Annotated in this window: 49 protein-coding genes and 2 tRNA genes (1 of these 51 running past the window's edge); 23 read left to right on the plus strand and 28 right to left on the minus strand. The window is 43.4% G+C overall.

Annotated elements, in window-relative coordinates; genetic code table 11:
* Positions 1–1,293, minus strand: a 1,293-nt coding sequence (locus NWP21_RS00005) for a Calx-beta domain-containing protein (RefSeq protein ID WP_348519739.1), incomplete at its 3' end; no start/stop codon positions are given.
* Between the two features lie 238 nt (positions 1,294–1,531).
* A complete protein-coding gene (locus tag NWP21_RS00010) occupies positions 1,532–3,454 on the minus strand; it encodes a GAF domain-containing sensor histidine kinase (RefSeq protein ID WP_280791139.1) in 1,923 nt (640 codons plus the stop codon).
* A 191-nt stretch (positions 3,455–3,645) separates the two neighbouring features.
* On the opposite strand from NWP21_RS00010, the gene cobN reads away from it, so the two are divergent.
* Both cobN and NWP21_RS00020 read left to right on the plus strand, forming a co-directional pair.
* The gene (cobN, locus tag NWP21_RS00015; RefSeq protein WP_280791140.1) at positions 3,646–7,380 is read left to right on the plus strand and encodes a cobaltochelatase subunit CobN; all 3,735 of its coding nucleotides are present in this window, start codon (positions 3,646–3,648) and stop codon (positions 7,378–7,380) included.
* Positions 7,381–7,395: 15 nt separating this feature from the next.
* A complete protein-coding gene (locus tag NWP21_RS00020) occupies positions 7,396–8,613 on the plus strand; it encodes a peptidoglycan-binding protein (RefSeq protein ID WP_280791141.1) in 1,218 nt (405 codons plus the stop codon).
* Positions 8,614–8,623: 10 nt separating this feature from the next.
* Here the strand turns inward: NWP21_RS00020 and NWP21_RS00025 are convergent, their stop codons facing one another.
* The 4 genes from NWP21_RS00025 to lipA form a co-directional block, all read right to left on the minus strand.
* On the minus strand, positions 8,624–9,079 hold the full coding sequence (locus NWP21_RS00025) for a transcriptional repressor (RefSeq protein ID WP_280791142.1): 456 nt from the start codon (positions 9,077–9,079) through the stop codon (positions 8,624–8,626).
* Positions 9,080–9,292: 213 nt separating this feature from the next.
* Positions 9,293–10,540, minus strand: a complete 1,248-nt coding sequence (gene sigC, locus NWP21_RS00030; protein WP_280791143.1) for an RNA polymerase sigma factor SigC — start codon at positions 10,538–10,540, stop codon at positions 9,293–9,295.
* Between the two features lie 437 nt (positions 10,541–10,977).
* On the minus strand, positions 10,978–11,904 hold the full coding sequence (locus NWP21_RS00035) for an NAD(P)H-dependent glycerol-3-phosphate dehydrogenase (RefSeq protein ID WP_271730587.1): 927 nt from the start codon (positions 11,902–11,904) through the stop codon (positions 10,978–10,980).
* 12 nt (positions 11,905–11,916) lie between these two features.
* Positions 11,917–12,819 (minus strand): lipoyl synthase, encoded by a 903-nt coding sequence (gene lipA, locus NWP21_RS00040; protein WP_280791144.1) that lies wholly within the window; start codon positions 12,817–12,819, stop codon positions 11,917–11,919.
* Positions 12,820–12,947: 128 nt separating this feature from the next.
* Between lipA and NWP21_RS00045 the strand changes: the two genes are divergently transcribed.
* A tRNA-Pro gene (locus NWP21_RS00045) sits at positions 12,948–13,021 on the plus strand.
* 317 nt (positions 13,022–13,338) lie between these two features.
* Positions 13,339–13,767, plus strand: a complete 429-nt coding sequence (locus tag NWP21_RS00050) for a DUF29 domain-containing protein (protein ID WP_280791145.1) — start codon at positions 13,339–13,341, stop codon at positions 13,765–13,767.
* Positions 13,768–13,876: 109 nt separating this feature from the next.
* On the opposite strand, the gene NWP21_RS00055 is transcribed toward NWP21_RS00050, so the two are convergent.
* On the minus strand, positions 13,877–14,209 hold the full coding sequence (locus NWP21_RS00055) for a hypothetical protein (RefSeq protein WP_280791146.1): 333 nt from the start codon (positions 14,207–14,209) through the stop codon (positions 13,877–13,879).
* A 427-nt stretch (positions 14,210–14,636) separates the two neighbouring features.
* Here NWP21_RS00055 and NWP21_RS00060 point away from each other — a divergent pair, with 427 nt between their 5' ends.
* On the plus strand, positions 14,637–15,572 hold the full coding sequence (locus NWP21_RS00060; protein ID WP_280791147.1) for a WD40 repeat domain-containing protein: 936 nt from the start codon (positions 14,637–14,639) through the stop codon (positions 15,570–15,572).
* 104 nt (positions 15,573–15,676) lie between these two features.
* Here the strand turns inward: NWP21_RS00060 and gcvP are convergent, their stop codons facing one another.
* The 3 genes from gcvP to gcvT form a co-directional block, all read right to left on the minus strand.
* Positions 15,677–18,589 carry an aminomethyl-transferring glycine dehydrogenase gene (gene gcvP / locus NWP21_RS00065; protein WP_280791148.1) on the minus strand — a complete coding sequence of 971 codons (2,913 nt, stop codon included), beginning with the start codon at positions 18,587–18,589 and terminating at the stop codon, positions 15,677–15,679.
* Positions 18,590–18,669: 80 nt separating this feature from the next.
* The gene (gcvH, locus tag NWP21_RS00070; protein WP_280791149.1) at positions 18,670–19,059 is read right to left on the minus strand and encodes a glycine cleavage system protein GcvH; all 390 of its coding nucleotides are present in this window, start codon (positions 19,057–19,059) and stop codon (positions 18,670–18,672) included.
* 219 nt (positions 19,060–19,278) lie between these two features.
* Complete coding sequence (gene gcvT / locus NWP21_RS00075) at positions 19,279–20,415, minus strand: glycine cleavage system aminomethyltransferase GcvT (RefSeq protein ID WP_280791150.1); 1,137 nt, start codon at positions 20,413–20,415, stop codon at positions 19,279–19,281.
* A 139-nt stretch (positions 20,416–20,554) separates the two neighbouring features.
* Here gcvT and NWP21_RS00080 point away from each other — a divergent pair, with 139 nt between their 5' ends.
* A complete protein-coding gene (locus NWP21_RS00080; RefSeq protein ID WP_280791177.1) occupies positions 20,555–21,049 on the plus strand; it encodes a pentapeptide repeat-containing protein in 495 nt (164 codons plus the stop codon).
* 96 nt (positions 21,050–21,145) lie between these two features.
* Here the strand turns inward: NWP21_RS00080 and NWP21_RS00085 are convergent, their stop codons facing one another.
* From NWP21_RS00085 to hisF, 9 genes are all read right to left on the minus strand, one after another.
* Complete coding sequence (locus tag NWP21_RS00085; RefSeq protein ID WP_280791151.1) at positions 21,146–21,991, minus strand: restriction endonuclease subunit S; 846 nt, start codon at positions 21,989–21,991, stop codon at positions 21,146–21,148.
* Positions 21,988–22,410 carry a PIN domain-containing protein gene (locus NWP21_RS00090; protein WP_280791152.1) on the minus strand — a complete coding sequence of 141 codons (423 nt, stop codon included), beginning with the start codon at positions 22,408–22,410 and terminating at the stop codon, positions 21,988–21,990. The genes NWP21_RS00085 and NWP21_RS00090 overlap by 4 nt, the downstream gene beginning before the upstream one ends.
* Positions 22,394–22,618 (minus strand): hypothetical protein, encoded by a 225-nt coding sequence (locus NWP21_RS00095; RefSeq protein ID WP_271730536.1) that lies wholly within the window; start codon positions 22,616–22,618, stop codon positions 22,394–22,396. The genes NWP21_RS00090 and NWP21_RS00095 overlap by 17 nt, the downstream gene beginning before the upstream one ends.
* A 42-nt stretch (positions 22,619–22,660) precedes the next feature.
* Entirely contained in the window at positions 22,661–24,115 is a 1,455-nt protein-coding gene (locus tag NWP21_RS00100) for a class I SAM-dependent DNA methyltransferase (protein ID WP_280791153.1), read from the minus strand.
* Positions 24,116–24,188: 73 nt separating this feature from the next.
* Entirely contained in the window at positions 24,189–26,525 is a 2,337-nt protein-coding gene (locus NWP21_RS00105; protein ID WP_280791154.1) for a DEAD/DEAH box helicase family protein, read from the minus strand.
* A gap of 111 nt (positions 26,526–26,636) precedes the next feature.
* Positions 26,637–27,215 (minus strand): Uma2 family endonuclease, encoded by a 579-nt coding sequence (locus NWP21_RS00110; protein WP_280791178.1) that lies wholly within the window; start codon positions 27,213–27,215, stop codon positions 26,637–26,639.
* Between the two features lie 63 nt (positions 27,216–27,278).
* Positions 27,279–27,351 (minus strand) — tRNA-Ala (locus NWP21_RS00115).
* A gap of 82 nt (positions 27,352–27,433) precedes the next feature.
* Positions 27,434–27,625 carry a hypothetical protein gene (locus tag NWP21_RS00120; protein WP_200988426.1) on the minus strand — a complete coding sequence of 64 codons (192 nt, stop codon included), beginning with the start codon at positions 27,623–27,625 and terminating at the stop codon, positions 27,434–27,436.
* Positions 27,626–27,733: 108 nt separating this feature from the next.
* Positions 27,734–28,507: an imidazole glycerol phosphate synthase subunit HisF gene (hisF, locus tag NWP21_RS00125; RefSeq protein WP_271730543.1), complete on the minus strand. Its 774-nt coding sequence runs from the start codon at positions 28,505–28,507 to the stop codon at positions 27,734–27,736.
* 145 nt (positions 28,508–28,652) lie between these two features.
* Here hisF and ruvB point away from each other — a divergent pair, with 145 nt between their 5' ends.
* Together ruvB and NWP21_RS00135 are read left to right on the plus strand one after the other, a co-directional pair.
* Positions 28,653–29,750 (plus strand): Holliday junction branch migration DNA helicase RuvB, encoded by a 1,098-nt coding sequence (gene ruvB, locus NWP21_RS00130; protein WP_280791155.1) that lies wholly within the window; start codon positions 28,653–28,655, stop codon positions 29,748–29,750.
* Positions 29,751–29,798: 48 nt separating this feature from the next.
* Entirely contained in the window at positions 29,799–30,605 is an 807-nt protein-coding gene (locus tag NWP21_RS00135; RefSeq protein ID WP_280791156.1) for a tetratricopeptide repeat protein, read from the plus strand.
* A gap of 74 nt (positions 30,606–30,679) precedes the next feature.
* On the opposite strand, the gene NWP21_RS00140 is transcribed toward NWP21_RS00135, so the two are convergent.
* Complete coding sequence (locus tag NWP21_RS00140; RefSeq protein WP_280791157.1) at positions 30,680–31,489, minus strand: TIGR01548 family HAD-type hydrolase; 810 nt, start codon at positions 31,487–31,489, stop codon at positions 30,680–30,682.
* Positions 31,490–31,628: 139 nt separating this feature from the next.
* On the opposite strand from NWP21_RS00140, the gene NWP21_RS00145 reads away from it, so the two are divergent.
* The 4 genes from NWP21_RS00145 to bioB all read left to right on the plus strand — a co-directional run bounded on the left by NWP21_RS00145 (position 31,629) and on the right by bioB (position 36,581).
* Positions 31,629–31,928 (plus strand): 30S ribosomal protein PSRP-3, encoded by a 300-nt coding sequence (locus NWP21_RS00145; RefSeq protein WP_200988431.1) that lies wholly within the window; start codon positions 31,629–31,631, stop codon positions 31,926–31,928.
* 320 nt (positions 31,929–32,248) lie between these two features.
* Positions 32,249–32,389 (plus strand): hypothetical protein, encoded by a 141-nt coding sequence (locus tag NWP21_RS00150; RefSeq protein ID WP_271730551.1) that lies wholly within the window; start codon positions 32,249–32,251, stop codon positions 32,387–32,389.
* Between the two features lie 95 nt (positions 32,390–32,484).
* Positions 32,485–35,376 carry a glycerol-3-phosphate acyltransferase gene (locus NWP21_RS00155; protein WP_280791158.1) on the plus strand — a complete coding sequence of 964 codons (2,892 nt, stop codon included), beginning with the start codon at positions 32,485–32,487 and terminating at the stop codon, positions 35,374–35,376.
* Between the two features lie 194 nt (positions 35,377–35,570).
* Positions 35,571–36,581, plus strand: coding sequence for a biotin synthase BioB (bioB, locus tag NWP21_RS00160; protein ID WP_280791159.1), 1,011 nt, complete (start codon positions 35,571–35,573; stop codon positions 36,579–36,581).
* 108 nt (positions 36,582–36,689) lie between these two features.
* Here bioB and ftsH3 read toward each other — a convergent pair whose 3' ends face one another.
* From ftsH3 to NWP21_RS00195, 7 genes are all read right to left on the minus strand, one after another.
* Positions 36,690–38,528: an ATP-dependent zinc metalloprotease FtsH3 gene (ftsH3, locus tag NWP21_RS00165; protein WP_280791160.1), complete on the minus strand. Its 1,839-nt coding sequence runs from the start codon at positions 38,526–38,528 to the stop codon at positions 36,690–36,692.
* A 117-nt stretch (positions 38,529–38,645) separates the two neighbouring features.
* Positions 38,646–39,419, minus strand: a complete 774-nt coding sequence (locus NWP21_RS00170; RefSeq protein ID WP_280791179.1) for an aminotransferase class IV — start codon at positions 39,417–39,419, stop codon at positions 38,646–38,648.
* Between the two features lie 39 nt (positions 39,420–39,458).
* Positions 39,459–40,454, minus strand: a complete 996-nt coding sequence (locus tag NWP21_RS00175) for a J domain-containing protein (RefSeq protein WP_271730560.1) — start codon at positions 40,452–40,454, stop codon at positions 39,459–39,461.
* Positions 40,455–40,519: 65 nt separating this feature from the next.
* Positions 40,520–42,586, minus strand: a complete 2,067-nt coding sequence (gene dnaK / locus NWP21_RS00180) for a molecular chaperone DnaK (RefSeq protein ID WP_280791161.1) — start codon at positions 42,584–42,586, stop codon at positions 40,520–40,522.
* Positions 42,587–42,861: 275 nt separating this feature from the next.
* Positions 42,862–44,424, minus strand: coding sequence for a hydantoinase B/oxoprolinase family protein (locus NWP21_RS00185; protein ID WP_280791162.1), 1,563 nt, complete (start codon positions 44,422–44,424; stop codon positions 42,862–42,864).
* A 58-nt stretch (positions 44,425–44,482) separates the two neighbouring features.
* Entirely contained in the window at positions 44,483–46,582 is a 2,100-nt protein-coding gene (locus NWP21_RS00190) for a hydantoinase/oxoprolinase family protein (RefSeq protein ID WP_280791163.1), read from the minus strand.
* Between the two features lie 29 nt (positions 46,583–46,611).
* Positions 46,612–47,610 carry an FAD-dependent oxidoreductase gene (locus tag NWP21_RS00195; RefSeq protein ID WP_280791164.1) on the minus strand — a complete coding sequence of 333 codons (999 nt, stop codon included), beginning with the start codon at positions 47,608–47,610 and terminating at the stop codon, positions 46,612–46,614.
* Positions 47,611–47,707: 97 nt separating this feature from the next.
* Between NWP21_RS00195 and NWP21_RS00200 the strand changes: the two genes are divergently transcribed.
* The 10 genes from NWP21_RS00200 (at position 47,708) to arsJ (ending at position 57,230) form a co-directional block, all read left to right on the plus strand.
* The gene (locus NWP21_RS00200) at positions 47,708–48,550 is read left to right on the plus strand and encodes a YaaW family protein (RefSeq protein ID WP_280791165.1); all 843 of its coding nucleotides are present in this window, start codon (positions 47,708–47,710) and stop codon (positions 48,548–48,550) included.
* Positions 48,532–49,836 carry an O-antigen ligase family protein gene (locus tag NWP21_RS00205; RefSeq protein ID WP_280791166.1) on the plus strand — a complete coding sequence of 435 codons (1,305 nt, stop codon included), beginning with the start codon at positions 48,532–48,534 and terminating at the stop codon, positions 49,834–49,836. The genes NWP21_RS00200 and NWP21_RS00205 overlap by 19 nt, the downstream gene beginning before the upstream one ends.
* 227 nt (positions 49,837–50,063) lie before the next feature.
* Entirely contained in the window at positions 50,064–50,420 is a 357-nt protein-coding gene (locus tag NWP21_RS00210; RefSeq protein WP_280791167.1) for a nucleotidyltransferase domain-containing protein, read from the plus strand.
* A gap of 15 nt (positions 50,421–50,435) precedes the next feature.
* A complete protein-coding gene (locus NWP21_RS00215) occupies positions 50,436–50,786 on the plus strand; it encodes a nucleotidyltransferase domain-containing protein (RefSeq protein WP_280791168.1) in 351 nt (116 codons plus the stop codon).
* A 365-nt stretch (positions 50,787–51,151) separates the two neighbouring features.
* Positions 51,152–51,673, plus strand: a complete 522-nt coding sequence (locus tag NWP21_RS00220; RefSeq protein WP_271730571.1) for a Ycf51 family protein — start codon at positions 51,152–51,154, stop codon at positions 51,671–51,673.
* 335 nt (positions 51,674–52,008) lie between these two features.
* Complete coding sequence (locus tag NWP21_RS00225; RefSeq protein WP_280791169.1) at positions 52,009–53,199, plus strand: iron-containing alcohol dehydrogenase family protein; 1,191 nt, start codon at positions 52,009–52,011, stop codon at positions 53,197–53,199.
* Positions 53,196–54,407, plus strand: coding sequence for an aspartate aminotransferase (locus tag NWP21_RS00230; RefSeq protein WP_280791170.1), 1,212 nt, complete (start codon positions 53,196–53,198; stop codon positions 54,405–54,407). Before NWP21_RS00225 ends, NWP21_RS00230 begins: the two co-directional genes overlap by 4 nt.
* Before the next feature lie 12 nt (positions 54,408–54,419).
* Positions 54,420–54,749 (plus strand): metalloregulator ArsR/SmtB family transcription factor, encoded by a 330-nt coding sequence (locus NWP21_RS00235; protein WP_271730574.1) that lies wholly within the window; start codon positions 54,420–54,422, stop codon positions 54,747–54,749.
* Positions 54,750–54,853: 104 nt separating this feature from the next.
* Positions 54,854–55,864: an ArsJ-associated glyceraldehyde-3-phosphate dehydrogenase gene (locus NWP21_RS00240; protein ID WP_280791171.1), complete on the plus strand. Its 1,011-nt coding sequence runs from the start codon at positions 54,854–54,856 to the stop codon at positions 55,862–55,864.
* A gap of 103 nt (positions 55,865–55,967) precedes the next feature.
* Complete coding sequence (arsJ, locus tag NWP21_RS00245) at positions 55,968–57,230, plus strand: organoarsenical effux MFS transporter ArsJ (protein ID WP_280791172.1); 1,263 nt, start codon at positions 55,968–55,970, stop codon at positions 57,228–57,230.
* Here arsJ and NWP21_RS00250 read toward each other — a convergent pair.
* On the minus strand, positions 57,199–57,582 hold the full coding sequence (locus tag NWP21_RS00250; protein ID WP_271763315.1) for a metalloregulator ArsR/SmtB family transcription factor: 384 nt from the start codon (positions 57,580–57,582) through the stop codon (positions 57,199–57,201). The genes arsJ and NWP21_RS00250 overlap by 32 nt on opposite strands.
* Positions 57,583–57,665: 83 nt before the next feature.
* Between NWP21_RS00250 and NWP21_RS00255 the strand changes: the two genes are divergently transcribed.
* Positions 57,666–57,671, plus strand: partial view of an ArsI/CadI family heavy metal resistance metalloenzyme gene (locus NWP21_RS00255; protein WP_271730578.1) — the beginning only. 411 nt of this gene lie beyond the right edge of the window; 6 of the gene's 417 nt are visible here — the first part of the coding sequence; its start codon is at positions 57,666–57,668; its stop codon lies off the right edge, out of view.

Below are 57,671 nucleotides of genomic sequence, written 5' to 3' on the forward strand. Positions count from 1 at the left end.
TACTTGTACATCCGAAGCATAGCCAGTAGTATCGTAACCACTGGTGCGGGTGGGGTTGGCGGGGTTGCTGATATCAATGATTTGCAATCCGTCATTCCCATCAGCGATATAGGCGTAGTTCCCCACTACTTGTACATCCGAAGCATAGCCAGTAGTATCGTAACCACTGGTGCGGGTGGGGTTGGCGGGGTTGCTGATATCAATGATTTGCAATCCGTCATTCCCATCAGCGATATAGGCGTAGTTCCCCACTACTTGTACACCCCAGCCAGAGATATTGTAACCGCCAGTGCGGGTGGGGTTAGTGGGGTTGCTCACATCAATGATTTCTAAAGTATCGCCAACTGAGTAAGCATAGTTACCTACCACTGTGACAGCATTGGCATAGGTCAACCAATCCCATTCCCCTACAAAGGTTACTTCCATCTGGTTTAAGATGTAGCTGGTAATATTTATTGCAGTGGAAGTATTACCAGCCGCATCTCTAGCAGTAATTCCTAGAGTAAAACTGTTAGGGAAGGTTTCAAAGTCATTGGCTGCATCGGCGACTCCTGCTGCTGTGAGGGTAATTACCCCGCTGTTGTTAATGGTAAAGAATCCATCTGGGTTACCGCTGACAATACTGTAACCTGTGACAGCTACGTTATCGGTAGCAGCAACGGTTCCTACTTGGTAACCTGCGACTTGGTTTTCTGTATAGCTGAAGGTTTGATTAGGTTGGATAACTGGGGCTGTGTTATCTACATTATTATTTGTATCATCATTTCTAATCGTCCCCGCAGCAGTACCAGTGGTAATAGTAGCGTTACTGGGGTTAGATAAGGTAATAGTAAAGGTCTCATCCTGCTCTACTACCCTATCACCAGTGACATTGACGGTAATTACTTGAAATGTTACCCCTGCTGCAAAGGTGACTGTACCCGTGGGGAGGGTTCCGCCAAAGTCCTCTGTATTAGCAGGGTTGGTTCCTGTACCTGTAACCGCCCAGTTGGCAGTACTGGTGTTAAATGTATCTCCTGTGCGGGTGACTGTGAAGGTGAAGGGGGTAGTACCTGTGTTCCCTTCAGCCCTTGTTGCATTACTAGGGACGATGGCAATGAAGGGGGTGGGCGCTATGGTATCTACCCCAAAGGTAAAGGGATTGGATGTGCCAATATTACCTGCGGGGTCGGTTTGGGTAGCGCTGATGATTTTATCTGTTCCCTGTCCAATGGTCTCTAGGTTGGCTGGTGTCAGGCCATTGGCTTCGTCCCTTCTCGTAGTTTCCAATAGCTTTGTCCATTCAATAATCATAAATTTCTCTTCACTTAATACCTGCAAAAACCTTACCTTTAGGCGATCGCCGTTGAAAACTAAAAAAACTGGGATTGTTACTTAAAATACGTAATTTATTAAATGTGTTTTTTATATATTTAAGTACAATTATAAGATTTAGATAAGTTTGTCATCTATCTTTAGATAGATATTTGAGAATTTGAGACCCTCCGGGCTAAATCCGCGGGGACAAGTAACCCAGTCCCGATTAATTGCGTTACTGCTGGGCTGGTATCCATACCGTAAAAATTGAACCAATGGCTACAGTAGATTCCACTTCAATGCGACCGCGATGGAGTTCTACCAGTTGTTTAGTTAAGGCTAAACCGAGTCCTGTACCTTCGTAGCGCCGGCGATAGGGTGTATCTAATTGCTGAAATTTTTCAAACATCACTGGTAATTGTTCTTCAGGAATACCAATTCCAGTGTCTTCAATTTGAAAGACAGCCATATCATCTTCTACCCAGATCCGCAAGGTAACACTACCACCTCCTGGGGTAAACTTAATCGCATTGGTTAATAAATTCCAGAGAATTTGTTCTACTCGCTGTACATCAGCAGTAAACAGATCCCGTTGGGGGTCGATTTGTAAATCCAGTTGAAGATTAACCTGTTGGTTATCAGCTTTTTCTAATAGTGACTCTAGGGAATTTTTGGCGGTATGGGTTAGGGAAAATTCCGTAATATTTAATACAGTTTTTCCCGCTTCAATTTGGGATAAATCCAGGATGTCATTAATTAGCTCTAATAAATGTTCTCCACTGTCATGGATGGTTTGCAGGTAATCTCGTTGACGTTGACTCAGTTCTCCGAGGGGCCAACGTAACAAAGTGGAAGACATCCCAATCACATAGGTTAAAGGCGTGAGTAATTCGTGACTGATGGTAGCCAGAAATTCGCTTCTGAGGCGACTAGCAGCTTCTGCAGCTAGTAAAGCCTCCCGTAGGGCTTTTGTCCGCTCAATTACTCGTTGTTCTAAACTTTGTTTTTCTTGGGTAAGGGTGCGGGTAGCTTGTTGTAAAGATTGCATCAACTCAGCTTGATGAATAGCAATGGCTAATTGTTCGGCTATGGAAGTGAGTAAACTTTGATCACTTTCGCTCCACTCCCGTGGGGTATGACATTGATGAGCAATCAATAGACCCCACAGATTTTGCTCAAATATAATTGGTGCTACTAACTTAGCCCTAACTTGGCATTTTCGTAATAAATTCAATAAACATTGTTCTGTGACATAAGTTTTTTCCACGTCGTCAATTACTAAGGTAAATCCTTGGCGATACTTTGCTAAACAGCTGGAGTTCTTAGACCAACAGTCGTTTTCTTGATAAGACAACACCGAGGAAATCGCACCTTCAGCCCTCTCCTCATAGACGATACAACCCCCCATCTCTCCTGGGGGTAGGTTTTCATCTATGGTTATGCCATGTAAGCTATCAGTTTTGACACTCAAACCCTGAAATTTATATATTACTAATCGATCCAGTGCCAGAAATTCCCGTACCATACCGATCGCCGTGGCCATAATCACTGGTAAATCTAAGCTTTTGCGAATCTGGGTGGTCACCTGATTTAACAGTCGCTCTTGCAAAATCTGTTTTTTTAAGGCATCTTCCACAGGCTGACAAGTATAAACTTGAGGAATGGCTACGCATCCCGGGCTATCAGCAGGGGTTAAAGGATCTATAATCTTCTGGGATGACTGTGTGCCGATATACTCTAATAACAACAGTGTAAATTTAGTTTGGGTCTGAGGATCATTAGGTCTGACAAGCTCTCGATAGCGTTCCAGATTTTGGTGTGTGTCAGAATTTCCCTCAAATAAGTCTCGTACCTGGGAGACAAATAAAGCGATCGCCTCAGAATTAAATGTCAAACTGCTATTGTATGCGGCGCAATTCCCCCCATTCCCCGGTGCTAAAGTTCCCACCAAAAGAGCGCTAAACTCCTGAGAAATCAACAGTGTAAACCTTTGGTTGCGCCACTCTTGGGGTAAACAAATCCTGACTAATACAGACTCAGTGAGTACCAGTGCAGCACTTCCGACGACTTGAGCCATCTGCTGTAACAATTCCCCAAGCTGATTATATACAACTAAAGGCAAGTTTCGAGAAAAACTCAAATCAGGAGAACTAAGCATTTTTAATGGTCTGGTAATAATTTACGTGGCGGAAGACAGTGTAAAATCTCTTGTAGAGTGCGTCAGATATGAAAAATCTGTTTATTGATGGCATTCATGCACTTCTTGGCATCCTATTAATATGTCATGTAATAACTTGCACGGGCGAAAACAGTGTTATATTCAACAGTTTAAGGGGGTAATACAAGATTATGCATCGTATCAGCGCCACACCGGGGGGATGGAATCAGTCCGCAGGGTTAGTTTTGATCGAACAATCTCCCGCTCCTTTTGTATTCATTACCGCCGCTGATACCGACATTCAAACCCTCGCAGTAGCAGTGACTCAATTACCACCAAACTTCCCAGCCATCAGGGTTGCTAGTCTGTTGCAGTTACAGCAAGAAATAACTATAGATTCCTATGCTGAGGAAGTTTTAGAATCTGCCCAAGTGATTATTTTGCGTCTGTTAGGAGGACGTTCTTATTGGGCATATGGTTTAGGAGTGGTGCAAGAAATTGTACAACGTCAAGGTACAACTCTGATTGTAATGCCTGGTGACGACGGTCTAGACCCAGAATTAATTTCCCAATCTACTTTGCCTTTAAGTGTTATTAATCAAGTATTACAATATTTCCGAGAAGGCGGAGTAGAAAATATTGTTAACGCTCTAAAATTTATCTGTGATACCTGTCTTCATACTTCTTTCCCAGCCTCACCACCCAAAGGGGTTCCCCGTGTTGGGTTATATAACTGGGGAATGGGGACTAGGAAATCAGCAATAGCTAAAGTGGGCATTCTTTTCTACCGCGCTCATTATCTATCTGGTAATACTAAAGTAATTGATGCCTTGTGTACAGCCCTGGCAAAACGTAATTTACAACCTGTACCAGTGTTTGTTTCCTCATTGCGTGATCCTGATGTTCAAGGAGAATTAAGTGAGTTTTTCCAGCCTAAAGATACAGAGCAAATAGGAGTACTACTAAATACTACAAGCTTTTCTCTGGCGCGGTTGGAAGCAGAAGCACCCCAGCTAGACCTTTGGCAAAAATTGAATGTCCCAGTCTTACAAGTTATCCTCAGTGGTGGTGGAGTGGAGCAGTGGGAGTCACAATTACAAGGACTTTCCCCCCGGGATATAGCCATGAATGTGGCGCTACCAGAGGTAGATGGGCGGATTATTACCCGCGCTGTTTCTTTTAAAACTGTACAAAAGCGCCATCCTGACTTAGAAACAGATGTGATGGTTTATGAACCAGTGAGCGATCGCATTGAGTTTGTGGCCCAACTAGCAGCCAACTGGGTAAACCTGCGCTCAAAGCCTCCCCAAAAGCGCCGTATTGCCCTGATTTTGGCAAATTACCCCAATCGCAACGGCAGATTAGCTAATGGCGTAGGATTGGACACACCAGCCAGCTGTGTAGAAATAATTAAGGCTTTACAAAATGCGGATTATGTGGTAGAGAATCCCCCCAGAAATGGAGATGAATTAATCGACATTCTGACTAGTGGGGTAACTAATGACCCAGAAGGTAGAGATTTTCGCCCTGTGCTGCAAAGTGTTGACCGTGAAGATTATCAAAAGTATTTTGCTAGTTTACCCACAACTGTACAGCAAGAAATTACTCAAACATGGGGATGTGCTGACTCTTTCCCCATTCCAGGAATCCAACTGGGTAACATATTTGTAGGGATTCAACCACCACGGGGTTATGATATTGACCCTAGTTTGAATTATCATGCACCGGATTTAGTACCCACTCATGCTTATTTAGCCTTTTATTATTGGGTGAGGGAAATTTTCAGCGCGGATGCAGTGGTTCATGTGGGGAAACATGGCAATTTAGAATGGTTACCCGGTAAAAGTGTCGCCTTATCCAGTCATTGTTATCCCGAAGTAGCTTTCGGACCACTTCCCCATTTTTACCCCTTCATTGTCAATGACCCAGGGGAGGGTTCTCAAGCTAAACGTCGGGCCCAAGCGGTGATTTTAGACCACCTCACTCCCCCCATGACCAGAGCAGAACTTTATGGCGCACTACAACAGTTAGAAAACTTGGTAGATGAATATTATGAGGCGGAAAGTTTAGATCCTGGGCGTTTACCGTCAATTCGCGATCGCATTCGGGAATTAGTTATCCAAGAAAATCTCCACCAAGAGCTAGGTATTGCCATAGAAAGCGATATTTTAAAGTTTGAATCAGTAATTTTAAACTTCATCGGTGGCTATCTGTGTGAACTCAAAGAAGCGCAAATTCGCGACGGTTTACATATTTTCGGCCAATGTCCCCAAGGGCGACAACTGCGAGATTTAATAGTGGCGATCGCCCGTATCCCTAACCGTTACTCCCTAGGTATCACTCGTCACCTAGCCACAGAGTGGGGACTAGAGTTTGACCCCCTAACCACGGATTTTCACACTCAGTTATCAGAAATTGATCAGCAAATTTTACACAACATCACCCCAAAAACCTGTCGCACCGTCGGCGACGCAGTAGAAGTTCTGGAAATACACGCCGCCCAATTAGTAGAACAACTCCTGAATGCTCCCCCCCTTTCATCCCCCCATCTTGACTGGATTAAAACTAAACTCATCCCCGCCTTAGAACAAACCAAAGACGAAATCACCAACTTACTCCAGGGACTCAATGGTAAGTATATCCCCAGCGCCCCATCAGGCGCACCCACCCGGGGAAGACCAGAAGTTTTACCCACCGGGAGAAACTTTTATTCTGTGGATATTCGGGCCATTCCCACAGAAAGCGCGTGGGATGTGGGGAGAAAAGCCGCTGAAAATCTGATTGAATGTTACACCCAAGAAAACGGCGAGTATCCCCAAACCTTGGGTTTATCCTTGTGGGGTACTGCAACCATGCGCACCGGGGGCGATGATATCGCCGAAGCCCTAGCTTTAATGGGAGTGCGTCCTGTTTGGGACAGTGCAGCGCGGCGTGTAGTAGACTTTGAAATCTTACCCTTGAGCATTTTGGGTCGTCCCCGTGTTGATGTTACCTTGCGGATTTCGGGATTTTTTCGGGATGCTTTCCCCAATTTAATCGACTTATTCGAGCAAGCTGTAATCGCAGTGGCCGCACTCAATGAACCCCAAGACTTTAACCCCCTGGCGGCACGAGTCAGCCAAGATACTCAGTTGTGGATGCAACAAGGCTTAACAGTGGAATCAGCGAGAGTGCGATCGCAATACCGGGTTTTTGGTTCTCAACCCGGTGCCTATGGTGCGGGTCTCCAAGGGCTGATGACATCACAAAACTGGATAGATGAGCAAGACTTAGCCCGTGCTTATATTAACTGGAGTTGCTACGCTTACACCAGTGGTAGTTCCCCCGATACTCAAGGGGAATTAGTGGGTATTTCGGCACCAGAAGCCTTTGAGCAACGCCTAACACAAATGCAAATTGTTTTACACAATCAAGACAACCGGGAACACGACTTACTCGACTCCGATGATTATTACCAATTTCAAGGCGGTTTAACAGCAGCCGTGCGATCGCTACAAGGAAACAACCCGCAAACCTACTTTGGTGATCATTCTCATCCCGCTCAACCAAAAGTGCGCACCCTCAAAGCCGAAATTGCCCGGGTGTATCGTTCCCGTGTAGTTAACCCCAAATGGATTTCCGGAATGATGCGCCATGGTTACAAAGGTGCCTTTGAAATGGCGGCGACGGTAGATTATTTATTTGCCTATGATGCCACAGCCCAATGTGTCGAAGACCATATGTATGAGGGTGTGACACAAGCATATTTACTAGACCCTATAGTTTGTGAATTTATCCAGGATAAAAATCCTTGGGCAATGCGTGATATTGCCGATAAATTATTAGAAGCGCACCAGCGAGGTTTATGGCAGGATGTAAACAGCAAGACATTAGATAAGTTGCGAAATCTGGTACATCAAGCAGAAGCAACCATCGAAGAAAAATAAATCAGGAGATATCACATGGACAATCTTGCATATTTATATTTAGCCAATACCTATGAAAACAGTGCATCTAGTGAATTAGCATCCTTGAGTGTCTTATTCAAGAAAGCATCTGCCCCCGACTGGAAACGCCTTTCTGGTGGAGCCTGGAAGCACTTGTTACCCTTAGCTGTGGCTGTATCTATTCTGAGTTCTATCAGCAGTGCTTTCGCACTACAAAGAGGTGATCAAGGTCCTTCGGTAGCCAACCTCCAAAGACAATTGCAACAAGCTGGTTTTTACCGAGAGCAGATCACACAAGTCTATGATTTTTCCACAGAAGATGCTGTACGGCGTTTTCAAGCATCTCAAGGTTTAGTAGTTGATGGGGTTCTGGGAGTAGAGACACGGCAAAAATTAGAAACCTCGCTGAGACAACCAGTAAATCCCCAACCCTCCACACCAACTATTACCAGCACCGTAGTACCCACCATCAACAGTCATGTGGAATCTATTCCCCCGCTGACCACTGCTAGTACACCGTTTGAGACAGTAAAAACCTCAACACCGCAACCACAAAAAGTTACAACTGCGAAAACTCCCACTCAACGCCGTCATCCCCAGTTGCTCCACAGAGGTGATCAAGGCGAAGATGTCAGGGTTTTACAAGAAAGGCTGCGAGTTGCAGGTTTCTATTCTGGTAAAGCCACCGGGGTCTTTGGTCCGGTTACTGAAGAAGCTGTCAAACAATTCCAAACAGCTTCTAAATTAGATGCAGATGGCATTGTTGGCCCGTCCACAATCAAAAAATTGCCCCCTGTGGGCGTTGGTGGCGCAACAACAACCCCTCCCACACCCAGACAAACAGCTAATCCAGACAATCTCAGAATGGGTAATCGGGGTGAGGCCGTCAGACTGCTTCAAGAACATTTGATCGCGGCCGGATATCTAACCGCAACACCAACCGGGTATTTTGGTTCCCAGACTGATGATGCTGTGCGTAGGTTTCAAGCCGCTAATCACTTAGCTGTCAGTGGAATTGCTGGACCGACTACTAGAGCTAAGTTATATAGCTTAATTAACACCGGCCGCCAGGGTGATTTCAGTGTCTTGGAAATTCAAAGGCGACTACAAGCACAGGGTTTCTATCGAGGTGATCTCAACGGCGTTATGTCCGATGAGACTAAACGCGCTCTTCAGCAAGCAAAAACATTTTACGGCATCAATGTAAGTAATCTCACTAGCGGAAAACTTTAGGTTCTCACAGCTACAAAGGCATCAGAGACCGTTGGCACTGAGGACAGACTGCATGAATTGTCATTTGACAGTCTAGCAGGTGGAATCCCTCTTTTTGAGCCGTTTTTCCACCTATTTTTAAAATCGAGTCGTTTTTAAACTCGATAGTCGCGTTACATTTAACACAAATTAAATGGTGGTGGTGATGGGGGGAGGGTTGGTTAATTTCATAATGCTTATGTCCTTCTCCCAGTTCTAGTTCCCGCAAAATCCCCATCCGTGCCATCAGTTTCAACGTCCGATAGACTGTTGAAAGGCTGATTCCCTGACCCTCAGTCTCCAGTCGATGATAAAGATCCTCAGCGCTGAGATGTTCACCTTGGGGAAGTTCTTGGAAAATGTGTAAAATCGTCTCCCGTTGGGGTGTTAAACGCCAACCTCTATCATTTAGTTCTGCCTTGAGCGAAGAAGATGTGTAAACAGTCATATTAATTCTTTTCTCAACAAAGCCTATTAGTTGAGAATATAACAAATTCTGGGATTAAGCAATAAATATTTCTTCTTGCCAAAAATTCTAAATAAATTAGTGAAAAAAAACCCTGGTAAATCTATGGAACCTCCGCCACGCTACGCCATGACTAGGAGAAAGCCGATGGTAGATTTGTTTGGTTGTGGAACCTAGGCGGTTCCAGATTTGAACCTAACTTAAGGACTCTAAATAATCCCGGATAAAGTTGCGTCGTTTCGGTTGGCGCAGCTTTTGCAAAGCTTTGGATTCTATTTGACGTACTCTTTCTCTAGATAAGTCCAGAGCGCGGCCAATTTCGGCTAGGGAGTAAGGATGACCATCCGCTAAACCAAACCGCATCAGTATTACATCACGTTCACGGCTAGTTAAATCTGCTAACAAAGTATGCAAGTCTCTTTGTAAAGATTCTCGCACTAACATTTCTTCGGGGGTAATCCCGTCGGTTTCCAATAATTCCCCTAATTCGGTGTCTTTATCTTTGCCTACCTTCGTCTCCATGGACACGGAACGTGGTACTTTAAGTAACACTTCCCTGACTTGGTTCGGTGTCATTTCTAACTCAATGGCTAGGTCTTCTAAGGTGGCTGTACGACCTTTTTCTTGAGAGATTTTCCGTTGCGCTTTTTTAATCTTGTTCAGCTTTTCTGTAATATGAACAGGTAAGCGAATTGTGCGGCTATAGGTGGCGATCGCCCGTGTAATTCCCTGACGAATCCACCAATAAGCATATGTACTAAAGCGATATCCCTTAGTGGGGTCAAATTTCTCAACCGCTCTTTCTAAGCCTAAAGTTCCCTCTTGGACTAAATCCAATAATTCTAGTCCCCGATTTTGATACTTTTTCGCCACGGACACTACCAAGCGCAAATTAGCCTTGATCATGTGTTCCTTAGCTTGGAGTCCTTGGGATTTGATTTGTTCTAGCTCTTCGACTGTTAACTCAGCAATTTCTGCCCAGCGGCGTTTGCCATTTGCTAAAGTAGGTTTGAGATCCAATAGATTCATCCCCGCACTACTAGCCCACCTTTCCAAAGATGGGCGGTGTCCTAGTTCAGATGTCAGACGCTCCTGAACCTCAATTAACTTGAGAAATGGCACAATCACTTGATCCCCTTGCTGTGCCGCATTAGTTAGTACAGTCCGCATCCGCAAGTAGCGTTGAACTTTTTGGGCTTCTGAAACTTCTTGATCCCGCCCCAGAAGCTGTACTCGCCCAATTTCCTGAAGATATAAACGTACTAGGTCTGTACTCCGACGGTTAGTACTCCCTTCCAAGTGAGCATGGTCTGTTGCTGCTACTTGTAACTCTTGGATATCATCAGCCGATAACTCATCATCAATAGTCAGTTCTGTATTCAAACTCTCGACAGACTTCTGAGCGTAGGAAGCCTCATCTGCATAAAAAGATATTGCTGGCATATGGCTAGTCTCAATGGCTCCAGGTAACAATAGATAATGGTGCAACTAATGAACTGGTGCTATTGCGTGATTCAACATGAACTAATCTGGTAGAGGTTTTAGTTAAGCTTCTGAGCCAGAAAACACACTGATATTTTTCACACTGTTACCGATGTATCGGTTGAGCGTTTCAATTGAACCAATAGCTATTCAAATCTATATCTAGGCTTTAAATAAACATGGAATATTTTAGTGAGGGTTTTAACACAGGATATTTATATGGCTGATGCCACGATACGCTATCAGGCTGATCTTGGTAACTTGTAAAACATATGTTTACCATCGCTATAGTGATATATACATCGGGGTGAAAGAATATCCTGACGATTTTATGATTTTTTTTTCTAGGGATTATTCAGGTTCACACTATTCGTAATACTTTGTCATCCTACGCAGGATTAACAGTTGTACTCTGGCTTAATATCTCGTAGCATTAGTTCCTCCAAAGCTTGTCGCGGTGTGACTTCACCTTGCAGCAAGGCATAAACTTGTTCGGTAATGGGGATAGCAATACTGTGCTCCTGGGCTCGTTTGATTAAGACTTGACAAGTATTCACACCTTCGGCTGTTCCTGGTAAATTTGCCAGAACTTCTACTAGTGTTTTACCCCCAGCCATCTGGTAACCAACTTGGTAATTACGACTGAGGGGACTGTTACAAGTCGCTAACAAATCTCCTAGACCTGATAAACCATAAAATGTTTCTGTCTTTGCACCCCAATTTTGGCCAATGCGAACCATTTCCGTCAGTCCACGGGTGACTAAAGCGGCTTTGGCGTTGGTTCCTAGATGCAAGCCATCACATACACCAGCTGCGATCGCCATAATATTTTTTAATGTTCCCCCTAGTTCCACACCGATGGGGTCAGGATTGGTATATACCCGGAAACAACTAGAAGAAAATACCTGTTGCACCAATTGAGCCGCTTTCTGGTTCTTGCTGGCCACTACCGTTGCTGCTGGTAGTGATTGGCGAATTTCCGCCGATAAATTTGGCCCCGACAAAACAACTACTGGATGATCAGGGAATGCTCCTTGCCAAATTTGCGACGGGGTACAGGTAGTTTGGGGATCTAGTCCTTTGGTAGCTGTGACAAAAATTGTTTTGGCTGACAGGGGGAGGAATTCCATTTGAGACACTATCTCACTCACCCCTGTCATGGAGATCGCCGACAAGATGATGTCAGCATTTTGTAAAACTGCTGATAAACTTACTTTTCCCCCACGTGACCAGATCCGCACCTCATGGCCGTTGTCCGTGGCTAAGTTGGCTAAGGCCATAGCCCAAGCACCAGCACCCAATATACCTATGGTAGTTTTTTGCACCACTGTTAACAATCATTGACAATTACTTAAAGACTCAACACTTACCTGACGGGGGTAGCGTTGCATTAGTTCTCTGACTTGCTCTGCATGATATGAGCTTCTTGTCAAGGGTGAAGACACAACTTGTAAAAATCCGATTTCCTCACCGAAGACCTGCCAAGCTGCAAATTGTTCTGGGCTGATAAAGTCATTAACTTGCAAGTGTTTTTGACTGGGTTGGAGATATTGCCCAATGGTCAAAATGTCACAATCTACACTGCGTAAATCTGCCATGACTTGGCGGACTTCCCCATCAGTTTCACCCAGACCCACCATAATCCCAGATTTGGTGTATACTTGGGGGGCTATTTGCCGCGATCGCCCCAATAATTCTAAACTCCGTCGGTAGTTTCCCTGGGGACGTACCCGGCGATATAACCGCTCTACCGTTTCTGTGTTGTGGTTGAGTACCTCTGGGGAGGCTTGTAAAATCACTTCTAAAGCCTTCCAATTACCGCACAAGTCAGGAATTAACACCTCAATTGTGGTTTGAGGTGAGAGTTCCCGCACCGCTTGAATACACAGCACAAACTGAGAAGCACCACCATCAGGTAAATCATCACGGTTGACCGAAGTAATCACCACATGATTTAGTTTCATCCGCTCCACAGCTGCTGCTAGTCGTCCTGGTTCTGTGGGGTCTAGAGGTTGGGGTTTTTTCTCAAAGTCAATATCACAGTAAGGACAGGCGCGGGTACAAGCCGGACCCATAATTAAAAATGTGGCTGTACCAGCTTGAAAGCACTCACCAATATTAGGACATGACGCTTCTTCACAAACTGTGTTAAGCGCTAAATCCCGCAAAATCTCTTTAACGTTACCAACGCGCTGCCATTGAGGCGCTTTTACTCGCAACCAGTCTGGTTTAACAGTCACAATCTGCCCTTATGAAGTTATACAAATCTCATCCTAGCAAACGGTAGCTTAATGAGTTAGGGTAAGATATTGATTATATATCAACAAAGTTGTACTATGATGATATAATCGTATCTTGTATGTCGTGGCGGGATGTAGCGCAGCTTGGTAGCGCACTTCGTTCGGGACGAAGGGGCCGCTGGTTCGAATCCAGTCATCCCGATGTACATTAACTTAATTTTATTTGTCCGCGTTGCCCAACTACCTAGTCATCAAGGTGTATTGGCGTTCAAAACTATGACAATCATAACTTTTATAGCCTTTTTCAGGCTCATGAAGTACACACCTATTCCCTGTTCCCTGTTCGGTGTGTTCCCTCAAACTAAAAAAAATTGTACCTCACGAGCATAGGAAATCCTATATTGATTTCTATTGCTTCAGTTAGGAAAAATCCCAAACGAAGTGCGCCTTTCACCCCACCTAAATTGGAGTAGATGACTTGAATCTGGCCGCCCTAAACCTGGAAATGCAGCAGCACCTATGAACTCCAGCACCCATGACCATGATTTTTATGCTTGGACACAAGAACAAGTAAACCTGTTAAAAACAGGACAACTTGATCAAGTCGATTGGCAAAATATTGTCGAAGAAATAGAAGACATGGGACGCTCAGAAAAACGACAATTAGAAAGCAGATTAGAAATTTTAATTATACACCTTTTTAAATGGCAATTTCAGCCCAGCTTACACTCTCGCAGTTGGCAATTAACCATTAAAGAGCAACGGCTGCGTTTAGAAAAACTCCTGGAAAAAAACCCTAGTCTTCAACCTCATCTCACTGCAGCCATAGAAGATGTTTATCCTCTAGCTACCATTAGCGCCGAAAGAGAAACGGGATTATCATCATTTCCCCAAACCTGTCCCTACAAACTCACAGAGATTTTATCCCCTGAATTTTTACCACAGTAAATTATAGAAGTCGAAGATATTGGCTGTAGGAGCGATCGCACTAGGACTGCTGCACTGAGCAGATCGCACATCTTAACTGATAGGAAGAGCAATTACCATCAATTGAAATTCAACTAATATAGTCTTGAAGAATTAGCTTCAATTCTTTACTAATTGGTAAACCATTAATTTCTCTACAGAGGTTATGCAAAGATTCGCCTTGAGCTTTTCTGACTCGATAGATTTCCTGGAGTAGTGTCGTTAATCCATATTTTGTTATTGCGTCTGATGCTAATCCTATGATTCCCAGTAATACAATACCGCCGAACATTCCGCCCGGACCTAAAATGGCTAATGCTGTAGTAATTGCAGCAGCACCAGCTAAACCAGTTGATGCCATTGTAATCAGAAGTATAACTGCTGGTAATCCGACACCTGCTAATTTTCTAACAACTTCATCCATAAATACCCTCATGACGATAATTATGTATGTTAACAGGACGCTCCGGGGAGAGTTAGAGGAAATTTAAGAAATATTATAAGTAGGATTAGCTACTTACTTTTACTTGCACTAGGGTTTGATGGCTCAACCCTACACCTGGGATACAACCATCAAGATTTGGCAAAGGCGTTAATAGAGATATCCCCGACTTCTCACAGTCGTTTTGTTCAGTAGCCATGAATCTGAATAAAAGTCGGGGATATGAGACTCAGGAAAGGGAGGATGATCTTTAAGTTTGACTTAAACCGAATCAGTAGAGGTGCTTTAAGTGGACCTAAAAAAGTTCTTTTATGGACTCTTGAGAAATACCCGCGTCTTCAGACAGGGGAAGCTTCATTGATTGTATAATATTGCCCGGAGTAATTTAATCACCACTGGAGAATCCACGATGAATCAGCGCCCAGAACCAGTCCAGTTTGATGTAGTCTTAGTTGGTACTGGTAATGCTCCCGAATTAGTAGCGGTGTTGGGGAGAATCCAGGGTCTGCTGAGGGATTATAGTAGTCCTGACCCCAAAACAAGGGTAAAAGCCATATCCCAAGCACTGCAGTATGGCGATGAGGGGGTTAATTTACTTCTCCAAGCTTTAAGCACAGATGAATCAGCAGATGTAAAAGATGCAGCCTATAATCTGCTAGTGTCTAAGTATGGAAAATTAATTGAGATTATTCAGGCTTTAAAAACTTATAAATCACGAAAATCAATATCTTCATGGCAGTTGCAGTATACCACTGCACATACAGATGCGGTTAACTCAGTAGCCTTCAGCCCCGATGGTCGCACCTTAGCCTCTGGGAGTTGGGAGACTATCAAACTGTGGGATGTCGCCACCAGGTTGGAAATCGCCTCCCTCACGGAGGGCGTTATTTCAGTAGTATTTAGCCCCGATGGTTGCACCTTAGCCTCTGGTGGTTATGAAACCATCAAACTGTGGGATGTATCCACCCTACGGGAAATCACCTCCCTCAAGGGACATTCAGATGGGGTTAACTCAGTAGCCTTCAGCCCCAGCAATGGTCACATTTTAGCCTCATCGGGTAGTGAGGATGAAACCATCAAATTGTGGGATGTTGTCAACAGGGGGGAAATAGCCTCCATCAATCGAGGTTCAGTTGGCGTTGGTTCAGTAGCATTTAGCCCCGATGGTCGCACCTTAGCCTCTGGTGTGGATAACATCAAACTGTGGGATGTCGCCACCCTACAGGAAATCACCTCCCTCCCGGGACATTCAAATTACGTTAATTCAGTAGCATTTAGCCCCGATAGTCGCACCTTAGCCTCTGGCGATCGGGATGGAAGCATCAAGATTTGGCAACGGCGTTAATAGAGATATCCCCGACTTCTCAGTGTCATTTTATGCAGTAGCCATAAATCTGAATAGAAGTCGGGGATATGAGAGTCAGGAGCGGTGATTAACCACCCATGACCTTACTGATAAGCATCCATAGGTAAACAAGCACAAACAAAATGGCGATCGCCAAAAGCCGAGTCAACCCTACCCACACTAGGCCAGAACTTATATTCACGAGTCCAGGGACCAGGGTAAGCAGCTTGTTCACGGGAATAGCCATGATTCCAGAGTCCCGCAATCAAACTGTGAGCCGTATGGGGTGCATTTTTGAGCGGATTATCTTGCAGATCCATCTGGCCAGATTCAATAGCAGATATTTCTCCCCGGATAGCAATCAACGCCTCACAGAACCGATCTAACTCTGCGCGAGATTCGCTTTCTGTGGGTTCCACCATCATAGTACCCGCCACAGGCCAAGACACAGTAGGCGCATGGAAACCATAATCAATCAGGCGCTTGGCGATATCATCAACTTCGATCAGCGCCGACTTTTTCACCCCCCGTAAATCTAAAATACACTCATGGGCGACAAAATCATTTTTGCCCTTATACAGCACCGGATAGTAAGACTTTAAGCGGTGGGCGATATAATTAGCATTGAGAATTGCCACCTTAGTCGCCTGGGTCAAACCCTCAGACCCCATCATAGTAATGTACATCCAAGAGATAACTAAAATACTAGCACTACCCCAGGGCGCTGCAGCCACCGCCCCAATTTGAGCATCGCCAGAGGGTATAACCGGGTGTCCAGGGAGGAAAGGGACAAGATGTTGAGCCACACCAATCGGTCCCATACCAGGGCCACCGCCACCATGAGGAATACAGAAAGTTTTATGCAGATTTAAATGACAGACATCCGCCCCAATATCTCCAGGGCGACAAATACCCACTTGGGCATTCATATTCGCCCCATCCATATACACTTGTCCACCGTGATGATGAATAATGGCGCAGATTTCCTGAATCCCTTCCTCAAACACACCATGAGTGGAAGGATAGGTGACCATTAAAGCCGCCAGTTGATCCCCGTGTTTAGCCGCCTTGGTTTGCAAATCATCCAGGTCAATATTACCCAAAGCATCACAAGCAACTGGGATCACCTTCATCCCACACATCACCGCACTGGCGGGATTAGTTCCGTGGGCGGACTCAGGAATTAAACAAATATTACGGTGTCCTTCCCCCCGACTGTGGTGATATTGACGAATTACCAAAAGTCCTGTATACTCACCCTGAGAACCGGCATTAGGTTGTAAAGAAATTCCCGCAAAACCTGTAATTTCCGCTAACCAGGTTTCCAGTTGCTGGAAGAGGATTTGATAACCCCGGGTTTGTGCAACCGGCGCGAAGGGATGAATCTTAGCGAACTCTTCCCAAGTAACGGGGATCATCTCTGCGGTAGCATTCAGTTTCATGGTACAGGAACCCAAGGGAATCATGGATGTAGTTAAAGATAAATCCTTGGTTTCTAGCTGATGCAGATAACGTAATAACTCAGTTTCGGAGTGATAGCGGTTAAACACCGGATGAGTTAGATAACTGCTGGTGCGCTCCAACAACAGATGAGAATAGGAATCAGAAGTTAAATCTTCTAGAGTAAAGGGTAAGTCATCGCTGAGAGCGAAAATCTGCCACAGATCAATTAAATCTTCTGGGGTAGTAGTTTCATCTAGGGAAATACCCACAGATGTAGGATCAAAAACCCGGAGATTAATCTTTCTGGCTTGACAAGCTTGCAGAATTGGTGTAAGTGATTGTGCGCCTAACTCTACGCGCAGGGTATCAAAGAAATATTCAGAACTAATCCTGTAACCCAGCCGCTTTAGTCCTGCAGCTAAAATCACAGTTAACTGGTGAATGCTACAGGCAATGTTTTTAATACCATCTCCACCATGATATACAGCATACATACTGGCCATGACTGCCAATAACACCTGAGCAGTACAGATATTACTAGTTGCTTTTTCCCGCCGTATATGCTGTTCCCGGGTTTGTAAAGCCAGACGTAAAGCCCGCTGACCGTGAGCATCTTTTGACACTCCCACAATGCGCCCCGGAACCTGGCGCTTATACTGTTCTTTGGTAGCGAAGTATGCCGCATGGGGTCCCCCAAACCCCAGAGGAATACCAAAACGTTGAGTACTACCCACCGCAATATCAGCACCCAATTCTCCGGGTGGTGTCAATAAAGTTAAACTTAAAGGGTCTGCTGCTACCGTCACCAATGCACCCTGAGCATGGGCTTTTTCAATAAAAGCGCGGTAGTCGTAAATCGTGCCATCAGTAGCAGGATATTGCAGAATTGCCCCAAAAATCCCTTGGGTAAAATCTTGGCGATGATCACCGATAATGATTTCAATCCCCAAGGGTTGAGCACGAGTTTTCAACACCTCGATAGTTTGGGGATGACAGTTGTCAGAGACAAAATAAGCATGGGCTTGATTTTTGCACACCCCATAACTCAGACTCATGGCTTCAGCTGCTGCGGTCGCTTCATCCAGTAAGGAAGCGTTAGCAATTTCCAACCCTGTGAGGTCAATAATCATTGTCTGGAAATTGAGCAGGGCTTCCAGTCGTCCCTGGGCGATTTCTGGCTGATAGGGGGTGTAAGCTGTATACCAACCCGGATTTTCTAGAATATTGCGCTGAATCACCGGGGGGGTAATACAGTCATAATATCCAGTACCGAGGTATGAACGCCACACCTGATTTTTAGCGGCAATTTGTTTCAATTTAGCCAGGGCGGTATATTCACCCTGTGCTGGTGGTAATTTGAGCTTTTTTTGTAAGCGAATACCGGGGGGTACTGTGTGATCAATCAGTGAATCCAGACTTTGTAAACCCAATACCTCCAGCATTTCTTGGATTTCTTGGGAGTCGGGGCCAATGTGCCGTTCTGGGAAATTAGTTAACTTTGAACTGCTTTGACTAATTATTTCACTAATGATTGGTTCATGGCTGGATTGGGGAATAGGTGGGTAACTTACCACAAGTTGAACTCCAAACGTAACTACTTCATATTTTGCAACAAATATTCAAATATGTAGGGACAAGTCCCTACATATCTCATCTACTCCCCTTCTACCAGGGCGCGGTACTCATCAGCGATCAAAGCATCCCGCACCTCATCGGGGTCATTGATACGCACTTTTAACAACCAGGCTTCGCCATAGGGGTCTTCTGCTATTTGTTCGGGAGACTCAAGTAAAATCTCATTGCGTTCTATGACTGTACCGGTAACTGGTGAATTGAGGTCTTCAACGGCTTTCACAGATTCAATGGTGCCAAAAGTTTCTCCCTTGGTTACTAGGTCACCAATGTCTGGTAATTCCAAAAAGACAACATCACCCATTTGGTCTATAGCAAATTCAGTAATACCAATGGTGCCAATTTCTCCATCTAGCCGCACGTATTCGTGAGTATCCTGGTATTTCAAATCCTGCGGATATTCAAAAGACATTTTAGTTTTTTCCTTCCATCTCAAAATAGTTAGCGCCCACAGTTCCCTCAGTTATGGTCGGTCATGATCGCGTTTCCTAATTATATGAGGTCTACCATAGTTACCTTTTCCCTGGTTTAGGGGTCGGGTATGGCTTACGCAAGCGGTAGCTATCGGTGTACCTACTCAACCAAGAAATGCCATAACCATCATTTAAATTGAGTAACTCAAAACACATTATCAGTTAGTGAGACGATTTTGGGAGCGATAAAACGGACGTTTGACTACAACACCCGGGTAATTCTTACCACGTATATCTACTTCTAACTGTTCACCCACCTTTGTTAATTGAGTAGGAACATAGGCTAAGGCTATAGGATAGCCTAATGTGGGGGATAAAGTCCCGCTGGTAATCTCGCCCACAACTTCACCTGCTGATAGAATGGGGTAGCCATGGCGCGCAATATTCCGCCCTGACATTTGTAAGCCGATTAACCGCTTCTGCACTCCCTGGGCTTTTTGTTGTGCTAAAATTTCTCTACCGATGAAATCATCTTTACTGTCAAGGTGAACTAGCCACCCTAAACCCGCTTCTAGGGGGGTGGTGGTGTCGTCAATATCTTGACCATAAAGGGCCATGGCTGCTTCTAGTCTTAGGGTGTCTCTAGCACCTAGTCCGCAAGGGGTAACGCCGGTTTGATGCAGTCTTTGCCACAATTCTATACCCTGATCTGCATCTAGCATGACCTCAAAACCATCTTCCCCGGTGTAACCGGTGCGGGCGATAAATGCGGGTTTACCCAGTAGAGTTGTTTGGAGATGACCAAAGGGTTTAATAGGTTGTAGGTCTGCTTGTACTAAGCTCTGAAGATGTTGAACGGCCTCTGGTCCTTGGATAGCAATTAATACTTTTGACTGTGACAGGTCTTGAAATTCTACTTGATTTTGGTCTAGTTGCTCTAATAGCCATGCTTTATCTTTATCTGTGGTGGCTGCATTGACGATTAGTACAGCCTTTTGTGTGCCGGTGCTGTCCTCACCTTGATAGTATATAATAATGTCGTCAATAATTCCTCCCTGGGGATTGAGTAAGACTGTGTATTGTGCTTCACCTGGTTTTAGTCGGTTTAGGTCTGAGGGTACTAAGGGCTGAAGTTGGTTAATTAGGTGTTTACCTTGAAGGGTGAATTTACCCATGTGGGAGATATCGAACATCCCCGCGGTGGTTCTCACAGCTTCATGTTCCTGAGTAATACCAGTAAATTGTACAGGCATTTCCCAACCGCCAAAGCTGGTAAAACGGGCTTTGAGTTCTGCACTTAGTTGATATAAGGGGGTTCGCCTTAAGGATGGGGTGATGTCTTGTTGATGAGCCACAGGTATTTATGCGATCGCAGGTCATTATATATCCTAGGGTATGCTCTATAGTTATGGCTCAGGCTAGCCGGGGTTAATCACCGTCAGTAAGCTGTAATAGTGAATAATATAATTGTTGAGATTTGTTAACAAAAAAATGATTAAGTATTGGCAACTACTGGCTAGTTTGGTTTTAGTTACCTTTGTGTTTTTCTTCCCCCTCTCCGCTCAAGCTGCTAGTTCTTCTAGTATTACCCGTTCTGTGGGTGAGGAAGTAGGGGTAAAAGATTACTCTGGTCAAGATTTGGTGGGGACTGAGTTTACCAATGTGGTTTTAAAGAAGACTAATTTTAGTAATACGAATTTCCGCGGCGGTGTGTTCAATGGCTCTTTGTTAGAGGGGGTAAATCTCCATGGTGCAGATTTTAGCGATGGTATAGCCTATTTGACTAAGTTTAAAGGTGCTGATTTAACCGATGCTGTATTTACCAATGCGATGATGTTACGTTCTATCTTTGAGAATGTGGACATCACCGGGGCTGATTTTACCGATGCGATTTTAGATGGACCGGAAATTAAAAAACTGTGCGCTCAAGCTAGTGGGGTGAATCCTCAAACTGGTGTAGATACTCGCGAATCTCTCCAATGTAAGTAATAATACAGTATATTCCTTATAATTCAGGAATATAACTGAGAAGCCAGGGGTGAAAACCCCTGTTTAGATGTATTTAAGTTCATTAATTCCCTGGTGCTAATTTAGTAATACTTGCTTTGCTGCAACTTCCATCAGCTTTTCTCTGCTTTCTCTCGCTTGTTTTAATTTGGCTTCTAGGCGATCGCACAGGGACATCAGGCGATCGCACTTCTCTACAATCCGTTTTTGTTCTGCAAGGGGTGGGAGGGGAAATGGATTTTGGGCTACGTAGTTATTAGGAACTCGCTTTTGACCTGCGGTTCCTGTCATAATGGGAATCGCATTTTTGATAAAGGATACAGACTTAAAATAAATCAAGACATATTCAGGATATGTGAGATTATTAATAGGTCTAAAAATATGCAATTCAGTTGTCCCTGCTCCAGCCTGATTTTTTAACCCTCGCATAACACAAGACTTACCATTCTGAAAACAGGGGGTAATCTTAGCAATAGCAACATCCCCTTCAGCAAAATGTGTAAATCCTTTTTTAACTTCCCCCCATTTTCTAGTCTCATACTTAAGTGGATTGCCATATTTTTGTGGTATTAGGTTCATTGGAATGAATGCTACATCCAAATCATCTGGTAAACCATTTCTTGGATTAATCAAGCCAATTGTTTCTAAATTAGTCCAGCACCAATTACCGGGCAAAATTTCTAAATCTAGCTCTTCTTCATTCGATAAATTTAAATCAGCTTTTTGTATTTTATTGCCATAACTTAATTGTTGCTTTTTACAAATTATTCTATCTAACAGAACTGAAGCAGGTTCATCATTTGGATCTTGTCTTACAAGCTTACCCATGACAGCCAATTGCAAAATCAACTCCCGCAACTTAGCTGTTGCATTTGGCGCATCAGTCAACAAATCAAAATTTGTAAAAAAAGTATCTACTTTCATTTAAACGGATTCACAATTTCTAATTTATTATCTACCAATAACCCATGGTGCATATCTTCAGAATAGAGAATACTTGCTCCCCCAGCTAAAGCACAAGCAACAATTAAACTATCCCAAAAAGAGAAATTATACCTACTCCTAAGATTAGAAGAGTTCACAAAAATATCACGATTAAATGTAACTATGTGATAACCCTGATAAAATGCCTCTATTAACTGTTTTATTTTTTGCTCAGTAAAAGAAGATTTTTTAATGAGATTAAGACATACTTCATTAATAACTTGTGTACTAATGATTACCCCTTCACCATTGACTAAACCACAAGCTATATGGCGTTTGTTAATGTATTCATGATTTGCCAGGGCATAAATCCAGATATTAGAATCTAGAAAATGTCCATTCTCATGAATTGCGCTCATAAATCTCCTCTCGTGTCAAAGGTGGCCATTCAAACTCAACCGGATGCTCCATCAGTTCAGCAATAATATCTACTGCTGCTGTTCTTCTAGCTTTTTTCATCACAATTACTTTTACAGACTCTCCATCTAGTTCTCCTTGATAAATTTCAGGAATTTGAATTACACCATCTTTGACAATACCTTGAAATTCTACTACTTCCATCTGCATAATCTCATCTCCAGAGATTTTAAGATATTTTGTTTCTATCTATTATTCTATAGTTTGATCAACTTGATCATTCAAAGCTGACATCAACTCAAATTTTAACTTACCGCGCACATCATCTAACTCAGCCATGAGTTTGTGATATTCTGCTAACATTTCATCTAAATCAGCCTGTGCTACATCAACTTGGTGGGGATTCTTAATATCTAGGTTGTAATTATTCGCCTTTAAATCAGTAATTGTAACTTTCCACGCAAATTCATTCTCCTCGCGGTTATCCCACCATTGCTGCTCTGGTGCAAATTCCTCAAAGCGAATCGGCTTAGTTTTAGAATATGACTTATACCCCATTGGGTAGGGGTGTTCATAATACCAGATAGTTTCTGTGGGTTCTCCTTTAGTGAAAAATAGCAGATTAGTCTTAATACCTGTGTAGGGATTAAATACCCCATTTGGTAACCGCACAATTGTATGTAGATTGCAATCTTGCAGCAGTTTTTCCTTAATGCGAGTTTTCACACCTTCCCCAAACAGGGTTCCATCGGGTAAAACTATTGCGCCTCTACCGCCTTCTTTGAGTAAATTAACAATCAGCACTAAAAATAAATCTGCTGTTTCCTTGGTGCGGAAGGTAGCGGGGAAATTATCCTCAATTCCATCTTCCTCCATCCCCCCAAAAGGCGGATTAGTAATAATGACATCTACCCGTTCTTGAGGACTGTAATCCCGCAATGGTCGCGCCAAAGTATTATCGTGTTCGGCTGCGGGTATATCAATACCATGTAAAATGAAATTAGTGATACACAGATTATAAGGTAAGGGCTTTTTCTCGGTTCCGCAAATTGTCCTTTGCAGAACTTGTGGGACATCAGCACTTTGGAAATGTTGGCGAATGTAATCAATAGTTGCTGTTAAAAAGCCACCTGTACCACAAGCGGGGTCAAGGACAATTTCCCCTAGTTGTGGTTTGATTCTATCGACAATAAACTTAGTCACCGCACGGGGAGTATAATATTCTCCTGCATTTCCCGCACTTTGCAAATCTTGGAGAATCTTTTCATAAATTTCGCTGAACTGTTTTTTCTGCTCTTTTTTATTAAAGTCAATTTCATTAAGTTTGTTAATTACTTGGCGGATGAGAGTACCATTTTTCATATAATTGTAGGCATCTTCAAATACCTTACCAATCATTTGCCCACGGGGATCATTGGTGGTAGTTCTCAGGTCTTTGAGAGTTTTAAATAAAGTATTATCGACAAAATCTAGTAAAGCATCTCCGGTAATTCCTTCTGCATCCGCAGCCCAGTTACGCCAGCGTAAACTTTGAGGAATAGGAGATTTATAATTATCCTCTAGGAGTTCGTATTCTTGTTCACGAGCATCAAAAACCTTGAGAAAAATCATCCAAACTAATTGACTGATGCGTTGTGCGTCACCATCAACGCCCGCATCTTTGCGCATAATATCTTGAATAGTTTTAATTGTAGTGCTGATGGACATAATAAATTTTGTCTTTGTCCCGTTTGTCCTAGTGGGTGGCTGAATCTCTTAACCAGGATACTGGTAAACCCCACTACATAGCAAGGTCATAAATTTTCTGTTTTAATTCTTGCAAAATTTGTAAATAATTCTGCTTACCGCCAAAAATATTAATGATCTCTAAGGGAGTACCTAAATCACTGATGGGTTTAACTTTTAACACATCCAGAGTTTCAATATCTTCAACTCCCCGATCAGCGTACTTATCTAACAAAGCATTTAAAACCGTTCTGGCTTGTTCCCCATACCTGCTAAAGTAGTTACCCTTGCGGACATTGTTCGCCCTTTCCTTGCGTGTCAGTGGTGGTTGGTCAAAAACGACATGACAAATTAAATCTAAGGGGTCAAAATCCTGACCAATCTCTTTTTCTAAAGCTTCCCAAAGTACACCCAATTCTTGTAACTCCTGAATAATCGCCTGTTTCTGCTCACTAGAGCGCCATTTTTTTAAGAAAATATCTAATGAAGCGTACTCCTGAGTCACTGTTTTGCGAGTATAGTCTTTAATTGATTCTGTAATTAGCTTACCGTCTTTACCGTAGTATTGCTCTCTAATCAGAGTAACGTTAACTTCTTGATCTGCAACTACATACTTTTCTCGCTTCTGCTTGCGGCTAATTTCACCATCATCTATGATCACCTCATCATCCCCATGATCAGGGGGATTAATTGGGTCATCGGGTTTGGGTTGATAAATTTGTACAGGTTCACCATCAAAGTCAGGGTCAGCAAATAACTGGGTTGCTTTCTTAAAATCTATAATGGTGAAGAACATTTTACCGTAGTCTTCATCAATGCGAGTTCCCCGCCCAACTATCTGCTTAAATTTAGTCATAGACAGAATGCGCTGATCTAAAACAATCAACTTGCAAGTTTTAGCATCAACACCGGTGGTGAGTAACTCAGAGGTGGTAACAATGGTGGGATATTTACTTTCTGAGTTGATAAAATTATCTAATTCTGCCTTACCTTGAGCATCATCCCCAGTAATTCGCATAATGTAGCGACTATTCTTGGCGACTAAATCAGTATTTTCATTCACCAATGCTACCCGCATCCGTTCCGCGTGGTCTGTGGTTTCACAAAAAACGATAGTTTTGGCAAAGCGATCGCTGGATTTGAGATAATCAGAAATTATCCGTGCTACTAACTCAGTGCGCTTCTCTAACACCAGGGTTTTATCAAAATCTTGCTGATTAAATATCTGGTCGGGAATTTCTTTACCGTATTTATCCCGTTGTCCTGGTTTCGGTTTCCATCCACTCAAGTCTAGATCAAAATCAATGCGAATAACTTTATAAGGAGCTAAAAAGCCATCTTCAATCCCTTGTTTCAGGGAATAGGTAAAAACTGGCTCACCAAAATAATCAATATTAGAAACTTCCGCTGTTTCCCTGGGGGTAGCTGTCAAGCCAATCTGGGTAGCGCTGCTAAAATAGGTTAAAATATCTCGCCATGCTGAATCCTCATTGGCGCTTCCCCGGTGGCACTCATCTATTATAATTAGGTCAAAAAAATCTGGAGAAAATTGGCGATAAATGTTTTTCGCCCCTTCATTTCCCGTCACTGCTTGATATAGGGAGAGATAAATTTCATAGGATTTATCTACCTGTCGCTGCTTAATTTTTGTCATTTTTGAGCCAAAGGGTTTAAAATCATTGACTCTAGTTTGATCAATTAAAATGTTGCGGTCTGCTAAAAACAGAATACGCTTTTTTGCTCCCGACTTCCACAACCGCCAGATAATTTGAAAAGCTGTAAAAGTCTTACCTGTACCCGTGGCCATCACTAACAAAATCCGGTTTTGTCCTTTGGCGATCGCCTCAATTGTGCGGTTAATAGCAATTTGTTGATAATAGCGGGGTTGTTTTTGCTCAGGACTGGGGTAGTAATCTTGGGAAATAATCCCCTGAATTTCCCAGTCAATCCCCTTCCAATTACAGTATTTTTGCCAAAGGTCTTCTGGTGTGGGGAACTGGTCAAGGGGAATTTCTCGCTCTCGCTGTCCCTCGGTCATAGTGCGATCGCACATCATAAAAGCGTCCCCATTAGCACTAAAGATGAATGGGACATCAATTAATTCCCCAGTGGCGATCGCCTGTTGCATTCCGGCGCTCACACTGTGATTATTATCCTTAGCCTCAATCACAGCTAGTGGTACACCGGGTTTGTAATACAGCACATAATCGGCGCGTTTTTGTTGACCCCGAATAGCAAGCTTACCCTTAACAATCACCCTCCCCTTTGTCAGCGTTACTTCCTCTCGAATCTGAGTATTGATATTCCATCCCTGATTCACTAAAGCTGGTGTGATGTACTTTGTACAGATATCACGTTCACTTAAAGATTTCTTATCAATAGCTTCTGACATAAAAGGCCTGCTGAAACTTGAGGTGTGTGAACACAAAAATACACAACCTCAGTATACAAGATTGGGTAGTCACCTTTAACCTCTGTTTCAACCACAACCGCTCACCCTCTCCTAATTAAAGGGAAGACTAGGGGAGACCAAGATTTGATTAACGGTAATGTTTACATCTGGTAGGGCGAGAATTGTTAAATTTTGACCCGCTGTGAATTTTCGCCTCAGCTGATAACCTGTATCTGTCGGTTGTTGATAAACTTCGACAAGTGAGTTAATATCTACTAACCAAACTTCCATGATCTTTGCTTGTGCATATAAGGGGATTTTCTCCTCTCGGTCATACATGACAGTAGAATCACTCACCTCAATTAATAAAAAAATATCCTCAGCTTGGGGGTGTGCGGTTTCATAAAAATCATCTCGGTGTTTGAGTAATGCCACATCTGGCTGAGGTTCTGAGTTATTATTTAATACAACGGGATTTTGAGCAGCAACTATTACCTGTTTCCCTAACAACTGCACCAACAAATTCACTAGTCGATTTACACAAGCTGCGTGTTTTGTCCCAATGGGCGACATCTCCAGAATTTCTCCCCGAATCAGTTCTACTCGGTCATTCTCTGTGAGAATTTCCGACTCAACCATTTTGTGATATTCCTCAACTGTAAATTTCCGTCTTAGCAATTGCACAGACATCATTACCTCGACTTTTTCGCCAGAAGACGATTAACAAAATAATATAACAAAATAATATAAATATGGAGCTAAGCGGATTCGAACCGCTGACCCCCTCAATGCCATTGAGATGCGCTACCAACTGCGCTATAGCCCCGAGTCATGCTTTATTATAATCCCTGAAGATTTGACTTTTGTCAAGCTGGATTTATGATTAATCTCTAATTCTTCAGGATTTTTTAAGACAATTGTAACAAATAGGTCATACAATGCCCCATGAGAAAATAAACAACTAACATAGCCGCCGCCGCCATGGCCACTAAGCCCCCAGCCAGCATTAAGGAAAACTCCTTATGCTGTACGGCTTTTTCCATCAGGTGCAAAGACCACGCCACTAGTGCGATGTCAAATAATAAAATTACAACCAACATAACATTTCTTCATATTTATTCATACTTATACACCAATCTTAACACTATTTCAGAAAACTGGATTGAACTTGTGATAAATCTGGTTAAATTTCCCTAAAATTTTGAACCTTAAGATAACAACCTGACTGGTACCGAGCGATCGCGTAAATACTCCTTAATTTCCCCCACACTTAATTGGCCGTAATGTAGTAATGATGCGAGTAACGCCGCTTCCGCCTTCCCCTGAGTTAAGGCGGTGTAGATGTGTTCACAATTACCAGCGCCACCGGAAGCAATCACAGGAACTTGTACAGATTCCGCGATCGCCCGCGTCAGTGCTAAATCATAGCCAGCTTGAGTTCCGTCAGCATCCATACTCGTTACTAGTAATTCTCCTGCGCCGCGTTTTTCCACTTCCTGTGCCCAAAGTAAGGCATCTAAACCAGTATTTTCCCTACCACCGCGGACGTAGACATCCCAGCCCGGATTTTCCGGGGCAATTCTGCGCCTGGCATCAATAGCAACAACTATGCACTGATTACCAAAGCGATCGCTAGCCCGATTAATCAAGTCTGGATCACGTACCGCTGCCGAATTAATACTAACCTTATCCGCCCCGGCTCGTAACAAAGCTTTAACATTTTCTAAGGATTGAATCCCACCACCCACAGTCAAAGGAATAAACACCTGTTCAGCAGTGCGGTAAACCACATCAATAATTGTGTCCCGATCTTCATGAGTAGCGGTAATATCGAGAAACACTAACTCATCAGCACCAGCCTCATTGTAAACTTTAGCCAGTTCCACCGGATCCCCCGCGTCTTTGAGATCGACAAAGTTAACTCCTTTAACAACCCGTCCCGCCTTCACATCTAAGCAAGGTAAGATTCTTTTAGACAACATAATAAATTTTTCACTCCTGGCTAATCATCTGGAATTTAAATTCTAAATTGACCTGTGTAATTCTCAGCAAAAAAAATTTTTTTTTGCTCTAGCCATGGTGGTTTAATCCTCAAACAGTCCTGAACTCAAGGTTGATAGCTGAATTATGGCGATAATCTCCTCGAAAAAACAGCCTCAAGAACCCAACGGGAAACCAAATCAGCCTACCCCGCGTCGCAGTGCATCTGACCAGAAGATTTTGCAACCGTCGGTAACAACTGACGAACAAAGTCACCCAGAAGAGAGTATCAGACCACAGCGATTTGCCGACTACATTGGACAGAAAGACTTAAAGGACGTGCTAGATATTGCCATCAAAGCAGCTAAATCAAGGGGTGAGGTGGTAGATCACTTACTGCTATATGGCCCTCCGGGATTGGGAAAAACAACAATGGCAGTAATTCTAGCATCGGAAATGGGAGTAAACTACAAAATTACCAGCGCCCCCGCCCTAGAACGTCCCAGAGACATTGTAGGCTTACTGGTCAACCTCAAACCTGGGGATGTCCTGTTTATTGATGAGATTCACCGCCTTTCCCGGATGACAGAAGAAATTCTCTATCCAGCCATGGAAGATTATCGCTTAGATATCACCGTTGGTAAAGGTTCTGGCGCTCGCATTAGAAGTATACCACTGAACAAATTTACCCTAGTGGGAGCCACAACCCGTGTAGGCGCTCTCACCTCACCCCTCCGCGATCGCTTTGGCTTAGTGCAGAAACTGCGGTTTTATGAAGTGGAGGAACTCAGCCAAATTATTTCCCGCAGCGCCGAGTTACTCAAAACCCCCATAGCAGCAGATGGTGCCACAGAAATTGCTCGTCGTTCCCGAGGTACCCCCCGGATTGCTAATAGATTACTTAAACGAGTCCGTGATTACGCCCAAGTGAGAATATCAGGTAAGATTACAGCAACCGTCGCCGCCGAAGCACTGGAACTATTTCAAGTAGACCCCTGCGGTTTAGATTGGACAGACCGCCGGATGTTGAGTGTGATCATTGAACAATTCAACGGCGGCCCAGTAGGATTAGAAACAATTGCCGCCGCTACCGGTGAAGATACCCAAACCATTGAAGAAGTTTATGAGCCTTACCTGATGCAAATTGGCTATTTAAGCCGCACTCCCAGGGGACGCACCGCCACCACCGCCGCCTACAAGCATTTGGGACTCAAGCCCCCTAATGAACAGTTATCTATGCTGTAATTGGGGGAAAATAAGGAAACTGAGAACTGGAAATTAAGGTAAATCTGGATGGTAAAATTAATTAGTATTTTGTTGAGTTTATTACTAGTATTCACCTGGAGTACACCAGCCATGGCAGTATCCCCAGGAGCAAGTATTACTCAAGAACAGCTAGAACAAGGCAATCAACTAGCTAATAAAGCTTTAGCAGCTACAAATAAAGGTGATTTTGCCACTGCGGAAATTTACTGGACACAAATTATTGAGCAGTTTCCCACTAATGCAGGTGCATGGAGTAACCGGGGAAACTCCCGGGTCAGTCAAAATAAATTAGCAGCAGCACTCACAGATTACAACAAAGCTATAGAATTAGCCCCCGATGCAACTGACCCCTATTTAAACCGTGGTGCAGCTTTGGAAGGGTTGGGGAAATGGCAAGAGGCGATCGCCGATTATAATCATATATTAGAACTTGACCCTAATGATGCCATGGCATACAATAACCGCGGTAATGCCAAATCGGGTTTAGGACAATGGCAAGAGGCGATCGCCGACTATCAAAAATCCGTAGAAATAGCCCCTAACTTTGCCTTTGCGCGGGCTAACTACGCCCTGGCCCTGTATGAAACCGGTCAAACCGACCCCGCCATCCACGAAATGAAAAACATAGTCCGCAAATATCCTAAATTTGCTGATATGCGCGCCGCCCTCACCGCCGCTTACTGGGTAAATGGTAACAAAGGGGAAGCCGAAAGTAACTGGGTAGCAGCCTATGGCCTGGATAATCGTTACAAAGATATAAACTGGGTCAAAAATATCCGCCGTTGGCCGCCCAAGATGGTAGCAGCTTTAGATAAATTTTTGCATCTTGAGTAATCAACAATTTATTTCTTACCAGATACTGCTAAGTCCCCGACTTCTTTAAGAAGTCGGGAATCTGATGGAAAAGTTTAAATTTTCCCCATTTGCTCTTGTAGTAATTCTCCTATTTTGACCGGATTGAGCTGCTCAACGTTACTTAAAACTACCGCTGCACCTGCTGTTAGTAAAGTTTGAGTATAAGCATGACTATGGGCAGCTGTGTCTTGGACGTGGGGCGGTAAAATTCCTACACCAATCCAATCCCGGTGAGGATGAATTTCTCTAGCTTTGTTGACCGTATACATATCAGCTACAGTATCTCCCACATAGATAATTGTGAGATTATTAACTTGATTTTCTAACATTTCCACGGTGGTAAACAGTCCTGTAGGGTCTGGTTTACCCGGTGCATCTTCCATGGCAATTAACACTGGTGACTGTAAACCCAGACGTTTTTGTAAAACATAGGTAGCAGAACCACGGGTAGCACCACTAAAAAATCCCCAAGCAATTCCAGCGGTGGTGAGGTTTTCTAAATAACTCGGTTGTAATAATAATGGTTCGTTACATATATACCCTGTCCAGTTCTCTGGGTCTGTACCGCGATAACGAGATTGGAAAAAGGCAACTATGGCATTGTAATCTAGTTGCAACTGCTGGCGAGTTTTCCCTTGGGATTCACAGTAGCGGTAAATAAATTCTTGGGAAGCTTCCCAATCATTATTCCATAGTCCTTCAGATTTGAGCTGATCAATGTCTCCGGGTGTGGGACGATAGGCGCTGTTGGTGAAATGCTCCACAGTATCCGCTAAAGCCCGACGGTAGGAGTTACCAACATCGCGCACCACGCCGTCAATATCGAAAACAACAACAGTTTTTACTGAAGATTTTGCCATCATAGGAGATTTTCTATTTTATGAGGTTATGGTAGAGCAATTTGTGACCACTATTTAGTCAATAAGTGAGGTATTGCGTTAGAATAAGCGATCGCATAGCACATACAGTGTAAGAATCCCCTGATATTCCCCGGAGGTGTGATTGACCCAATTTATTCTGAAAATTCTGTGGTTAGATGAAAACGTTGCCCTAGCAGTGGATCAAGTTGTAGGCAAAGGTACAAGTCCTTTGACTAAGTACTTTTTCTGGCCTCGCAATGATGCCTGGGAAGAGTTAAAAAAGGAATTAGAAGCTAAACACTGGATTAGTGATTTAGATCGCGTCGAATTGCTCAATAAAGCTACAGAAGTGATTAACTACTGGCAAGAGGAAGGCAGAAGACGACCGATGGCAGAAGCTCAATTGAAATTCCCTGAAGTTGCTTTTACAGGTAGCGCCTAAATATTACTTATGTTTTTAGATACAGTAAGTTTACTGCGGACAAGTACTATATAAATCACAAAAAGACTTGTGGGGTGGGTAGGAAAGCCCGCCCTTCTCAGCCCATAAAATTTGCTGTATCTTGAAATGAGCAGCGCCCCAGGCGCTGTTTTTACGATTGGGAATGCGTATGAGCAACGGATTTCTCACCCATAGGCACTTGCTAGCCACAATACAAAGCTTAAACAAAATATTATCTGTAATTTAGCTTGATCGACAAATAGAAAGACTACAATCAAAACGGACAAATTAGCACTGTAACAAAGGAGGATTACAAAGCTATGTCCGATTTAAACCGAGGAATTATGAAATTCAAGGGTGCCGATTCCCCCAGAGTAGTCACCATCTCTACTGTGCTACTCTTGGGTTCCATTGCCGCCTTAATTATATGGGCTTTACAAGCCGCCTATGCGCTAAACTAAGCCATTAGGAACTAAGATGGACACTGGCAACAACGGTTGATTCCGCAGCCACGTGTCCACCGACCAAGATAGATTAAAACGTCTTCGCTACCATAATGATTCAATCTTGGGGTGTCCTCGTTATTTTAATTGCTTGTCCCCTCTTGGGGTCTTTGCCAATTATTGCTTGGATTACCTATGCCCTGAAGGGTAGAAAATTATCACAAATTGGTACTAAAAACATCAGTGTCTCAGCCGCTTTTTATCACGGCGGCACATGGGTAGGAATCCTCGCGGTTATTTCAGAAGCCGTCAAAGGCATGGGCGCAGTTTTGCTGTGCCGTGTGTTTTTTCCCCCTGGATCCCCTTGGGAATTAATTGCTCTCATCGGCTTAGTCTTAGGGAGATATGGGGTGGGTAGAGGGGCTGGGACAACCAATGTTGTTTGGGGGATCCTGGTACATGATCCCCTGGTGGCAATATTTACAAGTTTATTGGCTATTATCAGTTTTATAGTTCTGCGATCTAGGCAATGGGTAAAATTCGGAGTTTTATTCCTGTTTCCTTGGTTGATGTTAGTCCTGAATATTGAGGATATACCCAAAATAATGGCGGCTGTGACCCTAGCGGGAGTATTGGGGTGGATTTATACAAAAATTCCCGATGACCTGAATTTACCAGCACCGGAGACTGATGCAGAGTCACAAGCAGCTTTTGCATATTTACGCGGGAATCACCGGATTTTTTGTTTAGATGACGAGTTGGATGCAAATGTGGTGGGACACAAAGCCGCAACATTATCTGAAATTAATCGCTGGGGCTATCCAGTACCTAAAGGATGGGTAATTTCCCCGGTTGATGATCCGGAAAATTTGATGGCAATTATTCAGCCTTCTCATCTGTCTCCTTTGGTGGTGCGCTCCTCTGCTATCGGAGAAGACTCTGAACAAGCTTCTGCAGCCGGACAGTATACAACAATTTTGAATGTTACTACCACCGAGCAATTACGAGATGCGATCGCCCAAGTACAAGCTTCTTACAATCATCCGTCTGCTGTACAATATCGTCGCGATCGCGGTTTACCAGATATGGCCATGGCTGTGCTGGTACAACAACAAATTCCCAGTGTGTATTCTGGTGTAGCTTTCAGTCGCGACCCCATTAGCCAACAGGGGGATGCAATTGTAATTGAGGCTTTACCAGGTAGTCCCACTCAAGTGGTTTCTGGTAAGGTGACACCAGAACAATATCGCGCCTTTGTGGTGGAAACAGAGAATGTTTCCTCTGTGCAAGTGGTGGGGGAAATGTCCCGACAGGAAGTAGAAGTACCACAAGCATTAATCAAACAAGTAGCATATTTAGTCCGCCAACTAGAAAAACAGTATCGCGGGGTACCCCAAGATATGGAGTGGACTTATGATGGTCAAAATCTCTGGGTTTTGCAGTCTCGACCTATTACTACTCTATTGCCCATCTGGACGAGGAAAATAGCCGCCGAGGTCATTCCTGGTGTGATTCATCCGTTAACTTGGTCGATTAATCGCCCCTTAACTTGCGGAGTTTGGGGAGATATTTTTACCGTGGTTTTGGGCGATCGCTCCTGGGGATTGGATTTTACCGCAACTGCTACTCTCCACTATTCCCGGGCTTATTTTAATGCTTCCCTGCTAGGAGAGATTTTTTTACGGATGGGTCTACCACCAGAAAGTCTGGAATTTCTCACTAGGGGGGCGAAGATGAGCAAACCGCCCTTAAAGTCCACTTGGGATAATTTACCAGGGTTAATGCGGTTACTCACGCGAGAACTGAGCTTAGAAAAAGACTTTAAGCAGGATTATAGTAAAAAGTTTCTGCCTAGTTTGTCAGAATTAGCACATGAATCAATAGAAGAACTGACAGCAGCCCAGTTATTGGAGAGAATAGATTATATTCTGGAATTACTACGCACTGCAACTTATTACAGCATTTTAGTACCCTTGAGCGTGGCTTTAAGACAGGGTATTTTTCGCGTTAAAGATGGGGAAATTGATCACAGTATAGCTCCGGAGGTAGCAGCATTGCGATCGCTGACTGCTTTAGCCGCACAGGCGAAACAGCAATTACCTGACTCGAAACCGGATCAAGTCTTTGAAGAATTGGCGCAAACACCAGAAGGAGAGAAAATTCTCGATGAATTTAACCAATTGCTGGAAGATTACGGTTATTTGAGTGATGTGGGCACAAATATTGCTGTTCCTACCTGGAAAGAAAACCCCCAACCCATCAAGGACTTGTTTTTACAGTTATGGCAAAATGCAGCAGAGACGGACAAACCGGTGAGGTTGACAAAGCGCAAACGGGGTGTAGTACAGCGCCGGGTAGATATTAAAGGACAAGTTACCGAAATTTATTCTCGTTTCTTAGCTGAATTGCGGTGGCGATTTTTAGCTTTAGAGCAAGCTTGCTTAAAATCCGGCTTAATCCAGCAAAGTGGGGATATCTTTTTTCTAGAGTTGAACGAAGTCCGGCGTTTAGTAGCAGGCGATGATATTGAACTGAGGGAAGATTTATCTGAGATAGTAGAATTTAGGCGATGGCAATTCCAGCAAGATAGTGAATTTCATCAAATCCCCCTTTTAGTTTATGGTCATACACCACCCCATCCCCTTCCTCCCTCCCCACTGTACTCAGACCAAGTATTACAGGGTATTCCCGCTAGCCACGGTCAAGCGGAGGGTCGGATTAAGATAGTACGAGACTTGCAACAATTACCAGAAGTAGACCGCCACACAATCTTAGTAGTACCTTATACAGACTCAGGCTGGGCACCTTTGTTAGTTAGAGCAGGAGGCTTAATTTCTGAAGCTGGCGGAAGACTGTCTCACGGTGCTATCGTAGCTCGTGAATACGGTATTCCCGCTGTGATGGATGTTTATAATGCTACAGTGAGACTAAGAGATGGGCAACGGGTACGCATAGATGGGTCAAGAGGAATTATCGAATTGTCTAACAAGTTGAGATCAGATTGAAGGAGTGTGTTCTGGTTTCCAGTCAGCAGTTGAGTCCTCCGTGATCTGAGCTAATGCCAGAACCGCAAAATCTTGGTAAGCTGATGTCTAATATCTACAGCACTAAGATTGAGATGATTTAATCCCAACGCTGTATTTTCAGAGAACCAACTAGAAAATGGCTCTTAATCAATCCAGTCTCAAAGAGGATAGTGATGTCGGTGGGAATACGCTACAATTGGCAGAAAGCAGAGATTCAGGCGATATACAACCAGCCATTCCTAGAGCTGATTTATCAGGCTGCTAGCGTGCATCGTCAATATCATGACCCCAGAAAAATACAGGTTTGTAAGCTGATATCAATCAAAACTGGCGCTTGTCCCGAAGATTGTGGTTACTGCGCCCAGTCTTCCCGTTATAAAACTGAGGTAAAGCCCCAAGCACTGCTAGAAAAGGAAACAGTTGTTAACATTGCTCAACAAGCTAAAGCACAGGGTGTGAGTCGGGTTTGTATGGGTGCTGCTTGGCGGGAGGTGCGGGATAATTCGCAATTTGAAACAGTGCTGGACATGGTGAAAGAAGTCACGGATATGGGTCTAGAGGTGTGCTGTACTCTGGGAATGCTCAACACAGACCAGGCCAAACGCCTAGAAGCGGCCGGACTATATGCTTATAATCATAACTTGGATACTTCCCAGGAATATTACAATACTATTATTACCACGAGAACTTATGGCGATCGCCTCAATACAATTGACAATGTAAGACAAACAAACGTCACTGTTTGTTCTGGGGGTATCCTGGGTTTAGGCGAAAGTGTCGAGGATCGCGTGGGGATGTTACAGACACTGGCGAATTTACAACCTCATCCCGAGTCAGTACCGATTAATATTCTGTCCCAAGTCCCGGGTACGCCCCTAGAAAATCAGCCAGATGTCCCCATTTGGGAAGTAGTGCGCATGATTGCTACAGCCAGAATTATTATGCCAACTTCTGATGTGCGTCTGAGTGCAGGTAGGGCGAGACTTTCTCAAGTGGAACAAGCTTTATGTTTTATGGCTGGGGCTAATTCTATTTTTTCCAGCGATGATCAGAAAATGCTCACTGTCACTACCCCCTGTCCAGATTACGACGCTGACAGACAAATGCTGAATTTGCTGGGGTTAGAAATGCGTCCCCCCCAGCAAAGACCCCAACAAGTGACAACTCCCGCAGTTGTGGGATAAACTCACCCCCAACCCCTCCCCCAAGGGACGGGAGGAGGGGCAAAAAATAGGGTAATTCTAGAAAACCCAGAATCACCCCAGTTTTAGTTAAACTGCAACCAAAGTTAGTTAAGCAAAAGCAGCAGTTCTGACATCGTTGTTTGTCAAAATCTCTTGCAATTCCTCAGCATCTACTGTTTCTTTCTCCACCAGCATTTTGGCGATTTCATCCAGAATGTGGCGGTTGTTAACCAATACTTCCTTAGCACGTGTATAGGCTACATCAACGAGTTTACGCACTTCTTCGTCAATAGCAGCAGCAGTTTCTTCGGAGAAATCACGCTCTGACATGATATCTCTGCCTAAGAACATATTACCTTGCTGACGACCTAAGGCCACTGGACCGAGGCGATCGCTCATACCAAAGCGGGTAATCATCTGACGGGCCACACGGGCTACTTGTTGCAAGTCGTTAGAAGCACCTGTGGTAACTTCTTCATCACCAAAGATTAATTCTTCAGCCAGACGACCGCCTAAAGCTACCGCCATTTGATTTTCCAGATAAGCACGGCTGTACAACCCTGTATCCATGCGGTCTTCACTGGGAGTAAACCAAGTCAAACCACCAGCACGACCGCGGGGAATAATGCTGATTTTTTGTACTGGGTCATAGTCGGGCATTAAAGCACCCACTAAAGCGTGACCAGCTTCGTGATATGCTACTAGGGTTTTGCGCTTTTCGCTCATTACCCTATCTTTTTTCTCTGGTCCAGCTAAGACGCGATCAATGGCATCATTGATTTCATCCATAGCAATTTCAGTTAAATTGCGCCGTGCTGCTAAAATTGCAGCTTCGTTGAGCAAGTTGGATAAATCCGCACCGGTAAACCCAGGAGTCCGACGGGCGATTTTATCCAGGTCTACATCCTTGGCTAAGGTCTTACCACGGGCGTGAACTTTAAGAATTTCGCTACGTCCTGAATAGTCGGGACGGTCTACAACCACCTGACGGTCAAAACGACCAGGACGCAACAGAGCAGCATCTAAGACATCAGGACGGTTGGTAGCGGCAATAATGATAATACCGGTATTGCCTTCAAAACCATCCATTTCGGTGAGTAACTGGTTGAGGGTTTGTTCCCGTTCATCGTTACCACCGCCTAAACCTGCACCCCGTTGACGACCTACCGCGTCAATTTCATCGATAAATACAATACAGGGGGCGTTGGTCTTAGCTTGCTCAAACAAATCGCGGACGCGGGAAGCACCCACACCTACGAACATTTCTACAAACTCAGAACCGGAGATAGAAAAGAAGGGTACACCAGCTTCACCAGCTACAGCACGAGCCAAGAGGGTTTTACCTGTACCAGGAGGACCTACTAACAATACACCTTTAGGAATTTTTGCCCCTACTGCGGTAAAGCGGTCGGCGTTTTTGAGAAAGTCTACTACTTCGTTTAATTCCAGTTTGGCTTGGTCAATACCGGCGACATCACCGAAGGTAACTTGAGTTTGGGGTTCCATTTGCACTCTGGCTTTGGATTTACCAAAGTTCATAGCTTGGTTACCAGGACCACTTTGAGCGCGACGTAGTAAGAAGAATAAGCCAACCAGAAGTAATACAGGGAAGAATAAACTGCTCAGTGCTTTGAACCAAAATCCTTCATCAGTTTGGGGGAGAACAGAAATATCAACGCCCTTGTTACTCAAATTAGTGATTAAGTCAGGGTCATTGACTAAATTCACAATCTTTTTGTCACCGTCTCTGGAGGTAACAAGTGCTGTAGAGCGGTCTGCACTCAGACTGACTCTATCTACTCTGCCTTTGTCAACTTCTTGAATAAATTGACTGTATCGCCATGTTTCTCTAGTTTGAGGTTGTTTGTCAAAGAATGCTGTTCCTAAAGCGATGACAACTATAAAAAGCAGTGCATAAAGCCCCGCATTTCTCCATCTTTTATTCACTGAGGTCTATCCTCCTGTATTTTGTGTGAGTTAGCGTAGCTTCTCTAATATGAGAGGGCATTATTAAGAATTATGTTAACTTATCTTAAGGTATAACATAACATGACGGCTGTCATGTTAGAAAAGCTCTCTGATTTGTTCCAAACTAAAATGGTAAGGATTATATTGTAGAGACCCTATAGGCTGGTGAACCGTATGTATGGGGATAATTTCTACCACACTATTAGTGTAGGCGATCGCTTCAAATCCCCTGACTAATTCGGCATTCCAGGGCGACTCATGCACCATGGGCAGATGATTGAGCAATTGCGATCGCACAATTCCCGGTAATATTCCCTCTGTGAGTGGTGGTGTCCACCAACTACCATTTTGCCAGCCCCAAAGGTTACCTGTGGTAGTTTCAAGCCAATTACCTGCGCCATCGATGAAAATGGCCTCCTGAGAATTTAACTGTTGGGCGTGAGTCCTCCCTAACCAAGCACTCAGGTAGTTACCAGTTTTATGAGCAGGAAGACTGCGATACAAGTTCGACATTGCCAAAGTTGTGGTAATACCGTGTTTTTGCTTGGTGATTAAATCTGGTGGTAATAACCTCCCAGTTATCCACTCCCTCCCATCTGCAAACAGGGTAATTCTGAGAATGGGGAAATTTTCCGCCAGAATTTCTGCACCTTGACGCACCAGATTCCAGCTTGGTTCTCGCCAACCAAAAGCTTGTACTGATAATAGTAGGCGATGGCAATGTGCCACCCAGTTAGTTAAACTACTATCGAGGCTTTGCTCATAAACCCGCATTGTTGTAAATACCGTAGCCCCATAAAGTAACCCCGGGTCATGAATATCTAATTCTAGGGTTTGAGATTTTCTGAGTTTGCCATGGTACCAATAAATAAAACTAACCTCCCTGGGGGTTAAACCTACTACTTGAGATCATCCTAATAAATCAGCGCGGGGTTTAAAAGTTTCTATTTCCCGCAGTTTTTCATAAAGTTCCCGTTCTTCAGGTGTGATACTTTTAGGTGTAACAATTTGAATTTCTACTAATTGATCGCCACGTTTACCATTTTCCCCGGGGTAGCCTTTATTTGCTAACCGCAGTCTTTGACCACTCCTGACACCCGGAGGGATAGTCATTTTCACAGGGCCATCTAAAGTCGGTGCTTCTACTTGTCCTCCTAAAACCGCTTCACAGGGAGTGACTGGAACTTGGCAAAATATATTGAACCCTTCTAGTTTAAATAGCCCATGGGGCAATACTGTTATTTTCAAGTAGAGGTCACCACCACCAATACCTTGATTGCGTAACCGGATACTTTGACCTGTTACCATAGCTGGGGGCATATTTACTTCCAGCGATCGCCCATCTTCTAGGCGAATCCGTTCTTTGCCACCTTCATAAGCTTTTTCCAGTGGTAAAGTTAATCTAGCTTCAATATCTCGGCGGGGTGTGCGCGGTGGGCTTTTAGGAACCGTATACTCAACCCGACTTTTAGGAGAACGAAATGGATCGCTTTTGGTACTACTACTAACATTTCTGGTGTCTTGACGACCCCCTACACCAATGACTTGATTAATAAAACTCTCAAAATCGGAAAATTGTTCGGGATTTACATCTTCAGTGGTGCTGCGACCATTGGAGGAACCAGACCAGCTTTTAGATTTGGGTGCTTTGCTAGCAGTAAAACCTTTTTGTTTCCAGTAGCGGCTAAATTGGTCGTATTGCGATCGCCTGGCTGTATCAGAAAGGACTTCGTAAGCCTCACCGATATCTTTAAACTTTTCCTCGGCGGCTTTATTTCCCGGATTGAGATCCGGGTGATATTGTCTTGCTAACCGGCGATAAACCTTTTTAATTTCTTCACCGGAAGCATCCTTAGGTACTCCTAAAATTTCATAGTAATCGCGAAAATTCTGCAAATTTTGCATAGTTCAGTTATTTTACTTTTAATTGTAGTAATAGGGACTGATGACTGTTAAATATTGACTAATAACTACAACCAATCATCGTCATCATCCCAGTTATCCTGGTAACTTGGTCGAGAAGGCTTGCGAGAGGAACGCTGCTCATAGTCTGGGTAGCGACTATCTTTGCTGTAACCCCTATCGTAGTCTCTGTTGTAATTTTTGCCATAGGAATCACGTTCGCGATATGTATCACGGGAAAAATTGGTTTCCCGTTCCTTATCACCGCCTGTAAAAATGTCACGAATCGTCCCAAACAAGTCTTCCTCTTCGTCCTCAGCATAATACTCCCGAACTTCTCGGTTTAGTTCATATAAAGCATCTTGTAAGTCAGCATAGGCTTGATCAATGCCGCGATCTTCATTTTCCTGGAGACTCTCACGCAGTTCCCGACAAATACTATCAATTCGCTGGCGGCGATTGCGGGCAAACTGCATACCAAATTCCAGTGCCACTTCTCTGAGTTGGCGTTCTGCCTGTAAAATCAAAGCCTCAGAACGAGTGCGTTTTTCTACTCTTTCTTTGCGTTCTCGGTCAACATCCGCGTATTTTTGAGCATCCTGAATCATGCGATTTACTTCTGATTCACTCAAAGTAGAAGCCCCTTGAATTGTGATACTTTGTTCTCGTCCGGTGGTTCTATCGAGGGCTGTCACCTGCAAAATACCGTTAGCATCAATATCAAAAGATACTTGAACCTGGGGAATTCCTCTTGGTGCTGGGGGGATGCCATAGAGCTTAAAACGTCCCAGTGATTTGTTATTTGATGCCATTTCCCTCTCACCCTGGACTACGTGAATTTCCACACTGTTTTGGTTATTTTCTGATGTAGAGAAAATATCAGAACGGCGCACTGGGATAGTAGTGTTACGGGGGATGAGTTTTTTCATCACACCGCCAATGGTTTCCAGTCCCAAAGATAATGGTGTCACATCCAAAAGCAGCACGTCTTTGAGTTCACCCGCCAGAATACCGGCTTGAATAGCAGCACCTATTGCCACCACCTCATCAGGATTAACATTTTCGTTAGGTTCTATCCCAATTAAGTCACGCACTAACTGCTTCACCATTGGTATGCGTGTAGAACCACCAACTAGTACCACTTCTTCAATATCTACCGGTGAGAGTCCAGAATCTTTGAGTGCGCGTTTAACTGGTGTACGTAAACGTCCCATCAAGTCCACACACAAACCCTCAAACTGAGAACGAGTCAGGCGAGTCTCTAGATGTTTAGGGCCGTCCTCCGTAGCAGTGATAAAGGGTAAGTTAATTTCGGTGACGCTGACAGCGGAAAGTTCAATTTTCGCCTTTTCTGCGGCTTCCATGAGGCGTTGTAAAGATTGCCGCTCGCGTCTTAAATCTACCCCTTCAGCCTCCAGAAATTTATCTGCTAACCAATCTACTATTTGTTTGTCAAAGTCATTACCACCTAGTTGAGTATCTCCACTGGTAGCTTTAACTTCAAAAATGCCATCACCAACTTCCAAAATTGAGACATCAAAAGTCCCACCACCCAAGTCAAAAACAAGGATAGTTTCAGTTGCACCCCGATCTAATCCATAAGCCAAAGATGCGGCTGTAGGTTCATTAAGAATCCGCAACACTTCTAAACCAGCAATTCTGCCAGCATCGCGGGTAGCCTGTCGTTGAGAATCATTAAAATAAGCGGGAACCGTAATTACCGCCCCTGTCACGGTTTCCCCCAAATAGCGACCAGCATCGTCTGCCAATTTTTTGATCACCATGGCGGAAATTTCTTCCGGGGCGAAATCCTTTTTCAGACGTGGACAGGGAATTGTCACATTACCTAATTCGTTTTTACGGATAGTATAAGGTACACGCTTAGATTCCTGGCTGAGTTCATTATACTGCCGCCCAATAAAGCGTTTAACCGCAAAAAATGTATTTTGGGGGTTCAGAACAGTTTGCCGTCTGGCCATTTGCCCAACAACCCTTTCGCCTTCTTTGCTGAAGCCGACAACAGAGGGGGTTGTGCGCATTCCTTCTGCATTGGCAATCACCACCGGCTTGCCACCCTCCATTACGGCGACTACTGAGTTGGTTGTACCCAAGTCGATGCCGACTACCTTGCCCATGGGTTACTCTTCTCCTAGTGTGTCTTGTACGTTTAATTTAATTATGCGGTACTACCTCTAGTTGTTGGATATTGGATGAAAACACCTCAATGGTATGATAGTCATTGTTAAGGTAAGAAGTAGAGGAGTTTAAGCTTGAGGAGCTAGTTGCAACACTAGGATAACATTGACAATGCTAAGTATGTCCAAGTAGCTGAAATCTTATCTTTGTCATCCCCTACCCCCCAAACCAGAGAGATTGAGGTTATCCATTGACAGGGCATTTTCAGGAATCCTCACGACTGATAAAACCCTCCACCACCAGGGGTTTCAATCACAAAAACATCTCCTGGCTGCATCTGCACTGTTGCTGTGCTGCCTAAATCCTCTTGTGTTCCATCTTGATGCTGTATCCAGTTGCGCCCCACCTGACCAGGTTCTCCCCCATTTAATCCGAAGGGAGGAACACGGCGATGTCCAGACAGAATATTAGCTGTCATTGGTTCAAGGAACTTGATCCGGCGAATCACGCCGTTACCACCTGAATATTTGCCTTTACCCCCGCTATTGGGACGTAAACAAAAGCTTTCTAACAAGACGGGATAACGAGTTTCTAAAATTTCTGGGTCTGTCAAGCGGGAGTTAGTCATGTGGGTTTGAACTGCATCAGTACCATCAAAGTTAGCCCCTGCGCCGGAACCACCGCAGATGGTTTCATAATATTGATAACGCTCATTACCGAAAGTAAAATTATTCATCGTTCCCTGAGAAGCAGCACTCACACCCAACGCACCATATAAAGCATCAACGATGTTTTGTGATGTCTCTACATTGCCTGCGACAATTGCGGCTGGGTAGCTGGGGTTGAGCATACAGCCTTCAGGAATGACAATTTCTAAAGGTTTCAGACACCCGGCATTCAGGGGGATACTATCATTAACTAGAGTGCGGAAGACGTATAAAACCGCTGCTTGAGTTACAGCCTTGGGGGCATTAAAATTACTGCTTAGTTGCCCAGATGTGCCGGTAAAATCAATTGTTGCACTGCGATTTTTTTTGTTTATTCTCACTTTAACTTCGATTTTGGCACCGCTATCTATTTCATAAATGAATGATCCATCTTTGAGGGCTTCAATTGCTCTTCTTACTGATTCCTCGGCATTATTTTGAACAAATTTCATGTATGCTTGGACAGTTTCCAGTCCATATTGAGCAACCATTCTCTGTAATTCTTTGACTCCCCTTTCATTGGCTGCAATTTGTGCTTTAAAATCAGCTAGATTTTGTTGGGGATTACGAGCGGGATAAAGATGATTAGAGAGTAAATTTCTTACTTGGGTTTCTTGAAAAATTCCTTGTTCAACTAAAAGAAAATTATCAAATAAAATCCCTTCTTCTTCTACTGTTGTACTGTGGGAAGGCATGGAACCAGGAGTAATACCGCCAATATCGGCTTGGTGTCCGCGAGAAGCAACGTAGAACAGTGCAGTGGTCAGGGTAGAGGGCAAAGTGTCATCTAAAAATACGGGGGTAATAGCTGTGACATCTGGGAGGTGTGTTCCACCGTTATAGGGGTTGTTGGATAGATAGACATTACCTGGTTTGATGGTGTCGCCTTTGTCATTGATTAAACTGCGGACGCTTTCACTCATTGACCCTAAATGTACGGGAATATGAGGAGCATTAGCGACTAATAATCCTGAAGAATCGAAAATAGCACAGGAGAAATCTAATCTTTCTTTAATGTTCACTGATGCCGCAGTATTTTGCAGCACAATCCCCATTTGTTCGGCGATGAATTGATAGAGATTTTTGAATATTTCTAAACGGACTGGATCTGGTTTATTTGTGGCGTACATTTTTAATTTATCTTCTTTGAGATTCAAGGTAAATTTACAGATGAATTTGATTTTTTAACTAAGATACACGTTGTAAAATTAAATGATTACACTCATTTAATTTTGCTTGCCAGTTAGGTTCAACCACAATTGTACTAATCTTTTCCACAATAATACCCGGACCATTTATTAAATCTCCCACTTGTAAATCTTCACGGCGGTAGACTGGGGTATCATGCCATTTTTCCCCAGTGAATATCTTAACTATTTCCACCGGTTCAGGGGGTGATTCTATAGGACGAGTACGACTAATTACAGGTTCTTCGGGAGTATCCATTTTCTGAATTACTTCTACGAAAATAGATTCTACAATCAAGGGCTTGTCGGGTTGAATGAAACCATAGCGAGATTTATGTTCATCTATAAATGCTGTGTGCATGACCATGACATCTGAATTGAAATCAATGCTTAAAGTAGAATTAGTCCCCTCATATTTCACATCCAGTTTTTGAATTACTGTTGCTTCAACGCTACTTTCATTTTGACTGAGTTCACTTCTTGCTTGGGTTTCTAATGACTCCCTCAACTGCATTAACTGAGGTATTAAGTCTTGATTTAAAGGCTGTTCTACTCCTGCTACTCTGGTGGCTCTCACATCAGCTAGTCCCATACCATAGGCGGAAAGAACACCAGCATAAGGATGCAGAAATATCTGTTTCATCCCTAAAGTATCCGCAATTAAACAGGCGACTTGTCCACCAGCACCACCAAAACAGCAAAGTACATATTGGGTGACATCATAACCTCGTTGTAGACTGATTTTTTTAATAGCATTAGCCATATTTTCCACAGCGATCGCCATAAATCCTGCTGCTACTTGTTCGGGTGTAAGGTAATTTGCTGTAACAGTGGTAATCTCTTGTGCTAATTGCTGGAATTTCTGGATGACAATATCTTTATCTAAAGGTAAATTGCCATCAGTACCAAAGACGGAGGGGAAATATTGAGGATGTATCTTACCTAACATGACATTTGCATCTGTCACCGTTAAAGGTCCACTCTGACGATAACAAGCCGGGCCGGGATTTGAACCAGCAGATTTTGGTCCGACACGATAGCTAGAACCATCAAAGATGAGAATGGAACCACCACCAGCTGCAATAGTATGAATTGATAATACGGGAACTCGCATTCGCACTCCCGCAATTTCAGAATCTAATTGGCGTTCATACTCTCCTTTAAAATGGGCAACATCTGTACTGGTTCCCCCCATATCAAAGGTAATTACTAGATTAAAACCTGCTCTTTTACTAGTTTGAACTGCACCGACAATACCGCCTGCAGGTCCACTTAAAATACTGTCTTTTCCCTGAAATTGTGCTGCTGCTACTAAGCCGCCGTCAGACTTCATAAACATCAATCTAACATTTGGTAATTGGCTGGCTACTTGGTTGACGTAGCGGCGCAAAATTGGGGTTAAGTAGGCATCTACGACAGTTGTATCTCCTCGACTGACTAGTTTGATTAATGGGCTAACTTGGTGAGATACAGAAATTTGTGTAAAGCCAATTTCCTCGGCAATGGCTGCTACTTGTTGCTCATGCTGGGGATAGCGATCGCTGTGCATAAATACAATCGCACAACTGCGAATACCTGTATGATAAACTGCTTGTAAATCCTGTTGTAATTGTGTAATATTAACAGGTGTTAATTCGTTGCCATGAGCATCATAGCGTTCTTCTACCTCAATCACTTGTTCATAAAGCATCGTTGGTAAGATGATGTGACGGGCAAAAATATCAGGGCGGTTTTGGTAGCCAATACGCAGGGCATCTTTAAACCCTTTGGTAATCAGTAGAACTACTCGATCTCCTTGCCTTTCTAACAGTGCATTTGTGGCGACAGTTGTCCCCATTTTGACTACTTCTATGGCTGTATGGGGAATGGGTTCATGAGTTGAAAGACCCATAATATCCCGAATACCTTGGATAACTGCATCTTGATATTGTGTGGGATTCTCTGAAAGTAATTTGTAGACAATAACCCATTCTTGAGGTTTCAGAGGAACGATCAAAAAACGTTCTGTATGCCCTGAGAGCCGATCTATAATTGTCTGGCTATTAGTGGCAGCAATAATATCTGTGAATGTACCACCGCGGTCAGCAAATACTTTTAACATTTATCAATTTACCCTATGGTAATAATAATCTATGTGAGAATTGATATATCTGGTAACTGGCGCAAGTAATGATTAATTTCTACAGATGCAGCAATTCCAGAAATCATGGCATCTTCAGTAAGATTACCACCACACCAATCACCACAACATACTAAAGGTAGGGGACTTTGGGCAGATAATACAGGATGTGGCCAGGGACGACTGGGAAAAGCGTAACGCCAGCGATGTACTTGCATCCAGTCTGGTGTTGCTAGCCCAGGAAGCCCCAAACTGTGGGCTGCGGTTTGCAACATCTCCTGTGCAACGGGTTGTAAATCTGGGGTTTCTAAATGTAGTTGGGCAAAATTAGCGCTACTTTGTAAGACAAATACAGGTTGTTGAGGATGGGGGCGTTTGCTGCTGTCTAAACCCATCCATCCCAAAACCGGCTCATCTGTAAATTTCCGCTCCTTCCAAGGTGGTAGTGGGGATGTAGGGGGATATCCTGCGATCGCACTAATACAAGGATAAAATTCTACAGAGGTCAAACTATCCAAAAATGCTTTACCCAAAATATGTTCGCCCAATGGGGACAAAAGTGCCAAAGCCTGGGGAGCGGGGATAGCGAGAACTATGGCTGTGGCTGTTAATTCGGCGCTAGATTCAAGAGTCAGACACCAAGTATTTGCGGAATGAGGGTGAATGGCTATGACCCGCTGATTCAGTTGGATTTCTAAACCTTGGGCGAGAAACTTACCAATGGTACTCATTCCCGCGGGTGCAATATAACGGGGTTGAGGCTGATCTTGCCATAGCTCTAGGATATGGCGATCGCATAAAGATTGTACCAAATTTGCGAATAATTCACCTTGAGGCTGTAAATAACAAGCCCCATGGTCTGCCCAAGTTCCATGTAATCGACGGGTAGCGAGTCGTCCCCCGAAACCACGGGACTTTTCGAGGACCACAACCGAGTATCCAGCCTCAGTTAAACGTTGAGCGCATATTAAACCTGCCATTCCGGCACCAATTATGGCAATATCAGTCATAAATTCTTGACTCTGTAGGACTGGGGATGAGCAATGACCAACAATTGCTAATAGTAGAATAAACTACATAAAGGCTGCACAAAGAGAGGAAGAGAAATTGGATGAACTGAGGGCGGCGCTGGAGTTAGCGACACAAGAGGAATTGCAGGATTTAACGGCAATTTTGTTTAGTCGTAAATTTAATCCCCTAGATTATGTTCATACACCTGAACCCATTGAGGTACAAAGCCAAAGCCGCGAAGCTTGGCTAGACACATTAGAGAATCGGTTTCGGTTTTTAGCTGCGGATGGGATCACAGTATTACGGGGGCGTACAAGTCAGGTAACTTACCGTCAAGCATTAATTCAGGTCTGTAAATATTTGAAAATTCCCTATTCTAGAGAATTGACGACGGTTGATTTAGAGGCGGAGTTATTTTTACATCTATTAGGGCAGGTGTGGAAAAAACTGCCGGAAAATGAGAAACAAAAATTAAATCAGCAGGTGCAACGTCAACTGTGCCAGTCACAATTCAAACAACCCCTACCACTTTTATTACAGGGCGACCCATTGGGATTACTGGTTAAAGGTGGTAGCGCCTTGGCTGTTACTTCTATTCTGCAGCCATTGGTATTGCAACAGATAGCGCGCCAATTTGCCATCCACTTTGCTAAATATCAAGTAGCTAAACAGACGGCGATCGCCGGTTCTCAAGCAGCAACTAGCCAATTTAAAGGCTATGTAGCTCTACAAATGGCGCGGCGGGGTATGACTATGAATGCGGCTCGTTATGGGGCAGTGCGTAGTGTTTTTAGCTTCATTGGCCCAGTGATGTGGACTTGGTTTTTTGCAGATTTAGGATGGAGAGCGATCTCTACTAACTATGGTCGGATCATCCCCACCATATTTGCTCTGGCACAAATTCGTCTCACTCGTGCTGAATGTTGGGAGCCAGCTTGAAGTTAGCTTTTTATCATCCCCACACTAGTTTACAAACCCCTTGGAATGTGACTCAAATTGGACTGCTGATTTTTCCCTTGAGTCCTTTGGTGGGCGGTGTCAGTATACTTTTGGCAGCATTAATTACTTGTCATAAACAATACCATAGAATTATGCACCATCCCCTAAACTGGGGATTTGCTGTGTTAAGTCTATTACTGATAATTAGTTCCGCCGTTGCCGATGAGAAAACACAGGCTTTTCTAGGCTTGTTTAATTTATTACCATTCTTTGTAGTTTTTGCCGGACTGAGTAGCCTAATTCAAACCACAGCCCAACTGCGGCAAATAGCGGTGATTTTCGTGATTGGTTCAGTTCCAGTGGTGATAATGGGCTTTGGGCAGATGTTTTGGGGTTGGAGTTTCCAGTTACAAGTTTTGTGGATTTTATTAGATTTAGGTCTGTCTGCGGGAGGAGTTCCACCGGGGCGTATGTCCTCTATATTCATGCACGCTAATCTTTTGGCTGCTTATTTAGCGATCGCTTTTACTTTGGGATTGGGGTTGTGGCTGGAACGATGGAGTTTACGCGATAGAAATAATACTTACTTTATTTTTTTAACTGTGTCAGTAATTACCAGTTTTATAGCCCTGATTTTCACTGACTCACGTAATGGCTGGGTGATGGGAATGATTGCCTGTTTAGCCTATGCACTTTACCAAGGTTGGCATATTATTGTTGGTAGTGTCACCAGTATAATCACCAGTGTCCTGTTAGCAGCTTTCGCCCCCTCACCAGTTGCAGAAACCTTTCGCCGCTTTGTACCGGCTTACTTTTGGGCGCGGTTAAATGATCAAATGTATCCAGATAGACCAGTGGCTGTAATGCGAACTACTCAATGGGAGTTTGCTTGGTCTTTAACTCAGCAAAAGCCTTGGACAGGTTGGGGTTTACGCAGTTTTAGCGACCTCTACAAAGCACAGATGCAAATTGATTTAGGTCATCCTCACAATTTATTTTTGATGCTGTCGGCTGAAACTGGTTTACCGAGCGCCCTGTTATTTTTTGGCTGTCTTGGTTGGATATGGTTTGCAGGTGTGCAATTGTTGCAGAAACCCAACTATTTAGACAAAAAAGATAAATTGATATTTTTCAGTTATATTGTTGTGATTTTACAATGGCTGATATTCAACACCGTAGATGTAACTTTATTTGATTTTAGGCTAAATACAATTTCGTGGTTATTTTTCTCTGCACTTTGGGGAGTTGTATATAGTAGTTCTCGTTTGCATAGGTACGGTGAATAATTCATTGACCACAGATGAAGATATATCATCTATACACGGAATCGGGAAAGTTGCTTTTATAGCCAGATTTTTCCAAATTCGATGATATGCTTGATAAAAGCTATGTTGGTGGATGGAAGTTCTGGTGCGTGGGATGGGGGGTCAGGTGTGCGATCGCGCCTAAGAAATAGTCCAAGAATTACGTAAAAGCCAGTAAATAAACTTGACTCACATTGTTTACAAAGATTATGAGCAAAGCAGAAACAGAAATAGTTAAACAATTAGCGCTCGCCCTACCAATGAATGCCATTCAATCCTTTTGTCAACGCTGGCAGATCGCTCAATTATCAGTATTTGGCTCAATTTTACGCGATGATTTCAATGCGCAGAGCGATGTAGATTTTTTGTATGCCCTCAAACCTAATACTCGCTGGAGATTATCAGATTTAATTGATGCTGAAGAAGAATTAGAAAAAATGCTCAGTCGAAAAGTTGATTTAGTGGGAAAAACGACTATTGAACAGAGTCATAATTGGCTCCGAAAACAGAATATTCTTTCATCTGCAAAAGTTATTTATGAAGATTTAGAATCCCTATTTATCTAACCCAGGGAGTTAATTATGCTTGAATTGAATCAGGTGAGCGATCGCCAGCAATTACTTTTAGCTGAACTTAACCGCTATGTAGATTTGTTAAGGGATTTTTACAATCCTCAATCAATTATATTATTTGGTTCAATGGTAAGTGGGACAACCCATGAATGGTCTGACCTTGATTTAGTCATAGTTAAAGAAACGACGCAACGTTTTTTGGATCGCACTAAAGAAGTAATTCAGTTGCTGCAACCACGAGTAGGGATTGATATACTGGTCTATACTCCTGTTGAGTTTGAAAATTTATGCAAAGAACGGGCTTTTTTTCGAGAGGAAATTTTAGGGAAAGGCAAGATTTTGTATGAGCAGGGAGTATGAAACATGGTTAATTTTTGCTCGTGAGGATTTGCAAATGGCAGAATTTTGGCTACTGTAAAAAAAATTGTATTATGATAAGGGTCAGCAAATAATGTGTTTTATGAAAAAAAACCTAATAAAATCTATTAGCAATAGTAAAAATGCTTAGTATTTCATGGATTAATATGTAAAAATTAATACATATTTTGCGAATTTTCAGTAAAATCAACAGTAATTATCATAGCTATTCAATTTCCACAAACCATTACTAAGGGAAAATGCATAGTAGACATGATATGGTGCTAAGTCATAATTCCTGAGTGCAACTAATCGGTAAAATGGATGTGTCCGTCATCAAGTAAAATAGACCTAAGTAGCTGATCTGTATGCTGACAACTTCTGACTTTCTTCAGTACGGCCAATGGTCGGGTATTGCCACCATAGCATTCGCCGCCCTGACATTGCTGGCTTTTATTGTCAAGTGGGGTATCCGCTTTCGACTGGTGGGTACAACCGGCTTTATGTTGGTGCTGACTGCGGGTTTATTTTCTCTGTCTTTGGTGCCTTTGAGTCGCACTGTGATTCCAGGGGCGGTAAAATATACTTTAGTTTATGATAATGCTTCTACAGAAACGGTGATTGCTACATCACCTCAAATTTCAGCCGAACAATTAGAAGCAACTTTGTTGCAAGCGGCTAGTAATCTGTATTCCTATGGTCGTCTGGGGACAAGGGGAGATAATCAACTGACTATTCGCGCTCGTACTGTGATTCATCCTGAACCAGGGGTTTCTGTACCTCTTTACTTAGGTCAGATCAAGCGGACATTAGCTAGTCGCGAAGATGGGAATATGGAGCTACAAATTTACTGGGAAAAATTCGCTCAATTACCCGATGCTGCTTCTTAGTGCTGAATTAGTTCCAAGTTTTTATAGGGTCACGGGGTAGAAAATGGTTGATTTTGGTGAAGTTTCATCTTTACTCGGCGCTCTCCCCGTTGATTTTTTGTTCTCCCGGGTAAAATTCTTTGTCAACAAAATAACATATTTTTTTTGTATTATACTATACATTATTGATGCTTTTTAGATTAGGATATATAATTGTTAATTCTGGGTCTTCAAAAATTTGGTAGTTCAGAGTTGGAGCCGCATGGGCGTGATTAGAGCCAATGGAAACGAAAATTTCTGGACATAAGTCTAAAATTTGATTAAGAATTATCAACGTTTTGGCACACTAGATTTATATGCCCAGTCAATCTTTTACAAAAAACTTGTCTACTCAAACTTCTAACTCATTATTGACATTGACAGTTGCTCCCGGAAAGGTAATGCGTGGTTGTGGGGTTTTACAATCAACACCAGCAGAAATTTCCCGCCTGGGAACTCGTCCCTTATTAGTGGCGGGTAATTCTACTGTGACTATGGCTCAAAAGAGTCTACAACCAATTTTAGCCCAGGAAAATTTAGTCACAGCCGTAAAGAGTTATGGTGTAGATTGCTGTGAAGCTAGTTTACAAGCTTTAAGGACAGCAGCCCAGGAACACCAAGCTGATGTGATTATTGGTTTTGGGGGCGGTAAAGCTTTGGATGCAGCTAAGTTAGTCGCCTATCAGTTGCGGTTACCAGTAGTGACAATTCCTACATCTGCGGCTACCTGCGCGGCTTGGACTGCTCTTTCTAATGTCTATTCGGAAACCGGGGCTTTCCTCTATGATGTGGCTCTGTCTGGCTGTCCTGATTTATTAATACTTGACTATGATTTAATTCAAACAGCACCACAACATACATTAGTGGCAGGAATTGGGGATGCGATCGCTAAATGGTATGAAGCATCAGTCAGCAGTGGCAATTCTCAACAAACTTTAATTATTGCCGCAGTGCAACAAGCGCGAGTTTTACGAGATATACTATTGCAAAAGTCAGCTACCGCCCTCAAAGAACCAGGTGGTGAGGTTTGGCAAGAAGTCGTAGATGCTACAGTTTTACTGGCTGGGGTAATTGGGGGGCTAGGAGGGGCGCAGTGTCGCACGGTGGCGGCTCATGCGGTACATAATGGGTTAACTCACATCCATGGACACGGTAGTATACATGGTGAAAAAGTTGCCTACGGTATTTTGGTGCAACTGCGTTTAGAAGAAATGTTGCAAAGTAATCAACTAGCAGCATCGGCACGGCAACAGTTGTTAAAGTTCTATGCAGACATTGGACTGCCGCGAAATTTGGATGATTTAGGTTTAGGCAAAATTACATTAAAAGAATTACAAACAGCTGGGGAAATTGCCTTAGCGCCCCAGTCTGACATCCATCGACTACCGTTTAAAGTTGTGACAGAAGAGTTGATGGCTGCAATGGTTTCTACCACCGCACCAACGGATAGTAGAGAGGTGATTAATCGTGTCTCCACCAGGGGAATGAATGAAGAGGTTTTACAATGAGCTTGAATTGGATTACCCCCGCAGAACGCATACAACAGCTACCGCCTTACGTATTTGCTCGTTTAGACGAATTGAAGGCTAAAGCGCGCGAACAAGGACTTGATTTAATTGATTTGGGTATGGGAAACCCAGATGGTGCCACACCACAGCCAGTGGTGGAAGCAGCAATGGCGGCGTTACAAAATCCCGCCAACCACGGTTATCCGCCTTTTGAAGGTACTGCTAGTTTCCGCAGTGCTATCACTAATTGGTACAATCGCCGCTATAATGTGGTTCTAGATCCGGATAGTGAGGCTTTACCTTTACTGGGTTCTAAGGAAGGATTAGCCCATCTAGCGATCGCTTATATTAATCCTGGTGATTTAATTCTGGTTCCTTCTCCCGCCTATCCCGCCCATTTTCGCGGTCCATTAATTGCTGGGGGGAAAATTCATAGTTTAATTCTCAAACCAGAGAATAACTGGTTAATTGATTTAGCTGCTATTCCCGATACAGTTGCACAACAAGCGAAAATCCTCTATTTTAACTATCCTAGTAATCCCACCGCAGCCACCGCTCCCCGGGAATTTTTTGAGGACATCGTGGCTTTTGCGCGGAAATATGAAATTCTGCTGGTGCATGACTTATGCTACGCCGAGTTAGCTTTTGATGGTTATCAACCCACTAGTTTGTTAGAAATTCCTGGGGCGAAGGAAATTGGGGTTGAGTTTCACACTTTATCTAAAACCTACAATATGGCTGGTTGGCGTGTGGGTTTTGTGGTGGGGAACCGTCATGTAATTCAAGGTTTGCGCACCCTGAAGACTAACTTGGATTATGGTATTTTCGCAGCTTTGCAAACCGCAGCCCAAACAGCTTTGGAACTACCAGATGTGTACTTACATCAAGTACAGCAACGCTACCGCACCCGCAGGGATTTTCTCACCGCCGGTTTAGGAAAATTGGGCTGGGATATCCCCAAAACCAAAGCTACTATGTATCTATGGGTAAAGTGTCCCGTGGGGATGGGTTCTACGGATTTTGCCTTGGATGTGTTGCAAAAAACTGGCGTTGTTGTTACTCCTGGTAATGCCTTTGGGACCGCAGGTGAAGGCTATGTTAGGATCAGCTTGATTGCAGAGTGCGATCGCTTGGGTGAAGCTTTGCACAGATTTAAACAAGCTGGTATCCGTTATCAACCCGAAACCGTAGTCTCTGGTTCACAATAGAGAAAATCACTGATGTCTACCCCCTGTGCTACCAATTCTCATTTAATTGTTGCCGGTTTTCATGCTCTTTCTGACCCCATCAGGATTAATGCGGTAGAATTGCTACGAAAGCGGGAACAGTGTGTATGCGACTTGTGTGATACCTTGGGGGTAAGTCAGTCAAAACTATCTTTTCACCTGAAAACCCTCAAAGAAGCAGGCTTAGTCAACGCCCGTCAAGAAGGACGCTGGATTTATTACAGTTTGAATTTGAGCCAATTCGCTGTTTTAGAAGCATATTTAGGAGAATATAGCCGGTTAGGAGAAATATCTCCTGCTCAGTCTTGCGATAATTTTTCCTGATATATCAAGTTTTATTGATGAATTTTTGTATACAGTAACCTCTGAGTCATTGACATATCAATTTTTTTTGAAATGATATAAAAGTAAAGCTTTCTTAATTAAATATGAGAGTGCGTGTAGGAATCAACGGATTTGGTAGAATTGGCAGGTTGGCTCTACGGGCTGGATGGGGTTGGCCAGAATTAGATTTTGTGCATATCAACGAAATTAAAGGCGGTGCGGTAACAGCGGCACACTTATTAAAGTTTGATTCTGTCCATGGACGTTGGCCACTAGAAGTAGAAGCGGGTTTTGACAGTGTTTTAATTAACAACCAAACTATCAGCTTCAGTGATTATGCTGAACCAGGCGCAGTTCCCTGGGATGACTTGGGTGTTGATTTGGTTTTGGAATGCTCCGGTAAGTTTCGCACTCCTCAAACCCTCGACCCTTATTTTAAAAGGGGAGTACAAAAAGTAATTGTCGCTGCTCCGGTAAAGGAAGAAGCCTTAAATATAGTCATGGGGGTAAATGACCATCTCTATGACCCCCAAAAGCATCACCTGCTCACTGCTGCTTCTTGTACTACTAACTGTTTAGCTCCAGTAGTCAAGGTAATTCATGAAGGTTTAGGTATTAAACATGGAGTAATTACTACCATCCATGATAATACTAATACTCAAACCATAGTTGATGCTCCCCATAAAGATTTACGCCGGGCGCGGGCTACGAGTTTATCTCTAATTCCGACTACAACCGGTTCAGCAACAGCCATTGGGTTAATTTATCCCGAACTGAACGGTAAGCTCAACGGTGTGGCGGTGCGAGTCCCATTACTGAATGCTTCTTTAACAGATTGTGTGTTTGAAGTTGCAAGACCTACCACAGTAGATGAAATTAATAGCTTATTGAAAGCAGCGTCAGAACGAGAACCCCTCAAAGGTATTTTAGGCTACGAAGAGCGTCCTTTAGTATCCATTGATTACAAAGATGATCCTCGTTCTTCTATTATTGATGCTCTTTCTACAATGGTGGTGGATGAAACTCAAGTCAAAATCCTGGCTTGGTATGACAATGAATGGGGTTACGCCAATCGGATGGTTGAACTGGCGCGTAAGGTTGCATTGAGTTATTAGTCATTGGGAAATATAGGATTTTGCAGGTAAGTAGCTACTAGTAGTTTACCTGAGTCAAAGGAAATCTGCTGTAACAATCTTTCTCCCTACTCCGCAATTGTGTATGACATCTTCTACAGCTTCTGGCGCTAATCTCAAGAATTATATTCTTGTTACCCTAGCCTATTGGGGTTTTACTATCACTGATGGTGCTTTGCGAATGCTGGTACTACTCTATTTTGATAGTATTGGCTATACTCCCTTACAAATCGCCTTTTTATTTCTATTCTATGAAATCTTTGGGGTTATTACCAACTTTCTGGGGGGTTGGATTGGTTCCCAATTGGGTTTAAAGGTAACTCTTTATACGGGTATTGGCTTACAGGTTTTTTCTTTATTCATGCTATCATGGCTGAATCCCAATCGGGCGCAGTGGATGGCGGTGGGTTATGTGATGGTAGCCCAGGCCTTTTCCGGGATTGCCAAAGATTTAACTAAAATGAGTTCTAAGAGTGCTATTCGCTTGGTGGTACCCCAGGAGGCTCAGTCATCTTTATTTAAGTGGGTGGCGGTATTAACAGGTTCCAAGAATGCACTTAAAGGGGTAGGCTTTTTTGTTGGTAGTGTGCTGTTGTCTTCTTTTGGCTTTACCTCTTCCCTATTAATTATGGCTGGGGGACTGTTCTTAATTATGTTCACCGGGTTGATGTTGCCTAGGGGTATGGGTAAAATCAAGGCCAAAGTTAAGTTTAGCCAACTGTTTTCTAAGAGCAAAGAAATTAATATTCTCTCAGCTGCGAGATTTTTTCTGTTTGGTTCCCGCGATGTATGGTTTGTTGTGGGGTTACCGGTGTTTTTACGGGGAAATTTAGGCTGGTCGTTCTATCAAGTGGGTGGATTCTTGGCTTGTTGGGTGATTGGTTATGGTGTGATTCAGTTTTTAGCGCCCACCCTTATCCAGCGCTTTGGTTCTGGTCAACCACCGAAATCTCAGACTATCCAGTTTTGGACATTTACCCTCACAGCAGTTCCCGCGGCGATCGCCTTGGCTTTACAATTGGGCGTACCTGGTAACATCGCAATTATTGGGGGACTGCTTGTATTTGGTGTAGTTTTTGCTTTTAACTCAGCAGTCCACTCCTACCTAGTGTTAGCGTTCACTGATGACGATAAAGTCGCCCTCAACGTTGGCTTCTACTATATGGCTAACTCCGGGGGTCGATTAGCTGGTACAGTGTTATCAGGGTTGGTATTCCAATATTTTAACTTAGTAGGTTGTCTGTGGACATCCATGTTATTAGTCTTAGCAGCCGGACTGGTGACGATGAAGTTACCTGACCCACAACCGAGTCAAGCTATAGCTTGGAAATCCGAAGGTGGAGATTAGGTTCATCAACGCTGGGTAGTGCTAAGACTTTTTGCAACAATTCAATACGTTCAGGCACAAATTGATAGTAAATCCATGTGCCGCGTCGTTCTTTGTTGAGTAAACCAGCTTCATATAAAACCTTGAGATGATGACTCACAGTTGGTTGTGATAGTCCCAAAGGTTCTATTAACTCACAAACACAGGCCTCGGCTTGTGGTCGGTTAGCAATGAAACTGAGAAGTTGTAGTCTCGCTGGTTCTCCCAATACTCGGAAAATAGCTGCTATCTCTGCTACTTCATCAGCCTTAAGGAAGCTGGATAGCACTGGTTTACAACAGTTTTTCAGGTCTATGGGCGAGTTCATATTCATATATTGACACTTATCGATATGCTATGGCAAGATATTGATAAACATCTATATAGATGTTTATCAATTCTGTAAGGAGATAAATTATGGCA

The sequence above is a fragment of the Anabaenopsis sp. FSS-46 genome, from assembly GCF_029891665.1.
In the GTDB taxonomy this organism is placed as follows: domain Bacteria; phylum Cyanobacteriota; class Cyanobacteriia; order Cyanobacteriales; family Nostocaceae; genus Anabaenopsis; species Anabaenopsis arnoldii.

What these genes read in the sequence shown, in the direction of transcription:
- NWP21_RS00010 (WP_280791139.1), bottom strand. Translation starts at nt 3,454, where the DNA reads ATGCTTAGTTCTCCTGATTTGAGTTTTTCTCGAAACTTGCCTTTAGTT.
- cobN (WP_280791140.1), top strand. Translation starts at nt 3,646, where the DNA reads ATGCATCGTATCAGCGCCACACCGGGGGGATGGAATCAGTCCGCAGGG.
- NWP21_RS00020 (WP_280791141.1), top strand. Translation starts at nt 7,396, where the DNA reads ATGGACAATCTTGCATATTTATATTTAGCCAATACCTATGAAAACAGT.
- NWP21_RS00025 (WP_280791142.1), bottom strand. Translation starts at nt 9,079, where the DNA reads ATGACTGTTTACACATCTTCTTCGCTCAAGGCAGAACTAAATGATAGA.
- sigC (WP_280791143.1), bottom strand. Translation starts at nt 10,540, where the DNA reads ATGCCAGCAATATCTTTTTATGCAGATGAGGCTTCCTACGCTCAGAAG.
- NWP21_RS00050 (WP_280791145.1), top strand. Translation starts at nt 13,339, where the DNA reads ATGAACTCCAGCACCCATGACCATGATTTTTATGCTTGGACACAAGAA.
- NWP21_RS00055 (WP_280791146.1), bottom strand. Translation starts at nt 14,209, where the DNA reads ATGGATGAAGTTGTTAGAAAATTAGCAGGTGTCGGATTACCAGCAGTT.
- NWP21_RS00060 (WP_280791147.1), top strand. Translation starts at nt 14,637, where the DNA reads ATGAATCAGCGCCCAGAACCAGTCCAGTTTGATGTAGTCTTAGTTGGT.
- gcvH (WP_280791149.1), bottom strand. Translation starts at nt 19,059, where the DNA reads ATGTCTTTTGAATATCCGCAGGATTTGAAATACCAGGATACTCACGAA.
- NWP21_RS00085 (WP_280791151.1), bottom strand. Translation starts at nt 21,991, where the DNA reads ATGAAAGTAGATACTTTTTTTACAAATTTTGATTTGTTGACTGATGCG.
- NWP21_RS00090 (WP_280791152.1), bottom strand. Translation starts at nt 22,410, where the DNA reads ATGAGCGCAATTCATGAGAATGGACATTTTCTAGATTCTAATATCTGG.
- NWP21_RS00095 (WP_271730536.1), bottom strand. Translation starts at nt 22,618, where the DNA reads ATGCAGATGGAAGTAGTAGAATTTCAAGGTATTGTCAAAGATGGTGTA.
- NWP21_RS00100 (WP_280791153.1), bottom strand. Translation starts at nt 24,115, where the DNA reads ATGTCCATCAGCACTACAATTAAAACTATTCAAGATATTATGCGCAAA.
- NWP21_RS00105 (WP_280791154.1), bottom strand. Translation starts at nt 26,525, where the DNA reads ATGTCAGAAGCTATTGATAAGAAATCTTTAAGTGAACGTGATATCTGT.
- NWP21_RS00110 (WP_280791178.1), bottom strand. Translation starts at nt 27,215, where the DNA reads ATGTCTGTGCAATTGCTAAGACGGAAATTTACAGTTGAGGAATATCAC.
- NWP21_RS00120 (WP_200988426.1), bottom strand. Translation starts at nt 27,625, where the DNA reads ATGTTGGTTGTAATTTTATTATTTGACATCGCACTAGTGGCGTGGTCT.
- hisF (WP_271730543.1), bottom strand. Translation starts at nt 28,507, where the DNA reads ATGTTGTCTAAAAGAATCTTACCTTGCTTAGATGTGAAGGCGGGACGG.
- ruvB (WP_280791155.1), top strand. Translation starts at nt 28,653, where the DNA reads ATGGCGATAATCTCCTCGAAAAAACAGCCTCAAGAACCCAACGGGAAA.
- NWP21_RS00135 (WP_280791156.1), top strand. Translation starts at nt 29,799, where the DNA reads ATGGTAAAATTAATTAGTATTTTGTTGAGTTTATTACTAGTATTCACC.
- NWP21_RS00140 (WP_280791157.1), bottom strand. Translation starts at nt 31,489, where the DNA reads ATGATGGCAAAATCTTCAGTAAAAACTGTTGTTGTTTTCGATATTGAC.
- NWP21_RS00150 (WP_271730551.1), top strand. Translation starts at nt 32,249, where the DNA reads ATGTCCGATTTAAACCGAGGAATTATGAAATTCAAGGGTGCCGATTCC.
- NWP21_RS00155 (WP_280791158.1), top strand. Translation starts at nt 32,485, where the DNA reads ATGATTCAATCTTGGGGTGTCCTCGTTATTTTAATTGCTTGTCCCCTC.
- bioB (WP_280791159.1), top strand. Translation starts at nt 35,571, where the DNA reads ATGTCGGTGGGAATACGCTACAATTGGCAGAAAGCAGAGATTCAGGCG.
- NWP21_RS00175 (WP_271730560.1), bottom strand. Translation starts at nt 40,454, where the DNA reads ATGCAAAATTTGCAGAATTTTCGCGATTACTATGAAATTTTAGGAGTA.
- dnaK (WP_280791161.1), bottom strand. Translation starts at nt 42,586, where the DNA reads ATGGGCAAGGTAGTCGGCATCGACTTGGGTACAACCAACTCAGTAGTC.
- NWP21_RS00185 (WP_280791162.1), bottom strand. Translation starts at nt 44,424, where the DNA reads ATGTACGCCACAAATAAACCAGATCCAGTCCGTTTAGAAATATTCAAA.
- NWP21_RS00190 (WP_280791163.1), bottom strand. Translation starts at nt 46,582, where the DNA reads ATGTTAAAAGTATTTGCTGACCGCGGTGGTACATTCACAGATATTATT.
- NWP21_RS00195 (WP_280791164.1), bottom strand. Translation starts at nt 47,610, where the DNA reads ATGACTGATATTGCCATAATTGGTGCCGGAATGGCAGGTTTAATATGC.
- NWP21_RS00205 (WP_280791166.1), top strand. Translation starts at nt 48,532, where the DNA reads ATGTTGGGAGCCAGCTTGAAGTTAGCTTTTTATCATCCCCACACTAGT.
- NWP21_RS00210 (WP_280791167.1), top strand. Translation starts at nt 50,064, where the DNA reads ATGAGCAAAGCAGAAACAGAAATAGTTAAACAATTAGCGCTCGCCCTA.
- NWP21_RS00215 (WP_280791168.1), top strand. Translation starts at nt 50,436, where the DNA reads ATGCTTGAATTGAATCAGGTGAGCGATCGCCAGCAATTACTTTTAGCT.
- NWP21_RS00220 (WP_271730571.1), top strand. Translation starts at nt 51,152, where the DNA reads ATGCTGACAACTTCTGACTTTCTTCAGTACGGCCAATGGTCGGGTATT.
- NWP21_RS00225 (WP_280791169.1), top strand. Translation starts at nt 52,009, where the DNA reads ATGCCCAGTCAATCTTTTACAAAAAACTTGTCTACTCAAACTTCTAAC.
- NWP21_RS00230 (WP_280791170.1), top strand. Translation starts at nt 53,196, where the DNA reads ATGAGCTTGAATTGGATTACCCCCGCAGAACGCATACAACAGCTACCG.
- NWP21_RS00235 (WP_271730574.1), top strand. Translation starts at nt 54,420, where the DNA reads ATGTCTACCCCCTGTGCTACCAATTCTCATTTAATTGTTGCCGGTTTT.
- NWP21_RS00240 (WP_280791171.1), top strand. Translation starts at nt 54,854, where the DNA reads ATGAGAGTGCGTGTAGGAATCAACGGATTTGGTAGAATTGGCAGGTTG.
- arsJ (WP_280791172.1), top strand. Translation starts at nt 55,968, where the DNA reads ATGACATCTTCTACAGCTTCTGGCGCTAATCTCAAGAATTATATTCTT.
- NWP21_RS00250 (WP_271763315.1), bottom strand. Translation starts at nt 57,582, where the DNA reads ATGAATATGAACTCGCCCATAGACCTGAAAAACTGTTGTAAACCAGTG.